The organism is Haloarcula sp. JP-Z28, from assembly GCF_011440255.1.
Classification (GTDB): domain Archaea; phylum Halobacteriota; class Halobacteria; order Halobacteriales; family Haloarculaceae; genus Haloarcula; species Haloarcula marismortui.
In genome coordinates, this window is record NZ_JAAOHT010000003.1 from 114,318 (window position 1) to 168,330 (window position 54,013).

General features: G+C 63.0%; 63 protein-coding genes and 2 tRNA genes (2 of these 65 only partly in view). 15 read left to right on the plus strand and 50 right to left on the minus strand.

Annotated elements, in window-relative coordinates; translation table 11 throughout:
- From G9463_RS02930 to G9463_RS03055, 26 genes are all read right to left on the minus strand, one after another.
- A protein-coding gene (locus tag G9463_RS02930; protein ID WP_165895919.1) for a glutamate--tRNA ligase crosses the window boundary here: on the minus strand, positions 1-1,324 show its 5' portion. The gene continues 416 nt to the left of window position 1, outside the view; 1,324 of the gene's 1,740 nt are visible here — the first part of the coding sequence; the start codon lies at positions 1,322-1,324; its stop codon lies off the left edge, out of view.
- Between the two features lie 180 nt (positions 1,325-1,504).
- Positions 1,505-2,440, minus strand: coding sequence for an ArsA family ATPase (locus G9463_RS02935; protein ID WP_165895920.1), 936 nt, complete (start codon positions 2,438-2,440; stop codon positions 1,505-1,507).
- A 64-nt stretch (positions 2,441-2,504) separates the two neighbouring features.
- A complete protein-coding gene (locus G9463_RS02940; protein WP_165895921.1) occupies positions 2,505-3,770 on the minus strand; it encodes a hypothetical protein in 1,266 nt (421 codons plus the stop codon).
- Positions 3,771-3,772: 2 nt separating this feature from the next.
- Positions 3,773-4,813, minus strand: a complete 1,041-nt coding sequence (gene idsA3 / locus G9463_RS02945; RefSeq protein WP_004963288.1) for a geranylfarnesyl diphosphate synthase — start codon at positions 4,811-4,813, stop codon at positions 3,773-3,775.
- A 4-nt stretch (positions 4,814-4,817) separates the two neighbouring features.
- Positions 4,818-6,164 carry a ribonuclease J gene (locus G9463_RS02950; RefSeq protein ID WP_004963291.1) on the minus strand — a complete coding sequence of 449 codons (1,347 nt, stop codon included), beginning with the start codon at positions 6,162-6,164 and terminating at the stop codon, positions 4,818-4,820.
- Between the two features lie 264 nt (positions 6,165-6,428).
- Positions 6,429-7,919, minus strand: coding sequence for a hypothetical protein (locus G9463_RS02955; RefSeq protein ID WP_165895922.1), 1,491 nt, complete (start codon positions 7,917-7,919; stop codon positions 6,429-6,431).
- A gap of 173 nt (positions 7,920-8,092) precedes the next feature.
- A complete protein-coding gene (locus G9463_RS02960) occupies positions 8,093-8,845 on the minus strand; it encodes an isopentenyl phosphate kinase (protein ID WP_165895923.1) in 753 nt (250 codons plus the stop codon).
- Positions 8,842-9,825: a mevalonate kinase gene (gene mvk, locus G9463_RS02965; RefSeq protein ID WP_165895924.1), complete on the minus strand. Its 984-nt coding sequence runs from the start codon at positions 9,823-9,825 to the stop codon at positions 8,842-8,844. The genes G9463_RS02960 and mvk overlap by 4 nt, the downstream gene beginning before the upstream one ends.
- Before the next feature lie 67 nt (positions 9,826-9,892).
- A complete protein-coding gene (locus G9463_RS02970) occupies positions 9,893-12,073 on the minus strand; it encodes a PAS domain S-box protein (protein ID WP_165895925.1) in 2,181 nt (726 codons plus the stop codon).
- Positions 12,070-12,243: a hypothetical protein gene (locus tag G9463_RS02975; protein ID WP_240149917.1), complete on the minus strand. Its 174-nt coding sequence runs from the start codon at positions 12,241-12,243 to the stop codon at positions 12,070-12,072. The genes G9463_RS02970 and G9463_RS02975 overlap by 4 nt, the downstream gene beginning before the upstream one ends.
- A gap of 204 nt (positions 12,244-12,447) precedes the next feature.
- On the minus strand, positions 12,448-13,785 hold the full coding sequence (locus G9463_RS02980) for a cytochrome P450 (RefSeq protein ID WP_165895927.1): 1,338 nt from the start codon (positions 13,783-13,785) through the stop codon (positions 12,448-12,450).
- Between the two features lie 70 nt (positions 13,786-13,855).
- Complete coding sequence (locus G9463_RS02985) at positions 13,856-14,236, minus strand: DUF5518 domain-containing protein (protein WP_004963314.1); 381 nt, start codon at positions 14,234-14,236, stop codon at positions 13,856-13,858.
- Positions 14,237-14,294: 58 nt separating this feature from the next.
- Complete coding sequence (locus G9463_RS02990) at positions 14,295-14,678, minus strand: DUF5518 domain-containing protein (RefSeq protein ID WP_165895928.1); 384 nt, start codon at positions 14,676-14,678, stop codon at positions 14,295-14,297.
- A gap of 99 nt (positions 14,679-14,777) precedes the next feature.
- A complete protein-coding gene (gene rpsB, locus G9463_RS02995) occupies positions 14,778-15,581 on the minus strand; it encodes a 30S ribosomal protein S2 (RefSeq protein WP_004963334.1) in 804 nt (267 codons plus the stop codon).
- Positions 15,578-16,783: a phosphopyruvate hydratase gene (gene eno / locus G9463_RS03000; RefSeq protein WP_004963339.1), complete on the minus strand. Its 1,206-nt coding sequence runs from the start codon at positions 16,781-16,783 to the stop codon at positions 15,578-15,580. The genes rpsB and eno overlap by 4 nt, the downstream gene beginning before the upstream one ends.
- Before the next feature lie 2 nt (positions 16,784-16,785).
- On the minus strand, positions 16,786-16,959 hold the full coding sequence (locus tag G9463_RS03005) for a DNA-directed RNA polymerase subunit K (protein ID WP_004516796.1): 174 nt from the start codon (positions 16,957-16,959) through the stop codon (positions 16,786-16,788).
- A complete protein-coding gene (locus G9463_RS03010; RefSeq protein WP_004516797.1) occupies positions 16,956-17,156 on the minus strand; it encodes a DNA-directed RNA polymerase subunit N in 201 nt (66 codons plus the stop codon). The genes G9463_RS03005 and G9463_RS03010 overlap by 4 nt, the downstream gene beginning before the upstream one ends.
- Positions 17,157-17,168: 12 nt before the next feature.
- Entirely contained in the window at positions 17,169-17,567 is a 399-nt protein-coding gene (locus G9463_RS03015; RefSeq protein WP_004516798.1) for a 30S ribosomal protein S9, read from the minus strand.
- Positions 17,561-17,998, minus strand: a complete 438-nt coding sequence (locus G9463_RS03020) for a 50S ribosomal protein L13 (RefSeq protein WP_004593558.1) — start codon at positions 17,996-17,998, stop codon at positions 17,561-17,563. The genes G9463_RS03015 and G9463_RS03020 overlap by 7 nt, the downstream gene beginning before the upstream one ends.
- Positions 17,995-18,345, minus strand: coding sequence for a 50S ribosomal protein L18e (locus G9463_RS03025; RefSeq protein WP_004516800.1), 351 nt, complete (start codon positions 18,343-18,345; stop codon positions 17,995-17,997). The genes G9463_RS03020 and G9463_RS03025 overlap by 4 nt, the downstream gene beginning before the upstream one ends.
- 24 nt (positions 18,346-18,369) lie before the next feature.
- Positions 18,370-18,454, minus strand: a tRNA-Leu gene (locus tag G9463_RS03030).
- Between the two features lie 104 nt (positions 18,455-18,558).
- Positions 18,559-19,338 carry a DNA-directed RNA polymerase subunit D gene (locus G9463_RS03035; RefSeq protein ID WP_004963344.1) on the minus strand — a complete coding sequence of 260 codons (780 nt, stop codon included), beginning with the start codon at positions 19,336-19,338 and terminating at the stop codon, positions 18,559-18,561.
- Positions 19,339-19,341: 3 nt separating this feature from the next.
- Complete coding sequence (locus G9463_RS03040; protein WP_004516802.1) at positions 19,342-19,731, minus strand: 30S ribosomal protein S11; 390 nt, start codon at positions 19,729-19,731, stop codon at positions 19,342-19,344.
- Positions 19,728-20,243, minus strand: a complete 516-nt coding sequence (locus G9463_RS03045) for a 30S ribosomal protein S4 (RefSeq protein WP_004593562.1) — start codon at positions 20,241-20,243, stop codon at positions 19,728-19,730. The genes G9463_RS03040 and G9463_RS03045 overlap by 4 nt, the downstream gene beginning before the upstream one ends.
- Positions 20,243-20,776 carry a 30S ribosomal protein S13 gene (locus G9463_RS03050; RefSeq protein ID WP_004963348.1) on the minus strand — a complete coding sequence of 178 codons (534 nt, stop codon included), beginning with the start codon at positions 20,774-20,776 and terminating at the stop codon, positions 20,243-20,245. The genes G9463_RS03045 and G9463_RS03050 overlap by 1 nt, the downstream gene beginning before the upstream one ends.
- A gap of 21 nt (positions 20,777-20,797) precedes the next feature.
- A tRNA-Ser gene (locus G9463_RS03055) sits at positions 20,798-20,882 on the minus strand.
- A gap of 217 nt (positions 20,883-21,099) precedes the next feature.
- Here G9463_RS03055 and G9463_RS03060 point away from each other — a divergent pair.
- Both G9463_RS03060 and G9463_RS03065 read left to right on the plus strand, forming a co-directional pair.
- Positions 21,100-21,399 (plus strand): hypothetical protein, encoded by a 300-nt coding sequence (locus tag G9463_RS03060; RefSeq protein WP_004963351.1) that lies wholly within the window; start codon positions 21,100-21,102, stop codon positions 21,397-21,399.
- Positions 21,400-21,597: 198 nt separating this feature from the next.
- Positions 21,598-22,659 (plus strand): Mrp/NBP35 family ATP-binding protein, encoded by a 1,062-nt coding sequence (locus G9463_RS03065; RefSeq protein WP_165895929.1) that lies wholly within the window; start codon positions 21,598-21,600, stop codon positions 22,657-22,659.
- Between the two features lie 62 nt (positions 22,660-22,721).
- On the opposite strand, the gene G9463_RS03070 is transcribed toward G9463_RS03065, so the two are convergent.
- The 5 genes from G9463_RS03070 to cofD form a co-directional block, all read right to left on the minus strand.
- Positions 22,722-22,913, minus strand: coding sequence for a 30S ribosomal protein S17e (locus G9463_RS03070; protein ID WP_004516807.1), 192 nt, complete (start codon positions 22,911-22,913; stop codon positions 22,722-22,724).
- A gap of 191 nt (positions 22,914-23,104) precedes the next feature.
- On the minus strand, positions 23,105-23,731 hold the full coding sequence (locus G9463_RS03075) for a DUF447 domain-containing protein (protein WP_165895930.1): 627 nt from the start codon (positions 23,729-23,731) through the stop codon (positions 23,105-23,107).
- On the minus strand, positions 23,728-24,591 hold the full coding sequence (locus tag G9463_RS03080) for a triphosphoribosyl-dephospho-CoA synthase (protein WP_165895931.1): 864 nt from the start codon (positions 24,589-24,591) through the stop codon (positions 23,728-23,730). Before G9463_RS03080 ends, G9463_RS03075 begins: the two co-directional genes overlap by 4 nt.
- Positions 24,564-25,310 (minus strand): tRNA-dihydrouridine synthase, encoded by a 747-nt coding sequence (locus tag G9463_RS03085; protein WP_165895932.1) that lies wholly within the window; start codon positions 25,308-25,310, stop codon positions 24,564-24,566. Before G9463_RS03085 ends, G9463_RS03080 begins: the two co-directional genes overlap by 28 nt.
- Positions 25,310-26,302 carry a 2-phospho-L-lactate transferase gene (cofD, locus tag G9463_RS03090; protein WP_165895933.1) on the minus strand — a complete coding sequence of 331 codons (993 nt, stop codon included), beginning with the start codon at positions 26,300-26,302 and terminating at the stop codon, positions 25,310-25,312. Before cofD ends, G9463_RS03085 begins: the two co-directional genes overlap by 1 nt.
- A 161-nt stretch (positions 26,303-26,463) precedes the next feature.
- Between cofD and G9463_RS03095 the strand changes: the two genes are divergently transcribed.
- Entirely contained in the window at positions 26,464-27,003 is a 540-nt protein-coding gene (locus G9463_RS03095; protein WP_165895934.1) for a dual specificity protein phosphatase family protein, read from the plus strand.
- 18 nt (positions 27,004-27,021) lie between these two features.
- On the opposite strand, the gene G9463_RS03100 is transcribed toward G9463_RS03095, so the two are convergent.
- The 5 genes from G9463_RS03100 to G9463_RS03120 form a co-directional block, all read right to left on the minus strand.
- Positions 27,022-27,762 carry an ABC transporter permease gene (locus G9463_RS03100; protein ID WP_004963373.1) on the minus strand — a complete coding sequence of 247 codons (741 nt, stop codon included), beginning with the start codon at positions 27,760-27,762 and terminating at the stop codon, positions 27,022-27,024.
- Positions 27,759-28,700 (minus strand): ABC transporter ATP-binding protein, encoded by a 942-nt coding sequence (locus G9463_RS03105; protein ID WP_165895935.1) that lies wholly within the window; start codon positions 28,698-28,700, stop codon positions 27,759-27,761. Before G9463_RS03105 ends, G9463_RS03100 begins: the two co-directional genes overlap by 4 nt.
- A gap of 272 nt (positions 28,701-28,972) precedes the next feature.
- Positions 28,973-29,212, minus strand: coding sequence for an Rdx family protein (locus G9463_RS03110; RefSeq protein ID WP_004963380.1), 240 nt, complete (start codon positions 29,210-29,212; stop codon positions 28,973-28,975).
- 31 nt (positions 29,213-29,243) lie between these two features.
- Positions 29,244-29,945, minus strand: coding sequence for an ABC transporter ATP-binding protein (locus G9463_RS03115; RefSeq protein WP_165895936.1), 702 nt, complete (start codon positions 29,943-29,945; stop codon positions 29,244-29,246).
- The gene (locus G9463_RS03120) at positions 29,942-31,333 is read right to left on the minus strand and encodes a heme o synthase (RefSeq protein ID WP_165895937.1); all 1,392 of its coding nucleotides are present in this window, start codon (positions 31,331-31,333) and stop codon (positions 29,942-29,944) included. The genes G9463_RS03115 and G9463_RS03120 overlap by 4 nt, the downstream gene beginning before the upstream one ends.
- A 142-nt stretch (positions 31,334-31,475) precedes the next feature.
- On the opposite strand from G9463_RS03120, the gene coxB reads away from it, so the two are divergent.
- Entirely contained in the window at positions 31,476-32,237 is a 762-nt protein-coding gene (gene coxB / locus G9463_RS03125) for a cytochrome c oxidase subunit II (RefSeq protein ID WP_004963388.1), read from the plus strand.
- A 448-nt stretch (positions 32,238-32,685) separates the two neighbouring features.
- On the opposite strand, the gene G9463_RS03130 is transcribed toward coxB, so the two are convergent.
- Complete coding sequence (locus G9463_RS03130) at positions 32,686-33,459, minus strand: CAP domain-containing protein (RefSeq protein ID WP_165895938.1); 774 nt, start codon at positions 33,457-33,459, stop codon at positions 32,686-32,688.
- Between the two features lie 122 nt (positions 33,460-33,581).
- On the opposite strand from G9463_RS03130, the gene srp19 reads away from it, so the two are divergent.
- From srp19 to G9463_RS03145, 3 genes are all read left to right on the plus strand, one after another.
- Positions 33,582-33,860: a signal recognition particle subunit SRP19 gene (gene srp19, locus G9463_RS03135; protein WP_004963393.1), complete on the plus strand. Its 279-nt coding sequence runs from the start codon at positions 33,582-33,584 to the stop codon at positions 33,858-33,860.
- Positions 33,857-34,084: an H/ACA ribonucleoprotein complex subunit GAR1 gene (locus G9463_RS03140; protein WP_004963396.1), complete on the plus strand. Its 228-nt coding sequence runs from the start codon at positions 33,857-33,859 to the stop codon at positions 34,082-34,084. Before srp19 ends, G9463_RS03140 begins: the two co-directional genes overlap by 4 nt.
- Before the next feature lie 74 nt (positions 34,085-34,158).
- Positions 34,159-35,190 (plus strand): presenilin family intramembrane aspartyl protease PSH, encoded by a 1,032-nt coding sequence (locus G9463_RS03145; protein ID WP_165895939.1) that lies wholly within the window; start codon positions 34,159-34,161, stop codon positions 35,188-35,190.
- A gap of 18 nt (positions 35,191-35,208) precedes the next feature.
- On the opposite strand, the gene G9463_RS03150 is transcribed toward G9463_RS03145, so the two are convergent.
- Positions 35,209-36,216 (minus strand): ornithine cyclodeaminase family protein, encoded by a 1,008-nt coding sequence (locus G9463_RS03150; RefSeq protein WP_011222790.1) that lies wholly within the window; start codon positions 36,214-36,216, stop codon positions 35,209-35,211.
- A gap of 117 nt (positions 36,217-36,333) precedes the next feature.
- On the minus strand, positions 36,334-36,564 hold the full coding sequence (locus tag G9463_RS03155; protein WP_004963405.1) for a hypothetical protein: 231 nt from the start codon (positions 36,562-36,564) through the stop codon (positions 36,334-36,336).
- A gap of 476 nt (positions 36,565-37,040) precedes the next feature.
- On the opposite strand from G9463_RS03155, the gene G9463_RS03160 reads away from it, so the two are divergent.
- On the plus strand, positions 37,041-37,208 hold the full coding sequence (locus G9463_RS03160) for a hypothetical protein (protein WP_004963408.1): 168 nt from the start codon (positions 37,041-37,043) through the stop codon (positions 37,206-37,208).
- Positions 37,209-37,244: 36 nt separating this feature from the next.
- Here G9463_RS03160 and G9463_RS03165 read toward each other — a convergent pair whose 3' ends face one another.
- Positions 37,245-37,658: a DUF3054 domain-containing protein gene (locus G9463_RS03165; RefSeq protein WP_165895940.1), complete on the minus strand. Its 414-nt coding sequence runs from the start codon at positions 37,656-37,658 to the stop codon at positions 37,245-37,247.
- 111 nt (positions 37,659-37,769) lie between these two features.
- Between G9463_RS03165 and G9463_RS03170 the strand changes: the two genes are divergently transcribed.
- Together G9463_RS03170 and fen are read left to right on the plus strand one after the other, a co-directional pair.
- Positions 37,770-38,318: a GNAT family N-acetyltransferase gene (locus G9463_RS03170; RefSeq protein ID WP_127013536.1), complete on the plus strand. Its 549-nt coding sequence runs from the start codon at positions 37,770-37,772 to the stop codon at positions 38,316-38,318.
- A gap of 88 nt (positions 38,319-38,406) precedes the next feature.
- Positions 38,407-39,387 (plus strand): flap endonuclease-1, encoded by a 981-nt coding sequence (gene fen, locus G9463_RS03175; RefSeq protein ID WP_165895941.1) that lies wholly within the window; start codon positions 38,407-38,409, stop codon positions 39,385-39,387.
- A 57-nt stretch (positions 39,388-39,444) separates the two neighbouring features.
- On the opposite strand, the gene G9463_RS03180 is transcribed toward fen, so the two are convergent.
- From G9463_RS03180 to G9463_RS03195, 4 genes are read right to left on the minus strand one after another with little or no spacing between them, the layout of a single operon-like run.
- Entirely contained in the window at positions 39,445-40,584 is a 1,140-nt protein-coding gene (locus G9463_RS03180; RefSeq protein ID WP_007188224.1) for an ABC transporter ATP-binding protein, read from the minus strand.
- 17 nt (positions 40,585-40,601) lie between these two features.
- Entirely contained in the window at positions 40,602-41,531 is a 930-nt protein-coding gene (locus G9463_RS03185) for a carbohydrate ABC transporter permease (protein WP_004963427.1), read from the minus strand.
- Entirely contained in the window at positions 41,528-42,592 is a 1,065-nt protein-coding gene (locus G9463_RS03190) for a carbohydrate ABC transporter permease (RefSeq protein WP_004963430.1), read from the minus strand. Before G9463_RS03190 ends, G9463_RS03185 begins: the two co-directional genes overlap by 4 nt.
- Before the next feature lie 6 nt (positions 42,593-42,598).
- Positions 42,599-42,919, minus strand: a complete 321-nt coding sequence (locus G9463_RS03195; protein WP_127013537.1) for a hypothetical protein — start codon at positions 42,917-42,919, stop codon at positions 42,599-42,601.
- A 235-nt stretch (positions 42,920-43,154) separates the two neighbouring features.
- Here G9463_RS03195 and G9463_RS03200 point away from each other — a divergent pair, with 235 nt between their 5' ends.
- A complete protein-coding gene (locus G9463_RS03200; protein ID WP_165895942.1) occupies positions 43,155-44,561 on the plus strand; it encodes a class II fumarate hydratase in 1,407 nt (468 codons plus the stop codon).
- A 376-nt stretch (positions 44,562-44,937) separates the two neighbouring features.
- On the opposite strand, the gene G9463_RS03205 is transcribed toward G9463_RS03200, so the two are convergent.
- On the minus strand, positions 44,938-45,441 hold the full coding sequence (locus G9463_RS03205) for a GNAT family N-acetyltransferase (RefSeq protein ID WP_004963437.1): 504 nt from the start codon (positions 45,439-45,441) through the stop codon (positions 44,938-44,940).
- Between the two features lie 158 nt (positions 45,442-45,599).
- Here G9463_RS03205 and G9463_RS03210 point away from each other — a divergent pair, with 158 nt between their 5' ends.
- Positions 45,600-45,896 (plus strand): hypothetical protein, encoded by a 297-nt coding sequence (locus G9463_RS03210; RefSeq protein ID WP_004963440.1) that lies wholly within the window; start codon positions 45,600-45,602, stop codon positions 45,894-45,896.
- Positions 45,897-45,930: 34 nt separating this feature from the next.
- Here the strand turns inward: G9463_RS03210 and G9463_RS03215 are convergent, their stop codons facing one another.
- The gene (locus tag G9463_RS03215; RefSeq protein WP_004963442.1) at positions 45,931-46,725 is read right to left on the minus strand and encodes a hypothetical protein; all 795 of its coding nucleotides are present in this window, start codon (positions 46,723-46,725) and stop codon (positions 45,931-45,933) included.
- Positions 46,726-46,813: 88 nt separating this feature from the next.
- On the opposite strand from G9463_RS03215, the gene gatE reads away from it, so the two are divergent.
- A complete protein-coding gene (gene gatE, locus G9463_RS03220) occupies positions 46,814-48,685 on the plus strand; it encodes a Glu-tRNA(Gln) amidotransferase subunit GatE (protein ID WP_165895943.1) in 1,872 nt (623 codons plus the stop codon).
- Here gatE and G9463_RS03225 read toward each other — a convergent pair.
- Both G9463_RS03225 and G9463_RS03230 read right to left on the minus strand, forming a co-directional pair.
- Entirely contained in the window at positions 48,682-49,101 is a 420-nt protein-coding gene (locus G9463_RS03225) for a hypothetical protein (protein ID WP_004963447.1), read from the minus strand. The two genes, gatE and G9463_RS03225, sit on opposite strands and share 4 nt — an antisense overlap.
- 61 nt (positions 49,102-49,162) lie before the next feature.
- On the minus strand, positions 49,163-49,651 hold the full coding sequence (locus G9463_RS03230) for an HTH domain-containing protein (RefSeq protein WP_004963449.1): 489 nt from the start codon (positions 49,649-49,651) through the stop codon (positions 49,163-49,165).
- Between the two features lie 302 nt (positions 49,652-49,953).
- Between G9463_RS03230 and G9463_RS03235 the strand changes: the two genes are divergently transcribed.
- A complete protein-coding gene (locus G9463_RS03235) occupies positions 49,954-52,428 on the plus strand; it encodes a bacterio-opsin activator domain-containing protein (RefSeq protein WP_165895944.1) in 2,475 nt (824 codons plus the stop codon).
- 3 nt (positions 52,429-52,431) lie between these two features.
- Here the strand turns inward: G9463_RS03235 and G9463_RS03240 are convergent, their stop codons facing one another.
- Positions 52,432-53,157 carry an RNA methyltransferase gene (locus G9463_RS03240; RefSeq protein ID WP_005535666.1) on the minus strand — a complete coding sequence of 242 codons (726 nt, stop codon included), beginning with the start codon at positions 53,155-53,157 and terminating at the stop codon, positions 52,432-52,434.
- Positions 53,154-53,678, minus strand: a complete 525-nt coding sequence (locus G9463_RS03245; protein ID WP_004963456.1) for a hypothetical protein — start codon at positions 53,676-53,678, stop codon at positions 53,154-53,156. Before G9463_RS03245 ends, G9463_RS03240 begins: the two co-directional genes overlap by 4 nt.
- 265 nt (positions 53,679-53,943) lie before the next feature.
- Here G9463_RS03245 and G9463_RS03250 point away from each other — a divergent pair, with 265 nt between their 5' ends.
- Positions 53,944-54,013, plus strand: partial view of a transcription initiation factor IIB family protein gene (locus G9463_RS03250; RefSeq protein WP_004518753.1) — the start only. The gene runs 890 nt beyond the window's last position; only the first 70 of its 960 coding nucleotides appear in the window; the start codon lies at positions 53,944-53,946; the stop codon falls past the right edge of the window.

The window sequence follows — 54,013 nt, forward strand, 5'->3', positions numbered from 1 at the left end:
CGCCGACGATCTGGCGCTCAACGAGGCCACCGTGGTCGTCGCTGTCCCGGACGAAGAACGCCCGGTCCGAGTCGTCGTCGATGAGGTCACGGTTGTTCGAGTAGATCGAGGACATCGCCAGGTCGACGTTCGAGGTGGACGTGCCCAGCTGAATCATCGCATCGACAACGGCCTCGCCGCGGATGCCGCGCCGTTCGAGGCTGGCGACGGTCGGCGCTCGCGGGTCGTCCCAGCCCGCCAGTTCGCCGTCCTCAATGAGTTCGGCGATGCTTGACGTCGAGAGGGGCACGTCGTACTCGTCGACTTGGACGTGGCCCCAGTGGATGACTTCGGGGTACTCCCAGTCGAAGTAGTCATAGACGAACTGCTGGCGCTTCGCGGAGTCCTGCAGGTCGATACCGCGGATAATGTGGGTGACACCCAGCAGGTGGTCGTCAAGCCCGCTCTGGAAGTCCAGCATCGGCCAGCAGCGGTACTGCTCGGCCGCCTCGCGTGGATGGGGCGTGTCGACCATCCGGAAGGCGACGAAGTCCCGCAGCGCGGGGTTCTTGTGAGTAATATCGGTCCGGACCCGCAGGACCATCTCGCCGCTGTCGTACTCGCCGTCGACCATCGCCTCGAACTCCGAGCGCGTGGTCTCGGCGTCCTTATCCCGGTGGGGACAGGCCTCGCCGTTGTTCTTCAGGTCCGAAAACTCACCCTGCGGGCACGAGCAGGTGTAGGCCCCGCCCTTGTCGATGAGCTTGCGAGCGTACTCGTAGTACGTCTCGACGCGGTCGCTGGCGTTGACCACGTCGTCCGGTTCGAAGCCGAGATAGTCGATTGCGTCCAGAATTGCGTCGTAGGCATCCAGATCCGGCCGCTTGGTCTCGGGGTCGGTGTCGTCGAAGCGGCAGATGAACTCCCCGTCGTAGCGCTGTTTGTACGTCCCGACGACAGCGGCCATCCGCGCGTGGCCGATGTGCCACGGCCCGTTGGGGTTTGGCGCGACGCGCATCCGGACGGTGTCGTACTCCTCGGCGTTGGGCAGGTCCGGCAGTGGGTGGTCCTCGCCCTCGTCCTCAGCCTCCAGCTCTTCGAGTTTCTCCGGAGCGAGTTCGGCCAGCCGCTCGCGGCGCTCCTCGGCGTCCATCCCGTTGACCCGCTCGACGACCGGCGCGATAACGCCGGGTATCTCGTCGCCGTACTCGCGGAACTCCGGGTTCTCGCCCATGAGCGGGCCCATTATTGCGCCAACCTGTGCCTCGCTATCGTGTTTGACCGCGTTGAGGAGGGCGTTTGTCTCCGCCGCCTCCGTGATTCGGTCTCGCAGCTCGTCGTCCATTATCGGGACCTGCGACTGGGAGGCTCAAAACGCCGTCGGACCACCTTTTTCATCGTCGGGTGGCTCGCGATGCTCGCCACCACTCCTTGAAAAACGTGGGCGAAAAAGGCCGGAACCTCACTAAGTTCGGTTCCGGTGAACCGCGCTCGCTTCGCTCGCGCGGATGCTCGTCTTTACAGGTCACTTCACATCCACCAGAGACTCCGCAACCCTGTCCAGCGCGCTAATACCAGTCACCTCGCCGGACTGGTCGGGAATCGTCCACACGTCAAGGTCGGGCAGCGACTCCCGAAGCGCGGCAATAGACTCTTGCTGCACCACCTGCTTGCCCTGACAGCGCTGGCACTCGCCGGCGTCCTCGATGACCTTGTTCACGACCAACGTCGTTACCGGCACGTCGAACTCGCGGAGCTTCGCGACCAGCCGCTCAGTCTCGCGGACAGCCATCGTTTCGGGAATCGTGACGACCCGGAACGCGGTCTGTTTGGGGTCTCGAAGCACTGTGCCGACCCGTTCCATCCGCGTGCGCATCTCGGTGAAGTCGTCCGGGCCGTCGTCGCGCCGGCTCGCCATCGGGCCGAACATCATCGTCCGGGCAGTGTTGACTTTCCGACGAACCTGGTCCCGGAGGTCCATCGCCGTGGCAACGCCGCGGTCCATCACCAACGGGAGGTCAAGCAGGCGGAGCGTGTGCCCGGTCGGGGCAGTGTCGAACACCACGCGGTCCCAGCGGTCGCTCTCGATGTACGTCGCCATGCCCTCGATGGCTGCCAGTTCGTCGCTACCGGGCATCACGCCGGTCGTGAACAGGTCAGCGATTTCCTCTTCGTCCATCCGGATGCCGGCATCGGAAAATTCCGACGCCAGCGCCTCGAACAGTGACCGGTAACGGTCAATACCCGTCTGTGGATCGACCTCGACACCCCACAGCCCCGACCGGATTTCCGTCGGGTCGCCGCCGACCTCGGTCTCGACGGCATCGGCCAGCGAGTGCGCGGGGTCGGTGGAGACAACGAGTGTCTCGTGGCCCGCCGTCGCCAGCCGATAGCCAGTCGCCGCGGCCACGGTCGTCTTGCCGACGCCGCCCTTGCCGCCGTAGAGAAGGAACCGAGTCACACGGCTACCTAGGAACTGATACGTCTTAGTTGCTGACCAGCACCATTCAGGGTCAACAGCCGCCCTACTGCCAGACGCGGACGACACCGTCACTGCGACCGACAGCAATGCTCAAGCCGCCGTCGCCAGTCGGTGTCGCCGCGACGTTCGAGGTGAGCGACCCGCCGATGTCGCGCTGGGCTACCTGCCGAACGCCGTCCTGCCGCTGGAGCGCGACGAGCGTCCGGCGCTTCTGGGTCGGGACGACCAGCGTCTGTCGGTCATCGCCGAGCAGATCTCCGGCGAGTCCACCGTCGAGGATACGCGAGCCGAATGCGTGCGAGGAGACGCCGTCGTAGCGGGCCGCGATTGAGAGCCGGTCACCGTCGATACGGTAGAACTCCACTGTCCCGCCGATGTGTGGGGTGCGAACGACGGCGATTTCGGGCGCCCCGTCGGGGGAGAACGGCGCGACACAGAGCTGGTGGCGCCAACGAAAGCCCGTCCCGATTGCGGGCCCAGTCGCGACGCGCTCGCCGTCCAGTCCGTAGGCGGCCACCCGAGCGCCTTCATCGGGCCCGGTGACGGTGACGAGTACTTCGGGGTCACCATCGTCGTCAATGTCCGCAAGAATCGGTGCTACACCTTCGACAACCGTTGGTTCAGGCAGTTGAACTCGGCGGCGGACGGTCCCACTCCCGTCTGCAACAAACAGAACAATAGCGCGGGCCTCGACCTCGTCACCAAGCGCTCCGTGGTCGTATCGCTCCGTCGCACCGGCGAGCACAGCAGCGACATCGTCCTGCCAGACGATTCGGGCGTCGGGCAGAGCATCCTCGATGAGCAGGTCACCGTCCACGCGGACGGCCCCAGCCTCTGAGACTGTCGCGATGGTACCATCGGGAAACTGGACGGCGTGGGTGTTGGGTCCTGTCTCATCGGCAGTGAGGAACCGAACGCCGTTGTCCTGAACAACCACGGCTGGTGGCTGGCCCGCCGGCAGGTCGGGTTCGATGACAACCGATTCAACTCGGTCCTGACTCACCCGAACCGCCTCTGGGGCCCCTGCCTCTGGAACAACAACCCAGAGACTCCCGCCCTCGACTGGCAGTCCGACGAGCCACTTCGGGTGGCCCTCAATGGCGATGTCTATCGGGTCGACGGCGTCGAACCGGCCCGAACCTGAAATGTGACGATTGCCGGAGGGCTGGAGATGCGTGTAGCGAACCGTCTCCGTGGTGCTGGTCACCGTTGCTGTCGGGCGTGGTGTTGTGGTCCGCTGACTCGTCGTTCCACAGCCAGCGAAAAGTCCGGCGACACCGGCGAGAACGGCTCGCCGGGTCTGGTCCATGCTCAGTAGTCGCGCTCGACCAGGTAGTTCGCGATGCCTTCGAGCAGGTAGCGGGCCTCGTTGTCCGGCAGGACTTCGAGGTTCTGCTTGCCGCTCGCAATGAGGTCCTGCCCGGTCTGGCGGGCGTATTCGATTGACCCTACCTCTCGCAGACGCTCGACGGCGTCGTCGATTTCGGCTTCCGAAACGGCCTCGACAGAGTCCGTGTCGACGAGGTCGCCCACGTCGACGCCCTGCTGGCGAGCGTGCAGCGTCACCAGCGTCTGCTTGTTCTCGACGAGGTCGGACCCGCGCTGCTTGCCGAGTTTCTCAGAGGGCGTCGTCAGGTCCAGCAGGTCGTCCTGAATCTGGAACGCACGCCCCACGTCGAGCCCGTAGTTGTACAGGGCATCGACCGTCTGCTCGTCGGCCCCCAGCAGCGTGGCCGGAATTGAGGCAGCCGCGCCGTACAGCACGGCCGTCTTGAGTTCGACCATCTCCAGATACTCCTCGGGCGTGACAACATCGCGTTGCTCGAACTCGATGTCGAGGGACTGGCCCTCGCAGATGCGGGTACACGTCGTTGCGAGTCGCTTGTTCGCGTCGACAGTCCGTTCGTGAGCCGCGCCCGTTTCGAGCAGGAACTCGAACGCTTTCGAGTACAGCGTGTCGCCGGCGAGAATCGCCGTCGAGAGGTCGTACTCCTTGTGGACGGCGGGCACCCCACGACGGAGCGCGTCGTCGTCCATGATGTCGTCGTGGATAAGCGTGAACGTCTGGATGACCTCGATGGCGAGGGCGGCCGACATCATATCGGCCTGCCCGCCTTCGAGCGTCGGGAAGTCACGGTAGTCTGCCGTCAGCGGGTCGACATCGAGCAGCGACTCCGCGACCAGCAGCAGGACCGTCGGGCGGAGTCGTTTCCCGCCCGCGTCCAGCAGGTATCGCGACGCCTCGTAGAGGTGGTCCGGCTTCTGCACCGGAAGGTCCTCTGGGAGGGCGTCGTTGACCCGGTCTCGTCGGGCGACAATCGCGTCTTCGACCTGCTGATGGCGTTCGGACATCGATTTACTCGGTGAGCTTGATCATGTTGCCGTTGCGGGTGATGTGGAGGTCCCGTCCGGCTTTGTAGCCCATGTTTTCCGCGAGGTCGACGTACGGTGCGAACCCTTCGAGGCTCTGGTGAGCCGGGATGATGTTCTTCGGCTGGAGCGCGTCGATCATTTCGTAGTGGCCCTCTTCGCGGAGGTGGCCCGAAACGTGGATATCGTCGTAGATACGCGCGCCCTGCATGCCCAGCAGCTTCTCGGACTGGTAGCGCTGGCCCTCGTTGGTTGGCTCCGGAATGACCCGAGCCGAGAAGAGGACCTTGTCGCCGTCGTCTAGCTCGTAGGGCGTCTCGCCGCGGCCCATCCGGGTGAGCATCGCGCGTGGCTCGCCCTGATGGCCAGTGACGATCGGGAGGAAGTTCTCCTTGCCCTCGTTCATGATCCGCTTGAACGTCCGGTCGACAGACTTGCGGTGGCCGTACATTCCGAGGTCTTCCGGGAAGTCGACGAAGTCGAGTCGTTCGGCGGTGCCGGAGTACTTCTCCATCGAGCGACCGAGCAGCACCGGCTGGCGGCCGATGTCGTCGGCGAACTCGACGAGGCTCTTGACACGAGCGATGTGTGAGGAGAACGTCGTCGCGACGATACCGCCGTCGTAGTCGGCGACGCTGTCCATCACGTCTTTGAGGTGGCGACGTGCCACGGATTCGGAAGGCGTACGTCCCTTCTTGCCCGCGTTCGTACAGTCCTCAATGTAACAGAGGACGCCCTCGCCCTCGCGGCCGATCTCGCGGAACCGCTTCATGTCGATGGGGTCGCCGATGACCGGCGAGTGGTCCATCCGCTTGTCCAGCCCGTAGACGACCGCGCCTTCCGGCGTGTGGAGAACGGGGTTGATAGCGTCGATGATGGAGTGGGTGACGTTGACGAACTCCAGTTCGTTGCGCTCGCCGATGGACATCGTCTCGCCGGCGTCCATCTTCACGAGGTCGTTCTGGACGCCGAACTTCTCCTCGCTCTTGATCTGCTGTTTGACGAGTTCGATGGTGAAAGGCGTCGCAACAATAGGTGCGTCGTAGCGGTGGGCGAGCTTGGATATCGCGCCGATGTGGTCCAGGTGACCGTGTGTCGGGACGATAGCCTTCACGTCGCCTTCCAGGTCGGACATGACCCGGTCGTCCGGGATGGCACCCATGTCGATGAGGTCCAGCGAGTGCATCCGTTCCGTCTCGACGTTGTCGTGAATCAGTACCTTCGAGAGGTTCAGGCCCATGTCGAAGATGACGACGTCGTCCCCTGCACGGACGGCCGTCATCTGTCGGCCTACAGCCTCGTAACCGCCAATTGTCGCAATTTCGACTTCCATAGTTGTAGCTCCGAGTGGAAAGCCGGCCGCGGGCATCCGGTGGGGCACGGCAACGACGGTATCTGCAATGTAGGCGACTTCGTCCGCGTCGGCGCTCCAGGCCAGTCGGGTACGCCCGTAGCCTGTGCAACCGCAGTGGGAGGGACTTCCGTCCCGCAACTTACATCCGCCGTCTGCCGGCCGCCAAACCGCAGTCCACGGGCGGCCGTGCGCTCGGTTACTTCGGTCTACAACGGCGCTTCTTAAAACGGTGTGGGTTCGTCCCTACTCGTCGTCTAAGGGGTCGGAGAGGGGGTCGTCGTCACCTGAAACATCGAAGCCAGTGACACCGTCATCTGCAAGCGTCGAGTCCTCGTCAGCAGGTGTCTCAGCGTCCTGAGACTCCGACTCGTCCTGCATGCTCTCGTCAACCTCGGGTCCGGGTTGGTCGTCATCAGTGCCGCCAAACAGGTCGTCCGTCGTTCGCGGGCCTCCAGACGTGTCTGCCGCACCAGATTCGTCGAGTAATCGGGTGTCCTGAGTCACGGCGTCGTGCTGGTCCGCCTCGTCAGCATCGAGTGAGCCGACACCAGTCGGTTCGGTATCGGCGTCAGGTTCGGTCTCCCAGTCGTCGGCTGGTGCTTGCTCATCTGCTTCCCAGTCGTCAGCCGCCGTGGGTTCCTCGCTCCCCGTGTCAAACTCCGCAGGGTCCGGCGGCGTCCATTCCTGTGGTTCCGTACTCGGCTCTGGTTCTTCAGCGGTGTCCTCAGCGAGCAGGTCGCGGTCCGACTGCTCGCTGGGTTCGGACCGGGGTTCTACCGTTTCCGAGTCGCCGGCGAGATCCGCCGGGGATGGCTCCGCAGTGGTGTCGTCCACGGTTTCAGGTTCCGGTCCGGCAACGTTTTCAGCCGGCTGTTGCTCCGATAGCGGTTCGTCTTGGGCCGCCGCTGTCTCCACTGCGTCTTCGGCTGTCGCCGGGGCCATCGTCTCGTCAGCAGTCGGTGGTTCTGAAGCGTCGTCGGCGTCCAAGCGGCCCGTATCTGTCGCTGGGACATCGTCTGCCACCGGGTCATCAGCTGTCGCCGAGTCAGCATCCGCCAGCGGGTCTTCGTCGGCTGCCGTCACCGGAGCGTCGTCAGTCCCGGCCGTCGCAGTGTCGGAGGCAGCAGACGGCGCTGCCGCGTCGGATGGGTCGGAGTGTTGCTGTGCGGGCGCGTTGATTCCCGAGTCACCGGCCGAGTCAGTGTTCGGCTCGGAGTCAGCGACCGGTTCCGACACGTCGGACTCGCCGGTCGCCGGCTCGGCAGCCGCCGGGTCAGCAGCCGGCTCGGTATCCCGGGAAACAGCGGGCTCAGGCTTGGTCGACTCCAGCGTCGGGTCATCGGACTTCGAAGCCGGTTCGGTAGCGGATGCAGCGCTACCATCGGCAGTGTCAGTCGCTGTCTGGTCACTTGCCGGAGGACTCCCAGCTGCCACATCGCTCGCATCAGGCTGTGCCGTCTGGGCCGCGAGCGTGCCCGCCATCGTCGCGTCGGCGATGAGCTTGTGAGTCAGGCCAAGCAAGCCGGAGAGCAACAGGAGGCCACCGAGCGCGCCGACGACGATGCCGAGTACCGCACGATAGCCCGCGTTCCCCGAGAGCGAACTGAACGAGCCGTTCTGTATCAGCACGTACCCTGCAGCGATGAGGCCGCCACCGACGCCGGCGACGACAAGTAATGTCCCGAGAAACCTCGTTCCGTATCGATAGACGTCGGTCAGACCTACTGCAGACATAGTCGCATAATTGATAACAGAGAACAAATATGTTACGACAGTTGAGGAAGTGATATTTAAGCTACCTGTCCGTCGAGAGCAAGCAGTGATACCGCTCCATCAGTCAGTTTGGGCTTGACTTCGAGTAATCGTGCTCTGAGCAGAATTCACTGACAGCAGGACTGGCAGTCCCATCAATCGGCGTCATCACCAGCGATAGTCGTCCCCGGACTCTCACCGGCGAGAAACGCGGAGAGCGCGTCAGGGCCGAACACGAGCGCAGGGGCCGAGAGTGCGAGCAGTGCACGGACCTTGCCGGCCATCCCGCCCGACACGTCCGTCGCGTCGCTCCCACCAAGGGCCGGTGCTACAGCCTCGAATGCCTCGATGCGGTCGATGACGACCCCGTCTTCATCGAGAACGCCGGGAACGGTCGAGCAGACGCCGACGCGGTCGGCGTCGACAGCGGGCGCGAGTTCGACGACCAGTTCGTCGCCGCTCAGAACCGTCGCACCCGCGCCGGCATGTGCGACGAGGTCGCCGTGAAGGACTGGGACGAACCCCTCATCAAGTAGCGTCGTGACCTGCGCCGTCGGCAGCGAGAGGGCGCCATCTGCGTCGCGTGCGGCCGCCGAGAACGGGTGGACCGGAACAGCCGGAACGCCTGCCTCGGAGAGCGCATCTACGACGGCGGCGTTGAGGCGGCACATCGCACCGTGGATGGCCTGCACGCCGTCGACATCGTGGGTCCCCTCGGTCGTGCTGACGCCGTAGTCGGCGGCGTGGTGATGGCCGAAGCTCCCGCCGCCGTGCACGATGACGATATCCTCGCCGACCGGCGATTCGGCGATAGCTGACACCGCGGCCGACAACGCAGCCCGGTCGACCGTCTCAGGGTCGTCTTTATCCGTGATGACGCTCCCGCCGAGTTTGAGGACGACCGTCATTCCTGCCGGACTCCGTCGGTGTCCAGCTCGGCCCGGAAGACATCCTCACACCCCGGCGTGTACTTCAGCGCGGTGAGCGCGTCGTCCGTTTCGTCCAGTGCGACGATACAGCCGCCGCCGCCGGCCCCGGTGAGTTTCGCGCCGTGGGCGTCGGCGTCGCGGGCCGCCCACACCATCGAGTCCAGCGACCGCGAGGAGACGCCCAGCGCCGAGAGCAGTCCGTGGTTGAAATCCATCAGCTCCCCGAGCCGTTCGTAGTCGCCCGTTCCCAGTACTGACTCTCCCTCGCGGACGATGTCGCCGATTGCTGCGACGGTGTCGGCGGCGAAATCGTACTTTCCACGGAGGTCCCGGACGCCGGCGACCAACGCCCCAGTATCGCCGGCCCCGCCGTCGTAGCCGATGACGAAGGGGAGGGTGTCGATGCCCTCCAGCCGCCGGCAGTCGTCGCCTTCCACGCGGACCGCCCCGCCCATCGCCGAGCAAAACGTGTCCGCCCGGGAGGCCTGTCCGTCCTGTACCTCGTGTTCGACCTGATATGCGCGGTCGGCGATTTCGCTCGCCGGCAGTTCGACGCCGAGCTCCCTGGTCGCCGCGTCTATCGCTGCGACGACGAGCGCGGCCGACGACCCCAGCCCCGCCCCGAGCGGGATGTCGCCCTCGACGGATATCTCGAAGCCCGCCTCCGGCGCGTCGGCCGCGTCGCGAGCCTGTGCCACCGCCTCGTTGACGTATCCCATACCGGCCTCGACGAGCGATTCGGCGACGTCCACGTCCGGATGGCTCTCCCCGTCTCCGGAGTACTCGACGGTGAAGCCGTCCAGTTGCAAGTCGTTCGCGTGGATGCGCAACCCCCCGTCGGTTTCGGTTGCCGTCACGTGCACTCGCCGCTCGATGGCGCAGGGCACCGCCGGCTCGCCGTAGACGACCGCGTGCTCCCCAAACAGGTACACTTTCCCGGGAGCGCTCGACGTGACCATACCCGCCCGTGTGCACCCAGGGCGTTAGGCGTTTTCGGAGTCGACGGTCAGGATGACCATCGAAGTCCTATTCGGACACGGCGTCAACGTCGGTAAATTCGAACCGCGCGCCGCCGTCGGCCCCGCTGACGACTCGGACCGTCCAGCCGTGGGCGTCGGCGACCTGTTTCACGATGCTCAGGCCGAATCCGGTTCCCTCTACCGCGGTCGAGTAGCCGGCTGAAAACACGTCCCCGCGCTCGGGCTCTGGAATACCGGCACCGTTGTCCTCAACGTAGAAGCCGTCGGCCAGTTCGCCGACCGTCACGCTCACGTCGTCACCGCCGTGTTCGACCGCATTGCGGACGAGATTCTCGAACAGTTGACGGAGGCGACTTTCGTCGGCGCGGATGGGGCGGTCTATGGCAATGTGGAGCGTCGCGGCTTTCGTGTCGACGTTTTGCCAGCACGTCCGGACAAACGGCTCAAGATCGACCACGACGGGCGAAGCGGGTGACGCACCATCGCGTGCGAGCGTAAGCAAGTCATCGATGAGCGTATCCATGCGCTGGTGTGCACTGTCGATAGCGTCGATATGCTCGCTGTCAGATTCCTCACGCAGGAGTTCGAGCTGTCCGCGTGCAACGGTCAACGGGTTCCGCAGGTCGTGACTAACGACGCTGGCGAACTGTTCGAGCTGTTCGTTTTGTTGTTCGAGTTCCTGCTCGCGCTCCTTTCGCTCCGTGATGTCTCGACTGATCGCCAGAAAGCGATCCTCTCCTTCGAGATTGAATCGAAGCAAATGCACTTCGACCGACATCGTCGACCCGTCGCGGCGTTCGTACAGGCCTTCGAACTTGCGGCGCTCGTCGACACTGAACCCGGAAAGCTGGGTCTGCACGTCCTCGGCGTCGAACATCAGGTCGAACTCCCAGATCGACCGTCCAAGCACCTCGCTTTCGTCGTACCCCAGTTCCGCGCAGAATCGCTGGTTCACCTCGCAAATCGTTCCGTCGGCGTCGAGCACATCGATCATATCAGGCGAGTTCTCGAAGAGGGCTTCGAGCCGCGATGACGTTTCCTCTAATCGTTTCTCGCGGCGCTTCCGCTCGGTGGTATCCTGCTGGAACCCGACGTAGTTGACGACTGTGCCGTCGTCGTCGCGAACCGGCGCGATCCGAACCCGGTTCCAGAACTCGGTCCCGTCTTTTCGGTAGTTCCGGAGTTCGACCGACACCTGCTCCCCTGCGTCGATAGCGTCCCGTAGTGCATCGACAGGCTCCGGGTCGGTGTTCTCGCCCTGGAGTATTCGGCAGTTCTTCCCGAGCAGCTCCGGGAGCGAGTAGCCAGTCAGCTCGCGGTAGTGGTCGTTAGCGTAGATCAGCGGGTTGTCCGGCTGGTTGGGGTCAGTGATGGTGACGCCGACCGGGGCCTCGTCTATCGCGCGCTTGTTCCGGAGTAGCTCCCGTTCGCGCTCTTTCTGCTCGGTAACATCACGAGCTACGCCGACGATGCCGTCGATAGTACCATCGACGACCAGCGGCGTTAGTTGGTACGCGACCACCGCGTGTCCGTGGCCGGGGAACTCCGCTTCGATTTCGCCGCTAAGTTTCTCCCGCGTTCCGTCGAGCAGTTCCTGGTAACAGTCTGTCTCACCTTCGGCTCGAATACGCGGAACGAGTCTACTGGTCTGTCCTTCGAGCTCATTGCGCGTCGTGTCGTACCACTCTGCGATGGTCTCGTTGACCATTTCGAACCGGTCTTCGGCATCGTAAATACAGGCTGCCTCCTGCATGGAGTTGACCATCCGCTCGTAGCTCTGGAGCGCTCGGTTCCGCTCGCTGACCGCCTGCTGTGTGCGGGAGTGGTCGACGGCGTCACTGATTCGGTTCGCCAGCCCGGCATACTGTTTGGCACCCGGCTCTTTCCTGAGGTAGTCCGTCACACCGGCCGAAATTGCCTCGCTGGCGACTGCCTCACTCCCCTGTGCGGTGTAAATAATAAACGGCAGGGCCGGGTACTCGTCGCGGACCGTTTGCAGAAGCTCGATGCCGTTCCCATTGGACAGGCGGTAGTCGGAAACGAGACAGTCGACAGGCTCGGCAGCCAACCTTGCCATAGCCTCGTCGACGGTGTGAGCCGTTTCGACGGTGAAACGGTTGTTCTCGCGCTCGAGAGCCGTCGACAGCGTCTCGGTGTCGTCCGAATCGGTGCTAACGTAGAGGACCCGGACCCTGGCGTCCCCGACGCCAGCGGTTTCAGGCGTCATTCGGCATCCCGTTCAACTCCGGTGTTTGCGCCGGGATAGATGTCACTCCACCGACCAAGGATTACCGGAGCGATGTAGCTCTGTGAACGGTCTATAGACAGGGCCGGGCGCAGGACGACTGCAAACAGCGTGTGACGATTGTCGCCAGAGATGGTCTGCAGCAGTGTCATGATGGGTAGGTAATTAGTTGCGGTCGTGGTCTTCCCGTAGTGACCGAGGCCGAAATCGATCACCGGTGCGACGTGCAGGGCCGCTGTTCTTGCACGCTTACACGGGACTCTGCAGTAAATAGCTGGTGACCAAATCAACTGGCACGCCGAACCTACTCTGTAGCAACCGGCAACGACGCCGGAGCGGTCGTGTCGGCGTGCGTGTTACCGTTCCTGCACGCGCATGGACATTTTCTGTCGGGGGTGGGCGGTCAACGACGGCAACAGCTCCAGTGGCGTCTCACCCTGGAACTCCAGTCGGTACTGGCTGGCCGTCGTTGCAGTGATGAGTTGCGCCTCAAGCATGGCAAGATGCTTCCCGATACAGTGGCGCGGGCCACCCCCGAACGGGAAGTAGGCGAACCGGGGCCGCTCGCTCGCTCGCTCGGGCTTCCAGCGCTCCGGGTCGAACGTCTCGGGGTCGTCGTAGAACCGCTCGGAGCGGTGAACACCCCACTGTGGGACCATCAGCGTCGTTCCCGCCTCGACCTCGTAGCCTGACAGCGTCACGTCTTCGATCGGCTCCCGGAAGATGGTGTACACCGGCGGGTAGAGCCGCATCGCTTCCTGAATCACCCATTCGAGGTAGTCCAGCTCGCGGACGTGTTCCATCCCCGGCCGGTCGTCGCCAATGACGTCGTCCAGTTCCTCGTGGACTCGCTGTTCGACCTCGGGATGTTCCGACAGCAGGAACCAGGTGTAGGTCAGCGTCAACGCCGTCGTGTCGTGGCCCGCAAGCAGCATCGTCATCATCTCATCACGCAGTTGCTCGGGCGACTGGTTCCCATCGTCACGGGCACGCAAGAGTACCGACAGGAAGTCCATCGGACCGTCCTCATCCGTCCCGAGCGAGTCCTCGCGGACGGCGATAATGTCGTCCAGCACCTCGTCCAGCGTCCGCACGGCGCGGTTGAACTCGGCGTCGTCCGGCATCGGCATCCACTGTGGCATAGCAAACCGGATCGGGTCCGGTTCGAACCGCTGGCCCAGCGGCAGCAGTTGCTCCTCGATGGTCTGGACTCGCTGTTCGGAGAGTTCGACGCCCATCATCAGGTCCAGAATTACGTCCAGCGTGACCCTAGTCATCGACTGCTCGGCGTCTATGACATCGCCGTGGGACCAGTCGGCGATGCGGTCCTCCGCGTGGCCGGTGATGCGGTCGGCCATCCCCGACAGTCGCGCCATCGAGAACGCAGGGTTTGCGAGCTTTCGCTGCTGCTCCCACGTCTCGCCTTCGCTCAACAGCAGTCCGTCACCCAGCAGATCCCCGAGCGCATCTCCCTGAAAGTCGGGCTTGCGGAACCGGTCTGCCTCCGAGACCAGCACGCGCTCGATTGCCGTCGGGTCACACAGCATGACCGTGTCCATCGGCCCCATATCGAATCGAGCGACGTCGCCGTAGGCCCGTTCCAGTGCCGAGATGAACCGGAACGGGTCCCGAGCGTACGTGCGACTACTGCCGAACAGCGGTTCGCCCTTCGGTCCGGGCGGCGTCTTTGACATCGACTACTGTTGGTGTCGGACACGCTTGAATGGTATGCCAAATGTCGGGCAGCGGGCGGCTCACGTGCATTCAGAGCCAGCGGTTGGCGTCTAGGTCCCAGTCGGTGTGTGCCGATATCCAGACGCCGCCGAGACCACCGAGAGCGCTGAGACCGACAGTGTACAGCAGAAAGAACGTGAACACGAGCGCCAGAAACAAGTCGTACCCGGGCGCTCCGGGCGGAATCCCGAACCCGAGGAGGCCGGCGATGTACAGCGCCGGGATGAAGAGGGCGAGCAAAGGGACCATCGCACAAGCGCCAGCCAGCGTCCCCAACCAGAGCCCGGTTCGGTAGCTACCGCCGTGGTTCGCTGCGGCCACAGCACCGCCGGCCATCGATGAAAAAGGGATGAACGACAGCGCAACCGTGACGAGCGCCCCGATACCGGCGTTGGTCACCGACTCACGCATATGCGTTCTCGGTAGTGGCGTCCCCCGTGATGTAGTTACCGCCGGCGCGGCTAGCCGGTCAATTGCCGATGGTCGTGTCGTACTTGACGTAATTGCCCAGCCAGCCGCCGAGCGCGCTCAAGCCGAGGAAATACGCGGCCGTCATTACCGTTCCAAGGACGAGCACGAGCAACCCCATCGCACCGAACACACCCAGTGCTTCGGGAACGAACGCCAGAAGCGCGGCCAGGAAGACGAACACGACCACGAAGAAGACTAGCGAAATCGCCAGCCCAATGACGCCGGACAGCAGCCCAACTCGGGCCCCGTCGTCTCGCTCGCCACCTTCGAGGTAGCCCGCGATGCCGCCGCCGAGCAGCGGCGCGAGCGGGACGAATCCACTCAGCAGAGCGGTTGCGACGGCACCGATGACGGCGTTGACGAACGTGTCTCCCTCTGCCATTTGCCAGCCCTACTCCGGGGCTTGTGGTAGGTCTTGTGTTGGCGATACTGGCATCGCCACTCGCACTTCGACAGCGAGAAAACGAACGGTTCAGCGACGTTAGATGTCGGACTCGAAGTCGTCGAGTCCGTACGTCGGCTCGGCACCGCGGCGGTCGAGCGTCTCGTTGGCCAGCAGCCAGTAGACGACCGACAGCGCCTTGCGCCCCTTGTTGTTCGTCGGGACGACCAGGTCGACGTTCGACGTGGTGTTGTTGGAGTCACACATCGCGATGACCGGGATGCCGACCGTGATGGCCTCCTTGACAGCCTGGGCGTCACCGATCGGGTCGGTGACGACCACGATGTCAGGCTCGATGTAGCCGTCGTAGTCGGGGTTGGTCAGCGTGCCGGGGATGAACCGGCCGGTGCGGACGCGCGCGCCGATCGCTTCGGCGAACTTCTCGGCCGGGAACCGACCGTACTGGCGCGACGATGCGGCCAGAATCTGCTCCGGCTCGTAGTTGGACAGGAAGTCCGCGGCGGTGCGGATACGCTCGTCAGTCATCGAGACGTCCAGCACGTAGAGCCCGTCGGTCCGGACGCGGTGGATGAACCGCTCCATGTCCTGGGTCTTCTGCTGGGTCCCGATGTGGACACCGGCGCCGAGGTAGTCCTCGACGGGGATGAGGAGGTCAGCTTCCGACTGCTCGTCGGGCATGACGTCCTCGTCCAGCTGTGGGCCGGCGGCCTCGTCGGCCTCGCTTTCATCGTCAGTTGGTTCGGCCTCTGTCGCCTCTTCGGCGTCGTCGGCGGGCTGTTCGGCTTCCGTTTCGGTCTCCGCGTCGACCGCTTCGTCGTCCTCGTCGGACGGGTCGAAGTCGGAATCGGACGCGTCGAGACCTTCTTTTTCGTTGCCGCTCATACTGCGTTGTCCTCGATACGGATTAGTTCGTTCAGCTTGGCTGTGCGCTCGCCGCCGACCGCGCCGGTCTTGATGAACGGTGCGTCAGTGGCGACAGCGAGGTGTGCGATCGTCGTGTCTTCCGTCTCGCCGCTGCGGTGGGAGACGACGGACTCGTAGCCGCTTGCCGTCGCCAGTTCGATGGCGTCGACAGCGTCGGTAAGCGTCCCGATCTGGTTCGGCTTGATCAGGATGGAGTTCCCGGCGTCGGCGTTGATACCGGCCTGCAGGCGCTCGACGTTGGTGACGAACAGGTCGTCGCCGCAGACAAGCGTCTGGTCACCGACCTGTGCGGTCAGGTCCGCGAAGGCCTCGTAATCGTTCTCGTCGAGTGGGTCCTCGACGTAGACGAGGTCGTACTCCTCAACCTTCCCGGCGATGTACTCTATCTGCTCTTCGGTGGACTTGACGCCGTCGTCATAGACGTAGCCGTCCGCCTCGTCATCGTAGAGTTCCGCGCCAGCAACATCGAGGCCGAAAGAGATAGCGAAGCCGAAGTCGTCGGCGACGGTCTCAACAGCCTCGTCCATAATCTCGAACGCTTCGTCGTCCGAAACGGACGGTGCCCAGGCTCCCTCGTCGCCCTTGCCCGCTGGCAGGTCGCGGTCGGCCAGGATGTCGTGGACCTCCTGATGGACCGCGGCGTTGGCGAAGACAGCCTCTTCGACGCTCGGTGCGCCGACGGGGGCTGCGAGGAACTCTTGGATATTGGTTGCATCCGCGGCGTGCTCGCCGCCGCCGATGATATTGCCCAGCGGCGTTGGGTACTCGTTGCCCCGGAACGTACCGCCGAGATGCTGGTACAGCGGTGCGCCCAGCACGTCAGCACCGGCCTTTGCGGCCGCCATCGAGATGGCGACGGCGCTGTTGGCTCCGATGCCGGAGAAGTCGTCGGTGCCGTCGGCGGCGTGCAGCGCCGCGTCGACGTCACGCTGGTTCCCGGCGTGGACCTCACCGATGAGTCGCGGGAGTGCCTCCTCGCGGGCCTTGGCGATGGCCTCGTTGGCGGGGAGTTCGATGGCCTCGTACTCGCCCGTGCTTGCGCCGCTCGGTGCCTTGCCACGACCGAAGCCCCCACTCTCGGTGAGAACGTCGGCCTCGACAGTCGCGTTCCCGCGGGAGTCGAGGACGCGGCGGAGTCGGATGTCAGTGATGAGCGTCATCGTTAATCACTCCTGTTGACCGTAAACGGTAGGACGCCAGCGTCGTACTCCTCGGCGGCGATGAGTATCGGCTGGGTGTGTTCCGTCTCGATGAGCACGGGAGCACCGTGGGCCAACTGCAGCGCTCGTGCGCCGAGTTTGCGGGCCTTCTCGTAGCGGCTTTCCTGTGCGTTCATTGGTAGGGTGAGACGATGTCGACGAGGTCCTTGTGCGAGACGAGCATCCGGCGACAGCAGTGCCGCTCGACGCCGAGTTCATCAAGGACCTTCTCCGGGTCCTCAGGCTCCTCAGCCTCGCGGGTGCGTGCTTTGAACTCTTCCCAGTGCTCGCCGACGACGTTACCGCACGTGAAACACCGAACCGGTACCATCATACCTGAATCACCTTAGCGGTACGATTTCTGGTAGCGGGCCCGCGCACCGGGGCCGCCCCACTTCTTGGGTTCGGACTGGCGAACATCGTTGACCAGCAGCGAGCGGTCGAACTCCATGAACGCGTCACGGAGTTCGGCGTCGTTGGTGTGGTCGACAAGTCCGCGAGCGATGGCGGTTCGGGCGGCGTCTGCCTGCCCCATGACGCCGCCACCTTCGACGGACACTTCCACGTCGACCTCGCCGCGGAGGTCGTCCTCGGCAATGCGGAACGGTTCCAGCATCTTGAGCTGCGCCAGCTCGGGGTCGACGAGTTCGACCGGCTGCGAGTCGATACGCACGCGGCCCTCACCCTCGCGAACGGTCGCGCGGGCGACGGCGGTCTTCTTCTTGCCAGACGTGTTCGTTACCATGTCTTGTTCGCTCCAAGCGTTTCGCTGATCTCGCCCAGCGTGACGAACTTGATGTTCGACAGTCGGTCAAGCGACGTGCCGTCTAGAACCTCGCCGTCCTCGTCGTACGGGTTGCCGAGGTAGACACGGACGCTCTCGAACGCTTCGCGGCCACGCTGCTTCTTGTGGGGCAGCATGCCGCGGATGGTGCGTTTGAAGATGCCGTCCGGTCGCTTGGGGTAGAAGTACCCGTTGTCGTTACCGATGTCGACACGTTTCTCGTACTTCTCTACGATCTGCTCCTCTCGGCCGGTAATCACGGCGCGTTCGGCGTTGACGACGGCGACCGTCTCGCCATCGAGAGCCTGTTCGGCGACCTGTGATGCGACGCGGCCCATGATACAGTCGCGGGCGTCAACGATGACATCCGCGTCGAATTCTGCGACGCTCATCGGATCACCCGGACGTGGGAGCCTTCTGGGTTGTTTTCAATTGCCTGTTCGAGTGATACAGCCTCTCCAACCTGGTCGATCTTCGTCTCGGCGGTTCCGGAGAAGTCGACAGCGGCGACGGTGACGTCCTTCTGCAGGACACCGGAGCCAAGCACCTTGCCGGGCACAACGACGGTTTCGTCTTCCTGGGCGTATCGTTCGATACGGCCGAGGTTGACTTCCGCGTGTGTGCGCCGTGGCTTTTCTAAGCGCTCGGCGACGTCGCCCCAGACAGCACCGCCCGAACTGCGGGCGGCTGACTTCAGGTCGGCGATGAGACTACTGAGTCTCGGGTTCGTCTTACTCATATGATTCCTCCGTTGTGGGAAAAGTGCAGGGAGCAGGATTTGAACCTGCGGACCCCTACGGGACAGCGCCCTGAACGCTGCGCCGTTGGCCAAACTTGGCTATCCCTGCGCGCGATTGTTCGTTTTGCGTGCCCCGTAAAACCCCTTTCGGTCCTCGCGCTCGGGGAGCGGGCGGTCATCGGTAGTGGTGGGGTGTGTCGGGGCATTGTATCGTTACAGTTGGACTGCGTCTTTCAGTTCGGTCGCGCGGTCACGCAGCGTCTCGACCGCGCGCAGGACCAGTTCCTCGGTGGTGAACGACCCGTCCGTCTCGACGTGGAACACGAACGCGTTCGGCACGTCCGATACCTCGACGTCCTTGCCGGGGTAGCGGTTCCGAAGGTCGTTGTCGAACTCGTCTGTCGCAACGAGTTCGCCGTTGGTGGCGTCGCCGGCGGCGTGTTCGGCCGCCTGCTCTTCGATGACGCCACGCAGGATGTTCGGGTCGTCGTCCTCGAACTCGCCGAGGTCGCCAACGACCTCCACCTGCTGGAGGTGTCGGTAGCCGACGGCCACGCCACCCTGATGTTTGGCGTGCTCCCGACCAGTATCGAGGACGGCGTCTGCCTCGACTTCGAGACGTTGGCCTTCCTTGAGGTCGATGATCGGGATGTTGTCGTCGGCGGCCTCGACCATCGGGTCCGAGGAGACGAGGTCGCTGGAGTAGGCCGTGCTCGGCCCGTCGACGGACAGCGACAGCGTCACCTCATCGCCGATCTCGAAGTCGTCGAGGTCGGTCGTCAGCGGGACCAGTCCCAGTCGGAGACCGATCTGCTCGTTGAACATCACGCTGGTGTTCTCGATGACGCGGACGGTGTCGATACTGAACGTCGGTACGTCCGCGACCATCGCTCGCCGGATGCCGTTGGCGAAGGCCGGCGTGATGCCGCGCACGAGGATCCGCGCCTCGCGCTCGCCGCGTTCGACGAACTCAACCTCGTAGTCCTGTGTCATTGGTTAGAATCCGGAGTTCTTGGGTGCACGAGTGCCGTCGTGCGGGGTCGGCGTGACGTCCTCGATGCGACCGATCTCCAGACCCGCTCGGGCGAGTGCGCGAATCGTCGCCTGCGCACCCGGACCGGGCGAGGTCTGGAGGTTGCCGCCGGGACCACGGACCCGAACATCAACGCCTTCGACGCCACGGTCGAGGGCCTTTTCGGCAACGACCTCGGCCATCTGCATCGCCGCGTACGGCGACGCTTCGTCGCGGTTCTGCTTGACAACCGTCCCGCCGGAGCTCTTTGCGAGCGTTTCCGCGCCGGTCTGGTCGGTGATGGTGATGATCGTGTTGTTGAACGATGCGTGCACGTGGGCGATGCCCCAGATGTCTTCGGTTTCTTCGCTCATTCTTGGGCCTCCGCGCGCTCAGGATGGAGTTCGTCCGACAGCGAGCTGTGCTCATCGAAGCCGACCGAGCTCTCGACGGCGGTTTCCACCGTCATGCCGGGTCGGGTGACGCGAGCGTCGTCCAGCACGATGTGTCCGTGGACGATGAACTGGCGGGCCTGCTCGGGCGTGTTTGCGTAGCCCTTGCGGTAAACGACCGTCTGCAGGCGGCGTTCCAGCACGTCAGTCACGTCAAGCGACAGCACGTCGTCGAGCTGGTCCTGCTCGTTGAGGATGCCGTAGCGCTTGAGCCGAGCGAGGAACTCCTCGGACTCGGTCTCGTGCTCGCCGGCGCTGCCCAGCAGCTTCCGTGCCTCACGGCGGTAGCCACGAAGCTCGGACTGTGCGCGCCAGAGCTCTTCTTTGTTCTTCAGGCCGTAGCGGCCGATGAGGTTAGCCTCGTCGGCGATGCGTTCGCCCTGGAAGGGATGGTTCGGCGTCTCGTAGAACTTCGTGTTTGAACCAAGCGCCATTATTCGTCATCCTCCGCGGCGGCATCTTCAGCCTGCTCTTCCTTGATCGCCTCGACGTTGACGCCGATGGTCCCCTCCGTCCGGCCGGTGGACTTGGTACGCTGTCCACGGACCTTCTGGCCGCGCTTGTGGCGGACACCGCGGTAGGAATCGATCATCTTCATGCGGTTGATGTCCTGCCGGCGGGTAAGCTGGAGGTCGTTGCCGGTCTCGTGGGTGGTCTCACCAGTGAAGTAGTCCTTCTGGTGGTTGGTCATCCACTCAGGCACATCGTCGGCGAAGTTCTCGACGCGCTCGACGACGCGCTCGATGACGTCGTCGTCGAGCTTGCCGAAGACAGCGCGCCGGTCGACGTCCGCCTTCTGGGCGATAATTCGGGCGGCCCGGTGGCCGATACCGTTCAGTTCTGTCAGTGCTCGCTCGACGGATTTCGTCCCGTCGAGGTCTGTCTGTCCGATACGGACGAAATAGCGGATGTCCTCCTCCTCTTCGGCATCCGCGTCCTCGCCCGCGTTGGGGTCTTCTGCACTCATATGTAGGTACTGATGGGTGAGCGTCGTGGCGGGGATTCGAACCCCGGAGGCTGTACGCCACAGAGTTAGCAACCCTGCGCCTTGGGCCAGGCTTGGCTACCACGACACGCGTTCTATGACACTCGCGCCCGCAGCACGCGGACTCGGGGGCGGGTCCCCCTACACGAGTCTATCCGATTCTATTCCGGGGTTGTATTTAAACGCAACGAAGGGGGCCGGCCGCGTGACTGCAAGGCATACCCACTGAGACATGAAGTGGCAAGCCACAGGGTCATTGATTAGGCCAGCACAATACATTCGTCACTGGGAACACACATCAACACATGCGGCGGCACATCACCGACGGCGGGAGCAGCGTCGACCCGACCAACCGAACGGCGGTCCGTGACCATCTGGAACGGTTCGCGGGACCTTCTGCTGTTACCGAGGCAGAAGACGGGGCACTCCGGGCTGAATTCAGTGGCCGAACACACGTTGCGGTAGCTCCTGATGGCGCGATAGACACCGGCATGCCACTCCACTCGTTTGCTGGGACGCCAGAGCGACTCGTGTTCGATCATGAGGACGGCGAGCTACGCGCCGAACTGGACGGTGAGAGCGTCTACGTGTTCCGACGACCCTGAGTCCGACACGGCTACTCAATCTTGCTTTCTCCATCTCGTTCGCCTGCGTACGCGAAGGTGCTAATTAGTCTGAACGACATAAGGCCGACACATCGCTACGTCGAACGATGCCGGCGCATCCCTGCGTCGTCCGATCGATTGCTGCCGTGTTCGGCAGTGTCACAATCCTTATCGCATCTCCGGGACCTACTCGTGTGCATGAATATAGACGACGTACGCGAGCGCCTGCGAACGGTCGAGGACCCGGACCTTGGAGACGACATTGTCTCGCTCGGGCTTATCAACAGCATTGACGTGACCGACGACGAGGTCAGCATCGACCTAGCGCTCGGTGCGCCGTACTCGCCGACGGAGACGAGCATCGCGAACGAGGTCCGCGAGGCGCTAGGCGACCTCGACCGCGAGATCGACCTCTCGGCGAGCGTCGACCGCGGCGTCCCGGAAGCGGAAGACCCACTGCCGAAAGTCAAGAACGTCATCGCAGTCGCCTCGGGGAAAGGCGGGGTCGGCAAGTCAACCGTTGCGGTGAACCTCGCCGCCGGCCTCTCACGGCTCGGTGCTCGCGTCGGCCTGTTCGATGCTGACGTGTACGGGCCGAACGTTCCGCGGATGCTCGACGCTGACGAGCAGCCACAGGCGACAGAAGACGAAGAGATAATTCCCGTCGAGAAACACGGAATGCGGCTGATGAGCATGGATTTCCTCGTCGGCAAGGACGACCCAGTTATCTTCCGCGGCCCGATGGTCGACAACGTCCTCACGCAACTGTGGGATGATGTGCTCTGGGGCGAACTCGACTACATGGTCGTGGACCTGCCGCCGGGGACCGGCGACACGCAGTTGACGATGCTCCAGCAGGTGCCCGTCTCCGGGGCCGTCATCGTCACCACGCCGGAGGAAGTCGCTCTTGACGATGCCCGAAAGGGGCTCCGGATGTTCGGTCGCCACGAGACGCCGGTGCTTGGCATCGTCGAGAACATGTCGTCGTTCGTCTGTCCGGACTGTGGCGGCACACACGACATCTTCGGCAGCGGCGGCGGCCGCGAGTTCGCCGACGAGACGGAGATGCCGTTCCTCGGCGAGATTCCGCTCGACCCCGAAGTCAGAGAAGGCGGTGCCACTGGCGAACCGCTCGTGCTCGACGAGGACAGCGACGTTGGCGAATCGTTCCGCGACATCGCCGCCCGCACCGCCAACATGCAGGGCATCATCCACCGGAAGCGCCAGAGCGACAGCCAGCGTGCCCAGCCCGAACAGTAGCGGGCTGTGACTGAAGAAAGCAGTAGCTCACGTGCCGCGGGAGACAGAGAGAAAGAACCGAGTTACGCTTCGACCGGGTTGTTCATCTTCCGGGTGACGTAGCCGGCGATGCGGTTGCGGACACCCTTGGATTCGATGTTGGTCAGTTCCTCGACGACGTCTTTGTTGTGTTCGAAGTCTGCACCGAAGGCGTCGGGGTATCGCTCCATGAGGAGCGTCCCGGTCTTCTTGACGTAGGCGGGTTTGATTGCCATGCGCGCTACTTGCTTGGTCGCACTCAAAAAGGGTTCGGAACGGACCACGCACGCGAATGTTTATCAGTAGGGGCGGGACGACCCAAAGCTATGCGCTGATCGCCGCCGTGGCAGGTCCCGCAGGAGTGCGACACAGCCTGTCTCGGGCCGTCGCGTGTCGCCTGCTTGCCCCAGATTCTGTGCTGAGTACCCTACCAGTCGGCGTCGACCAAGTCACACACTCGCTCGAAGGCCGCCCGCTCGCGCTCACCGCCAGCCGTTTCAACCACTGACTCGAAGTACGCGAGACGGTCCAGCAGCGTTTCACGGTCGTAGCTCGGCACATCCAGCCGCGAGGCTGCGACAGTCGCTTCGACGACGGCGGCGTGGCCACGGTTCGTCGTCGGAACGACCCGGCGTTCGACGGTGCTGTCGACGGGGTTGAGCGCCCACTCGACCCACTGCGTGTCCCCCTCATTCCCGGAGTCACGCCGTTCGACATCGACCGTTACCCAAGCGTCCGCGCTGTCGATAACAGGGTCGTCTTCCTCGCGGACCGACAGCGCCGCCTCGGCGAAGTCAACCGGGTCGCGCGTGAACTGGACGTAGCCGCTACCACGCTCCCGAAAGTTCCGCCAGGTCCGGGTCCGGCCCCACGTTGTCGCCGTGGCCGGCCCATCACCATCCGGTGCATGGACACCAAGTGCAGCGACGTTCCAGCGCTCGTTCGGCCCCAGCGTGGTGACGACTGTCTCGGAGACGCCAGCGAGCGTGACAGGCCACTGTGTCTTGGAATCACCGGATTCCGGACCATTGTCTTCCGAAGGGGTACCGGTCATACTTCGAGCCCCCGTTCGAGCGCGACGAACAGCGACCCCGAAACGAGGTCGGCAGTCGTTCCGGGATTGATATCGCGCCTGACGAACTCCTCAGCGAGATCGGTTGCGGTTTCCGCACCGTCGAGAACGGCCTGTGCCCGCTCTTGAACTTCCACAGCGGTTTCGCGGTCCTGTCGCGTGGCGACAAAGGTGTCCGGCTCCGCCGCAAGGAGTTCGAGGAAGACCTCGGACGCGCGGTCAGCGACCGGGCCAGACCCATCCAGTAACCACTCGCTGGCCTTGAACACGCGTTCGAAGCCGGAGACCCACTCCGCAGCTACGCCGTCGATATCGGCGCTGGACTCCATCACGTCGAACAGCGTCGTCTCGCGCGCCCGGAGTTCCGGAACCGCATCGCTTCCACGGCGAACGTCGAGCGGTTCCAGCCCGTCTGGCGGGTCGTCGACAGCCACATCGACGTGCTCGAAGGCGCGGTAGAACGCCGCGGCGTCTTCGACCGTCGTTCCACGAACCACAGCATCGACACCGGAAGGCGACAGTCGGCCATCATTCGCCGCGGCCGCCAGCGGTGTGAGCACCAACAGCGCCCCGAACTGGGTGTTCCCACCGGATTGGCCGGCCATCCCCTCGACGGCGGTCTCGAACGCGGGACCGAGAGGGTCGCCCGCGGCCGCGCGGTCAAGCCCCCTCCGTGCGCCCACAGCGCCGGCCATGAAGTGCTCGAACCGGAGGTCGTCGTACTCCCGCTCGCGGTCGACGTTGCCGGGTTTCGGCGTCCCAGTGACTTCCAGCAGCAACGCCAACTGCGCGTTCTGTGCAACCGACCGCTCGCTCACGGTGACACCTCCGAGGCGAACCACTCTACTGTCGCTTCCCGGACCGTATCGAGTGTTTCCGGCTTGTCGCTTGCACGACCGACGCTGACGGCGTCAGCGCCATACGAGAGATACTCCCGTGTGGTCGCCGTCCCGCGAACGCCGTTGTTCGCCACGACGAACAGGTCGGTGGCGTCGGCCACGTCGGCGATGACTGACTCCGAGTCCATCGCGTCGACGTGGAATACATCACCACCGGCGTCTTCGATGGCCTGTGCAACGGCCGGGAGCGAGACGCCGTCGAGTTCAGCACGCCCCTTCACCGAAACCGTCGCCCCTGTCGACGCTGCTGCTTCCACGAACGCCGCCAGTCGGTCCAGCTCCCGAAGCAGCGACTCACCGGCACCCGCAACGCACATCTCGTCCTGCCGGCAGTGAGCGTTGATTTCGATGATAGCGTCGTGGCGCTGACAGACGGCGGCGGCACGCTCGACAGGGCCAAGCGTCGCGCTCCGGACGTTGAACGCCGGACGTAGCGGTGCGTCCGCAAGCGCAGCCAACTGGTCGTCAACGAACGCGACCGGGTCGTCGGGCAGGAACTCGGAGCGGTCGCGGTCCGTCATCGCTCGGGCGGCCTCGCGGGTCCGGTCGTCGAGCGCAATACCGCCGAGGAACGCACACCCGACGTGAGACTCGACTGCACGGGCCCACGAGGCGTCAGCCTCACCGCTGAGACTTGCGAGGGCGACGCGCGGTTCGAACATCAGGCCACCTCCGAGAGGGCTGTTTCGACGGCACGGTTCACCCGTTCAGCGTCAGCCGCATCGTTGAGGGTCGTGTCGGTTCGGACAACCGGCACGTCAAGCGGCGTCGAATCCTCCTCGTCCAGCACGAACGAATCAGCGAAGGGGTAGGCCTCAGCCACGCCGGCAGTGCTTGGCTCCAGCCCCACACCGGCCATTAGGTCCGCCGCCGGCCCCGAGAACACCGTGTCCTCAATGAACGGCGAGACGGCGACAACCGTTGTCTCGTGTAGTGCCCGTTGGATGTCGTCGATGGCAAGCATCGGCCCGAGCGAAGTCACAGGGTTCGACGGACCGATGACAACAGTATCGTCGAGTGCGGTCAGGACGGCGTCCGTCGCGCTGGCCCGTTCTGCGCCCCTGAACTCAACATCTTCGACCAGTGGCTCCCCGTTTCGACCGACCCACCACTCCTGAAAGTGCATCGGACCGCTCGGCGTGTGGATAATTGAAGCGACGGGGTCATCGCTCATCGGTAACAGCGTCCGTTCCAGCCCGAATGCATCGGCGAGCGTCCGCGTCACGGCTGTCAGTGATCGGCCCTCGTCAAGCAGCGAGGTGCGCGTGACGTGAACTGCGCGGTCCCGGTCGCCGATGTGCATGAACTCCGCGACACCGGAGAAGCGCCGCCAACGTGCGATGTCTCGCCCCGCAGTCTGCGCATCGTCGGGAAGGTATCGTGGTCCGCCGTCAAGCCCGGCGGCATCGGCAAGCCGTGTCAGTTCCGTGTGTGTCTCGGCGGTGTCGTCGGCGATACCCCACCACGTCTCCCGGTCGAGGACCTCCCCGTCCAGAAACAGCACGGTGTCGAGGTCCGGACACACGAGGTGGCCCCCCAGCTCGATATCGTCACCGGTGTTGGCGACGACAGTCGTCGCCGCCGGCGAAAACACGTCGTCGGCACCGGCGAGGAGCTTCGGCGTTCCCGTCCCGCCGGCAAGAAACGTCACCATGTCTCGACGTAGGGGGAACTGACAGTATAAACGTGGCCACTGAAACTGGTCAGAGCTGGAAAGCAGTCTGGCGGAGACAGTGTTCTATTCAGAGAATCACAGCTGAGAATTGGGTGGGTAGAGTGAAGGGTATCGGTAGGATAGGCAGGGTAACGGGTGCTATGCCCATCGTGAATCCACACCGCTTCGCGCCTGCAGCCTCCAACGAAGAGTACGTCTACGGGTCCTGTGCGCCGGGCTGGCATACGGCCGCCACGCATCAGGACGCGCTCGATGATTGGATCGCACATATGCAGGCACACGACATTGAGCGGATCTGCTGTCTGCTTCCCGGGCAACAGCTCAACGACGCTGGGGCCAACCTCCGGCGTTATCGGGAGGCCTTCGGAGCGTCATCAGTCCGCCACGTACCGGTTCCCGACCACCGACTTATCGCCCAAGACCGCCTCCACGACGATATCCTGCCGTTCCTGGTTGACGCCTGTGAGACAGAAGAGCGGGTCGTCGTTCATTGCCTGGCCGGCATCGGCCGCACCGGACAGGTGCTCGCCGCGTGGCTGGTGTATCATTACGACTACGGCCCCGACCGCGCCATCGAGACCGTGCAGGAGATGGGTCGTGACCCCAGAGACGCTATCGAAGCGGGGAACGCGACTGAAGCGGAGCTGTCCGACCTGCTGTCGTCAGTCGCGCGCCTGTAGAAAACTTTCCGTCGGCGCTCAGTCCGTCCGTGGGAGCAGCCGCGCACCGATCGCAAAACCGACGACGGCACAGACTGTGAGGACAGCCAGTGGGCCGAGCGCATCACCAGTGCCGGTCGTCGCCGCACGGACGCCACGCGAAAAGTATGTCAGCGGCGAGAGCCACGTCGGCAGCCACGCGGGCAGAAGTGTCTGTGGGACGAACGTCTCCGAGAGAAAGAGCAGCGGGAGCGCGAGGCCGTTGCTCGCCGCGATGACGCCGTCCTGTGAGTCCGCGAGACTGCCTAGCATCGCCCCGACAGCACAGAACAGCGCGACGCCGAGGCCGACAAAGGGGAGCAACAGCCCTGACGGGCGGATTGTCGCGCCGGTGAGCCACACCATCAGACCCAGGATCAGGAGACCGGCGATGCCGATGATGACGACGTTGACGAGCGTCTGCGCCAGTAGCCACTCAGTCCGGGTCAGCGGTGTCGTCGCCAGTTTCTCGAAGCGGTTGCCGTCCCGGTGTCGCGCCACCTCGCTCCCGACACGGGAGAGCGGCGTAAACAAGACGACGACGGCCAGATAGCCCGGTGCGTAGAAGCTCGGGGGCTCCGTGAACAGCCCGCCGCCGCCCGGCTGGGTCTGGACTAGCACGCCGAAGATGACGACAATGATGACCGGGAAGAAGAAGGTGAAGAAGACGGCCGTCCGTCGCCGGAGGAAGGCCAGCGACGCCGCGCGCGTCTCCGCTGTGAGTCGCCCCAGCCGGCTCATTGGGCACCACCCACGACCGGCCCCGTCTGTTGTGGTTCACCGCGCTGGCCGACAGCCGTCCCGGTGAGTTCGAGGTACACATCCTCCAGGTCCGGCTGTTTCCAGGTCAGGCTGTCGTACTCGATGCCGGCCTGCCCCAGTTGCTCAGTGATGTTGCCGATAGACTCCGGCCGGATGCCGTAGACGACCAGCCGGCCGTTCCGAAGCGCCGTCTCCGCCGGGTAGTCGATGGCTGAGACGGCAGCTTCGTCGAAGGACCCATCCACGATGAGCTGGCTGTCGCCGCCGTGTTCGGCCACGAGCTGGTCCGGGGAGTCGAGTGCGATGAGCGTCCCGTCGGCGAGGAGGCCAACGCGGTCCGCGAGGCGCTGGGCTTCCTCCATATAGTGTGTCGTGACCAGAATCGTTACGCCGCGGTCAGCAAGTCCCTCCAGCAATCGCCAGAGGTCACGCCGACCAGCCGGGTCAATACCGGTCGTCGGTTCGTCCAGCACGAGAAGGTCCGGGTCGTTAATCAGCGCCGTCGCAACGCAGGTCCGTCGCTGTTGGCCGCCCGAGAGATTCTCGTACGTTGTGCTGGCAGTGTCGGCCAGCCCAACATCGTCGAGAACAGCCTCAACGTCGCGAGTGTCGTCGTACAGACCGGCGTAGTACTCGAGCAGTTCCCGTGCCGTCAGTCGCTCGTGGGGCGCAAACGACTGGGGCAGGAGACCGATTCGGTCGCGAGCGACCGTTCTGGGCGATTGGCCGAACAGGGTTACCTCGCCAGTCGCATCTGTCGTTCCGGTCAACGCCCGCACCAGCGTCGTCTTGCCAGCCCCGTTGGGACCGACCAGCGCGAGCACCTCTCCGGTGGTCGCCGTCAGCGAAACGCCGTCAAGTGCGACCGTATCGCCGTAGCGCCGCCCGACATCTGATGCGACCAGTACCTCGTCCATGCGCCTTCGTCCGGTCGGGTGGCCGAAAGCAGTTCCGTTCTCGCGCGACTATCGGCTACACGTTACGGCCACATCTCAGACAGACGGCCGGAAGCCACGGCTTGTCCGTGACGACTGGTTGGGTGTCTTCACAGTGGTCACAGAATTCGGTTTTCGTCGCCATTTGCCGAAAGTGTCACACCAGAACAATAAATAGTTTGTTGTGCGGTAGGCCGTCACAAACCGAGGGTAGCTTCGCCACAGTGTTCGGGTAACCGTAGCACTGCGGCCTGCTACCTGACGTGCGACCGGATCTCGCGCACGATAGCGTCTGCGTTGAGTTCGTCGGCGGCCTCGGCCTTGTCGTAGACAGTCTCGTCGTCCACACTAACCCTGAACACGCCGTGGTCACCCATGACCAGTCGGACGCTGTCAAGTTCCCGCTCAAGACCGGATAAAATCGCTTGCTGGACGTGTATTGCTCGCTCACGAAACCCACATGGGACACAGTATTCGATTTCGACGTGACTCATACTCGACTTTACGCCTGTCAGCCTGAAAGCGCTATGGCCGGTCGACCAGTGCTTGGAGCCGACCGACGAGCGTCACGTCGAACCGGTGGACGCCGTACAACAGTCCAACCGAGGTGACAAACACCACCGTCGAGAGCCCGTATGACTGGGACAGGGCCGCCTGTGATAGCGTTGCCCCGACACCCACGAACCCGCCCAGTATCGACGCAAGAATCGGGAGGACACAGGAGACACATGAAAAGAGGCCGATAATGCCGCCCACCGCGCCGCCGCTCGCATCGACAGCAGTCACGAACACCAGATACGAGAGCACCAGATAGCCGGCGACCTTCCACGGGATGAGCACTACGCTCAGGGTCGCGCCGCTGAACACGACCGTCGGCGAGAACCCGGGCGGGGCCTGCGTGACTAGCCGGAGACCAGTTCCCTGACCGCCCGTGCCGTACACGCCGCCGACGTACCCCAACACAAGCAGATAGCCGAGAGCGATAACCACACTGCCGATCGTCCGACGGCGGCTGGGCAGTTCCGGTCGCACTCGCAGGGCAACGAGACCGGCGATGTTGAGCCAGATGAACGGGAACACCAGCAGAAACGGGTCCGTTGCGGGCTGGGCCGTGTTGACGACGTAGCCCAGAATAAGGATGAACTCTGCGTTCAATACGGCTGCCCAGGTTACCAGCGAGCGCGTGTCCGGTATCGCGTCTCTGAGAGTCGCTGTCGTGGTGCTCATAGTGCCAGTGCGTCGACGACGATGGCAATCAGGACCGCTCCAAGGTATGCGTTCGACGCGTGGAACGCCCGGAATGCCGCCGCTTCGGTCTGTTCGCGGTGGAGCAAGACGACAGCCCAGAGGAACACCGCACCCAGCAACACCGACGTGACGGCGTACAGCCACCCAAGCGGCGTGAGCACGCCCAGAACACCCGAAGCGATGAGTGTCGCTCCGAGGTAGTAGACGATGTGCTTGCGCGTCTCCGTTTCACCACGGACGACCGGCATCATCGGGAAGCCGCCCGCCTCATAGTCGTCCTTGTACGCGAGCGCGAGATTGTAGAAATGTGCCGGCGTCCAGAGGAAGATGACGACGGCAAGGACGACGCCCGGGAGGCCGACCGACCCGTCGGCGGCGACCCAGCCGATAAGCGCCGGTAGTGCGCCAGCGGCCCCGCCGAGGACAGTGTTCTGGACGGTGTTGGGCTTCAACACGAGCGTGTAGATGACGCTGTAGAACACAATCGCAGTCAGCCCGAGGACCGCTACGAGTGCGTTCACCTGCCAGAACAGCCAGAGTGACGCAAACGAAAGCAGCAGGCCGAAGGCCAGCGCGTTCCGGACCGGAATCTGGTGGGTTGCGATGGGACGGTCCGAGGTCCGGTCCATCCGCTTGTCGATATCACGTTCGAGGACGTGGTTGAACGTCCCTGATGCGCCGATAGAGAGGACGCCGCCCCCGAGGGTGAGCAGCACCGTCCGGACAGTGAGCGTCTGCCCGGCGGCGAGTGCCATCCCGGCTGCCGCGACTAGACACAGGAGCCACATGAGCCGGGGTTTCATCAGGCGGAAATACGCTGACGCGGTCCCGACGAGCCGTTCGCGGAACGTAAGCGCTGGGGTCCGGTCGGGGGTGTCGTCTCCGGCCGGTTCCGGTGCAGGCGTCGGATTCTTTACCGGGGTTTCGTCATCACTCCCCGTCTCTGCTTCGAGGTGCCACGCCAGAGCCAGCACGAACGAGCCGAAGATACCCATCCCCAGAGCGAGGTGGGCACCGGGGAGTGCTGTCTCGGTGCTCGTCGCGACGACAGCCCCCAGCGCAATCTGGACCGGGTACAGCACAGCCCCAATAATGATAGCTGCTTTGACACGGCCGCGACAGCCGGATCGGAGCCCGACGACGGCCATAGCCACCACAAGGAGTCCAACGGCGGCGGCGACGAGTCGATGCCCCCAGGCGACCAGCAGGGCCGTGTTCGTCACGTCGACCGGTCCGTCACACAGCGGCCAGGTAGTACAGGCTGCTGCCGCATCCGTGAGCGTCGTTGTCGCGCCGGCGAGAACTAGCAAGTACACGCCGACAGCGGTCGCGGCGAGCAGCCCGGTGAAGGTCCGGCTCTCTGCCATTGTTGTAACCTTCGATGGAGGCCACTTAGACCCCGCGATTCCGCTGTCTCTATCCGGAACGGTTCTGCTGTCCTATCGCTGCAAATCGGGGGCCTGTGGCGAAGACAGCAGTTATTTATCCCCGAAATCCTAAGCCGCATTCATGACCCGGAAACGCGCCGGCCTGGTCGCTCTGTTCGGTGCTGCGCTGCTCGCGCTCGCCGTCGAGCCGGCCGCCGCCGCACAGATTCAGGACTCGACGACGGATAGCCTCATCTGGGGGCTAAACATGAACCTCCTGTACGTCGCTATCCCGATTACGGTCCTCGTCGAAGGGATTCTGATCTACACCGTCTGGCGGTTCCGTAATCAGGAAGAGGCACTCCCCACGCAGGAGAACCGTCGACTCGAAGTGACCTGGACTATCGCGACGGCGATTATTCTCCTGTTTGTCGGCGTCGCCTCTTACCAGGTAATGGCGAGCCCGTACGTCACCGCCGAGGCCGGTGACCAGGCCGCCCTGCAGGAACAGGACACTGAACTCATTACCGTCGAAGCCCAGCGATACGGCTGGACGTTCTACTACAACGAATCGAGTTGGGACGGGCAGGCAGAAGTAACCACTCGAACGGACCTGAAGATACCGGCCAATCAAGACGTAGCCTTCCGCGTGACATCAAGGGACTGGCTGCACGCATTCCACGTGCCCGGACTCGGACTGAAATCCGACGCGTTCCCCGGCCAGTACAACCGCCTCCGAACCAACGCGGGTAACACCGGCACGTACCAGCTCTACTGTGCCGAGTACTGTGGCTCTGGCCACTCACAGATGCTCGGGACCGTCGAGGTCGTCCCGCAGGACGAGTACGAGGACTGGCTGGCAGAGCAGAAAAGCGGCGGCGACTCCGAAGGCAGCAGCGAGTAGCGCGGACGCTGACACGCTCTTTTTTGCACGCTGGCTGACGATTCAGTTCGTATCGTATTGCAATGAGCCAACTAGTACAGCTTCAGTTCTCGCTCTAGAGGCTCGACGATAAGGGCCGTTCAGGAAGGTTCTGAGTCGACACGTACAAGCGAGGTGTTGTGAGTCAGCTACGCTACGACGCTGCCCTCCGAAGCTATCACGGCTCGTCACAGCCAGCAGAGTCTGGAGGATTGTGAATGGTATGTGCGACACCATTGCATTTGCCAGCAATTCAGCACAGTCTCAGAACAGACTGAAAGCCGGTCTGTCACCTATCGGGGCCGATAGTGACGAGCGCTTGTCCAGACAGTCGGCGCGCTAAGCGCTAAATACCACAGAATATAGCAGAGGCGACGACGCTCGCAAGCAGTTGGCTGATGGAACGACGGCTGCAGCCGGCCCGCTACCGTTAGCCGCAGATGTTGGCAGTCGCGTACACGTTGCCAGTGTCAGTGATCTCCACGCCGATGCCGACGATATTGGCGTTGCGGAGCGTAAGTCGTTCGCGGTAGTCCGGCCACGCCATCCAGTCATCCACAATCTTTCTGGCGACTTCCTTGTCGGTGGCGTGGAATCGCTCCTCGCCGCCCTCCTCGTATGGTTGTCCGGCGACTGTCTTCTCAACCGTTTCGAATCGGTTTCGGTCCGGTTGCTCGATGTACTCGCCTTCTGCAGATTCGAACGTACACCGGTCGTAGAGGCCGGTGTCTTCGTATCGGTCCTTACTGGAGACGCCGTCGATCTTGTGAATTGCCTTCCCTTCGATGGCCATCTGTTCACTGTGACTTCTTGCCATCTCGTTGAGGCCTTCTTCTGTCCGAAGTCCCGATTCGAACGGCGGGACACCTGCGGCCTCGCGTTCCTCGTTAAGGAACTGCCGGACGTAGTCCGAGACGTTCTGTTCGTTGAACTCACGCGCAGGAATCGACTCCTGCTGCGGGGTCGCTGTCTCGGTCGCTGTTCCGTTTGTTTCCGCCGTTGGTGTCGGCGTCGTACTATTGCCCGCTGTCGCCGTCGCCGTTGAACTATCGTCATTACCGCCGCCATCGCCGCTCTGTGAATCGGTTGTCTGTGTCGTTGTCTCCGCTGTCCCGCCTGCGAACTGTGCTCCAACAAGAACTCCCGTCCCCAAGACCACGAGGAGCACCACAGCGGCGATAGCGAGTAACCCTTTCTTTACCATATACGACGGATAGATTACAGAGGTATGTAAGCTTGATTCTTCATATACTTAATCTGATTTTCATGTTCCCGACTGTCGACGGTGACGATAACCCATATATGCCACGGGCGGCCACTGCCGGTATGGTCGAGAACGTTATCTGGCCGGCGGCGCTCGACGCCAACCGTTCGCGAAGCGACGGGCGTCGTGTGTCACTGGATCTAGCCGTCGAGAACCCGACTGTCGACGAGATCGCCAAAGCCGTCCAGCAGGTCGGTTACGACGCGGTCATCGAACGGGACAAGACGTATCCACGCGAGTACGAAGGCCGCGGGCGAGTCGTCGTCAAGGACGCAGACGATGCGACGAAAAGCGACCTGCTCGGGGCCGTAGCGGCCTACATGCAGGCGCTCCGTGAATGAAACGCATCGGCACTGTCTCGCGGGTCGCACAGGGACTGGCCGTCGTCCGGGCACCTGACGACGAGTACGCGTCAGTGGGAACCACCGTGGTCGACGAGGAGCTCCAGACGGTTGGCTCCGTCGTCGACGTGTTCGGTCCGGTCGAGCGCCCGTACCTCGCAGTCTCGCCGAGCGACACCGTGCATCTCCCAGCGCTGGTCGGTGCGGTCCTCTACGCGCGGTAACAGCCCGCCAACCGCCGAGGCCTGTCCGCACCTGCTTCGTAACGCTCAAACCGGTTCCTGCAGGACGTGTGTGCATGGAGCGACGGTGGCGAATCCTCGGCGGCTGTGGCCTTATCGCTGGTATCTTCCTGTTCGTCCAACTCGGCGCGCTAGCGCTGGTCCAGCCCTTCGAATCGGCTGGCTACCAGGCTGTCGAGGACCCGTCTGACCCCACGAACAGCCTCATGTACATCGGGGCGATTCTGGTTGCCACGGCAGTTATGTTGCTTGCCTTCCGCTACGATGTCGATCAGCTCATTCGCGGGCTCATCGTCTTCTCGGCGGCCTGGCTATCTCTGTACGTGTTTCAGGTGCTTGTGCCGCCGGTGTTCACGTACGCCGGCCTCAACGTCGGTGCCGTCCTGTTAGCGCTGGGTCTGGGGACGGCGCTGCTGGTCTATCCCGAGTGGTACGTCATCGACAGCGCCGGTGCGGTGATGGGGGCTGCCGCTGCCGGCCTGTTCGGTATCAGTTTCGGCGTATTGCCAGCGCTCGTCCTGTTGACTGTGCTCGCAGTATACGATGCGATCAGTGTCTACGGGACCGAACATATGCTCACGCTGGCCTCCGGTGTGATGGATCTCAGGGTCCCTGTCGTCCTCGTGATTCCGATGACGCTGTCGTACTCTTATCTCGACGCGACGACGCCGAACCCAACAGCGGAAGACGAGACGAGCGATGACTCGGCGGCGGCGAACGACGACACTGAGGCGACGACGGGCACTGGCGAAGCGGGCGAAAGTGACGACGTTCACGCCGACCCACTGGAGCGCGACGCACTGTTTATCGGCCTCGGTGACGCGATTATTCCGTCGATACTCGTCGCCAGCGCCGCGTTCTTCGCCTCATCGGACGTACTGTCGGTGTTCGACGTTCCGTTGCCAGCGCTGACCGCGATGGTCGGATCCTACGTCGGCCTGACGATACTGCTCTGGATGGTGCTGAAGGGACGCGCGCACGCAGGACTTCCGCTTTTAAACGGTGGGACCATCGCCGGCTACATCGTTGGTGCACTCGCCGCGGGCATCAGTCTGGTCGACGCCCTCGGTCTCGGTCCGTACCTCTAAACTGCGTTCTCGCGACAGCTATCGGCCGGTCAGGGCTTTGCTCGCGGGCGCGAAGTCGATCTCCTCGCCGCGACCGTCTGCCTTCGCCCGTTCGTACAGCATATGGCCCGCAGCGACGGTTTCGATGGCTGTGCCGCCGGAGTCAAAGACTGTAATCTCCTCGGGAGACTGCCGCCCGGAGGCGTTTCCAGCGACGATATCACCCAGTTCCGCGTGGACGTGGTCCTCATCGACGACGCCCGCATCGAGGGCGTTGATGAACGACCCGGCGTCCTGTGTCACCCGCTCGCGCAGGTCCGGAACGTACGTGGCGCGTTCGATTGTCGTCGCGTCTAGCTCGTTCTTCTCGGGATGGTACTGGCCCATCGCGGTCACGTGGGTGCCCGGTTCGAGCAGGTCACCGTCGAACACCGGTTCGCTCGCGCTAGTCGCCGTGATAACGACATCGGCCCCTTCGATTGCTGCGGCCGGGGACGCGACGGCTGCGACTGTCGGGTCCAGCGCGTCGTTCATCTCCGCAGCGAAAGACTCCCGGTTGTCGGCTGTCGGCGAGTACACCTCAATGCGGTCGAAATCACGGACCGTCGCCGTGGCACGGACCTGGCCGCGGGCCTGTGCGCCGCTGCCGATGATTGCGAGGTCGCTGGCGTCACGGCGAGCCAGTGCGTCGACACCGACAGCCCCGGCCGCGCCAGTCTTGTGAGGGTTCATGCTCGCACCGTCGAGGACAGCGAGCGGGTCGCCGCTGTCGGCGTCAAAAATCGGGAGCGTGAAGTGTGCGTCCCGTCCGCTAAAACCGGCTGCGTAGGTGTATCCACCCATCGCGCCGGTGTCGGGGAGAATCGCGAGATAGCCCGTCAACATGCCCGCAGGCTCGTCCGAGAACAGCGTTGTTCTGGGAGTCGCCGGGGCCCCCTCGCCACGCTGGCGATACCCCTCCCGGACGGCGTCAACGTACTCCGCGGGTTCAGCTAGGTCAGCGACTTCGTCACTCTGCAAGAACAGCGCTGTCGCATCTGTTGTCATACTCCGTCGTTTGGGCGACCGACTCTTATACTGCCCGGCGGTGGCCAATCTGTTCGACCGGGTACACAGTCACGGAAGGTCTATCGAAGACAGGAGAAGTGACGGGTGGGACAGCGCCTAATCCGCGGTCTGGACCGGCTCCGACTGCGCGCTCTGGGCTGACGTGTCGCTTGGAACCGGGTCAACGGGGGCACGGACAAACATCGCATGGCCGATAAGGCCGACCGTCACGACAGAAGCCATCGGAATCGCTGTCGTCAGTTCGAAGCCGACAACGAACAGAGAGGCGGTGATGCCGGCCATGGCGAGCGGAATGAGTCCGAGAATGATGTCGTAATAACCCGTCATAAGTATGAATTATCCTACGGCAGTGTGGTATATGAATGTTTCCCTAAAATACGGCATAATACACTCAATGGCCCCTACAAATTTACTCAGTACCCGCTGAGTAACAATCTCATAAGTTATGGGTTGGATATGGGGAAAAGCTTAATATGTCTCTATTCCTGTGAGTTGTTCACAATATAAGGACAGGGACGACCCGGTATTCCTGGCCCGCGGCCACGCGCATGGTGTGTGGTATTACTACAAAGCCGGAATACAGTGTTTACCAACCGCTATACGATGGGTGCGTAACGACTATTTGTTTCTCGGGATAGGACCCAGCTATGCGCCCATTTTCAGAGTTTGAGAACTAGATTAGGTTATTCATGGTGTGGTCATGCTGCCTATTTTCTCCGATGATAACTGGGTCCATGTGCTTATTAGGTACGCCAAGATACGTTGAACCGGAGAAAAACGGAACGCCGATTCCAAACGAGACAATGAGCACGAACGCAACGGACAACACGACGGACGCCGCGACCGACGACCAAGAACGACGATACGCCGAACTGAACATCGGGGACGAGGAGTTCGTAATCTACGACCGGGAGAACCACCAGGCATGGATTCAGTCGACAGAGTCTCTTGAAGTCGCCAACCTGCGATAGTCCGTCATCGACACCGCATCCCTGCTACAGGCCGCTCTATTTTGCGACTGCAATCACGCCGCGCCAGAGCAACAGCAGCGTGCCCCCGACAAGCACGGAGACGAGTGCGAATGTCAGCGCCGCACTGCCGGGGAACATCGCCGTTGACCGAAGTCCCTGTGCGATCCCAACTGCCAGTACCCATCCCACGATAGTGCGACCGAGAGCCGCCCGAACCGTTGCGGTCGCGGCGGCGGTGTACAGTCCTCCAAGCCCTGCGACGAGGAGCCAGCCGATATAAAATGGCGTCAGCGTCCCGGCAAACCGACCCGGACTGAGTATCGGATTAATACCGTGGGTCAGCTCACCGACACCGACGAACAGGGCAATCGCCAGCAGGTCACCGACGGCGACCAGCGCCATCCGAGCGGACAGTTCGATACGACCGTTCCCCACCGTCGAGACGCTCATACAGAGAGTTCTGACTCCGGGCACTTCCCTCCCTCGGATTTGACGACAACGGTTGGTGCCCTGAAACAGCGACCAGTACTGATTACAGTCGGCGGCCCGTTCAGCTGAACTATGGAGTTCACGCTGCTCGGCTGGCCCGAGGACGGCCACCGGCTCCGGCTGGACTACGAGCAGTTCGCGTACGCGGGCAAGTTCGTCATGACCTCGACCGGGAAGGCTGTCATCGGGGACGACGGCGTCGTGGCCGCGGCTGCGTTCGACGCCGACCGGACAGACCCGGACACCCTCTGTGTCCGGTATATCACCGTTCGGCAGGACCGACAGGGCGACCGACTCGGTGCCCGACTCCTCCGATTCGTTCGGGAGCGGGCCACGGAACGGGGCTTCGAACGCGTGTCCATCGGCGTCAACAACCCTTTTTCATACCAAGCTGCCTACCGGGCCGGGTTCTGCTTTAGCGGCGCGGAATCGGGGATGGCCGAACTCGACCTCGTCTGGCCGGGCGACCGCAGTACCGAACGGTATCAGGCCGGGCTGGACCTGTTTCGGGAGCGCGACCTCTCACCCGATGAGGAGTCGTTTCTCGCAGCAAAGGCCGACGCCGACCCGCCGACGGTCCTCAACGAGTGGGCCGAGCAGCCGTCCGCACGGACCGACTGAGCCGCTCAACCGCCGCTGACTGTGTGCCATCACGGAGTAGCACGTCGTCTCCGAGAGATTCAAACGGCTGTCGGCCAAAGGCCTGCCAATGGGAAACGCTGATTTGCGGTCGCTCGCGGCCCTGTCGGACGTGTCGTTCGACGACCTCGGCGGGAGCGTCGTCGCCGTGGACGCCCACAACTGGCTCTATCGCTATCTGACGACGACGGTGAAGTTCACCAGTGAGTCGAAGTACACCACCAACAACGGCGAGGAGGTGGCGAACCTCATTGGAGTCGTTCAGGGCTTACCGAAGTTTTTCGAGCACGACATGACGCCGGTGTTCGTTTTTGATGGCGCAGTCACGGACCTCAAAGACGACGAGGTCGAGAAGCGCCGCGAGCAACGCCAGAAATACGAGTCCGAACTGGAGGCAGCCCGGGAAGCGGGCGACAGCACCCGCGTCGCCAAGCTTGACTCCCGCACGCAGCGGTTGACCGACACTATCGTCGACACGACGCGGGACCTGCTGGAACTCCTCGACGTGCCTATCGTCGACGCCCCGGCAGAAGGTGAGGGGCAGGCGTCGGTGATGGCCCGGCGTGGTGACGTAGACTACGTCGGAACGGAGGACTACGATGCGCTGCTGTTCGGCGCGCCGATGACGCTCCGACAGATCACGTCGAAGGGCGACCCCGAACTGATGGATTTTGCGGCCACACTCGAGCACCACGACCTTACCTGGGAACAACTGGTCGACGCGGCGATTCTGATGGGGACGGACTTCAACGAGGGCATCTCAGGTATCGGCCCCAAAACAGCCGTCAAAGACCTCCACGAGCACGGCGACCTCTACACGGTGCTTGCGGCCCGCGGCGAACACATCGACCATGCCGACCGCATTCGGGACCTGTTTCTCGACCCCGCGGCCACCGATGACTACGAAATTCCGGACAGCATCGAGCCAGACATCGATGCCGCTCGCACGTTCGTCACCGACCAGTGGGAGGTCGATGCTGACGAGGTCGCTCGCGGGTTCGAACGCATTGACGACTCAGTCGTCCAGACCGGACTCGACCGTTGGGCGTGAAAGCAGAGGCTCACGACCGACCAACAGCGGAATAAGGACGGATACGACCGTTTCAGCTCAGACGACAGATTCGACCGTTTCGATCTCGTCGAGCGTGCGGTTCCGGATGGCCGATCCGCTGCTCGTGTCGAAGAGGTGGATGGCGTTTTCGGGGAACCGGATTTTGACGTGCTGGCCGGCTTTGAGCTGTTTCATCCCGCCAACCGTCGCGATAAACTGGTCGTCCATCGATTCGTCAAACTGCAGGTGCGCCGTGTTCTCGTTCCCGCGTGGCTCGACGACGTGGACCGTCGAATCAAACACGTTCGGACCGACGTCGCTCTGAACGAATTCGATGTCTTCGGGCCTGATGCCGAGCGTGATGTCGCTCGTGCCCTCGACGGCGGCAACCGTCTCGTCGCTGAGTTCATACTCGAACCACTCACCTTTGAGCGTCGACCCCTCCAGCGTCGTCGGGAAGAAGTTCATCGACGGTTCGCCGATGAAGCCAGCGACAAAGAGGTTGTTCGGCTCGTGGTAGCACTCAAGCGGCGTCGCGCATTGCTGGAGGACGCCGTCGTTGAGGATGGCGATGCGGTCGCTCATCGTCATCGCCTCCGTCTGGTCGTGGGTGACGTACACCGTTGTCACGTCCAGGTCTTGCTGGAGCTCCTGAAGTTCGGTCCGCATCTCGGCTTTGAGCTTCGCATCCAGGTTCGCAAGCGGCTCGTCCATCAGGAACACTTCGGGGTCCCGGACGATAGCGCGGCCAAGCGCCACGCGCTGTTGCTGCCCGCCGGAAAGTTCGCCGGGCTTGCGGTCGATGAGCTCGAAGATGCCCATATCCTTGCACGCCTTCTCGACGCGCTCGTTGATCTCGTCGTCGGGCATATCCGTCGATTCCTCCAGCCCGAACGCCATGTTCTCCCGCACGGTCATGTGTGGGTACAGGGCGTAGGACTGGAACACCATGGCCACGTTCCGACGGGCCGGCGGCTGGTCGTTGATTATCTGGCCGTCCAGCCGGATTTCGCCGCGCGTGATGTCTTCGAGCCCGGCAATCATCCGTAGCGTCGTCGATTTCCCACAGCCCGATGGGCCGACGACACAGAGGAACTCCCCGTCCTCGATGTCGACCGAGACCTCGTCAACTGCGATGATTTCGCCGTCGTCGTCTTGGAACGTCTTCGTTACCTCGTCCAGTGTGAGTTGTGCCATTGTGAATACCTCCGTGATTATTCTCCAGCGACGCCTTTCGCGAACTGTTCGCCGAACATGATGTAGACGAGCAGCGTCGGAAGTGCTGCGACGATGGCCCCTGCCATCGTGGTGTTAAACGACTGGACGACCCCACCAGTGAGCGCCGCGAGACGCTGGGTCGCCACCTGCGAAGCCGGTTCGTTGACGAGTACGAGCGCGAACAACAGGTCGTTGTAGACCTGCGTGAACTGGTAGATGAGCGTCACCGCAAACATCGGCAGCGACAGCGGGAGGATGATGTTGCGGTAGATGCTGAACGCGCTCGCGCCGTCGAGGCGAGCGGCCTCGATCATCTCGTCGGAGATGCTCTGGTAATACGACCGGAACAGCAGCGTACAGATCGGAATCCCGTACGCGGCGTGGGTGATCGACAGCTGCAGCAACTGCACGTATCCGTTACGGCTCGGATACTGCCAGTTGCCGCCCGTGATGAACCCAAAGACGGTGTTGACGAAGCCGTTGAGCAGCCCCGGAAGCACCTGAAACCAGAACTGTGCCAGCGGGACCAGCACGGCCTGATAGGGGATGAAGATGCCCGCGATAATAAGGACGACCACGCCGACCTGCCCGCGCCAGCTAATCGTCGTCAGACCGTAGGCGGTCATACTGCCCAGCAGTGCCGACACAATCGTCGCGGGAATCGCCATCAGCAGCGAGTTCACCAGTCCCGGACGGAGCGTGTTCCAGGCGGTGGTGAGCGCGTCGAGCGTGAAGCCGTCAGTGCCCGGCGGCGCGAACGGGAGCGTCCGAGCGAACGCGCTCTCGGTCTTGAACATCGTCATCACGGCCGTCTCTACCGGGAAGAGGTAGAAGGCAATGCCCGCCAGCAGGAGGGCATACAGGCCGATACGGCTGTTCTCTGTACTGCGAAGTTCGTCGATGAAACCGCCGTCTCTGATACTCATAGTTCACCCCGTCGGTATTCGCTGTAGAGGTACGGACCAATGACCAGCAGTGCGAGGGCAAACAGCACGATAGCGACGGCTGACCCGTACGCCCACTGGAGGCTGTCGAACGCGACCCGATACATCATCGTCGCCAGAATATCCATGTTCGCCCCCGGCTGTGAGCCACGGAGCGCGTAGATGAAGTCGAACGCTTTCAGCGCAAACACCATCAGCACCACCGACGCGGACACCGCGGAAGCGCGGAGCTGCGGGATGATTACCCGTGCGTACATCCGAACCGTCGACGCGCCGTCGACCCGCGCAGCCTCGTAGTGTTCGGTCGGGATCGCTCGGAGGCCGGCGAGGAAGACGACCATCGCGTAGCCGCTGAACTGCCAGATGAGCGCGAAGATGACCGCTGCCAGTGCGGTCGTGTTCCAGGAGAGCCACTGAATGACCTCAGCGTTGACTCCGGCCGGCCGGAGTAGTCCCACGATGGCTCCTTCGAGATTGAACACTCGGAAGAACTGATTGAGCACGCCGTTGCGGGCGTTGTACACCCACGCCCACATCGTCGCCGTGACGACGAACGAGAGGCTCATCGGGAGCAGGTAGATGGTCCGGAACGTGTTCTCGAAACGTATCTGCTGGTCGATGAGGATGGCTACGAACAGGCCAAGCGCCAGACAGAGGACGGTAAACACGACAAGTAACACCACCGTGTTCTGTGCTGCCTGCCAGAACGCCCCGTCGCTCAGCATGCGGCTGTACATACTGAGGTCGAAGCTCTCGTACTGGGCCCCGCCGAGTCCGTTGTACTCAGTCAGTGACAACAGGAAGTTCCAGGCGATGGCGCCGTACACAAAAAAACCTGCAAGCAGGACTGGCGGCAGCCAGAACGGGGCGGATTCGATGAGTTCCCATTCGACCGGAAGCGAGTTGCGAAGCGAATCGCCTCGGGTCGTCTTCACCGTCGCCCCGCCGTCTGTTGCCAGTTGGTCGCCGTCCGATTCGTCTCTCGATACCGCCGACCGGAGCCTACCCCCGGTGGCGAGGAGTCTACTGAGTATCTCGCGCATGGTTGGTCAGTGGTTCGCCGACGTGAGTTCGCCGTCCATCGTCCCGACGGATGTGTCGTCAGTCACATAGACTCGCCAGCCAGCACGCACGTAGACCACGCGACCCGCCCACCTGTCGCACCAACACAGGCTGGCGGGCGGCGTGGATACGCCGGATGACGGGTGTGCCATCCCGTCGTCGTGCCGGGCGAGCGATTGCAACGCGGCGGGTACACCGGCTGCGAGCGTTCGCGATGTGTCACGTCCGTCGGTGTCCCATCGGGCCCCAACAGCCGACGACGGCAGCAACACACCGCCGTCACCGGACATTGTGGGGGCATCAGTCATGAACGTCTCTGTGGCGTCGAACTCATGGTAAGTGGAGAGAGATTCTACTTAATATTTCCGAATGATAATACACGTTTATCCAAGTCACGGGTTCTGAGCCCCACGGTCTCCGCTCTCCAACTGGAGAGTTGTGGTGGCCAGTGAACGACTGTCCCGGCAGTTGCAGGGCTGTGCCGAGTGGTGTCCCGACTCGTACCGGTGGGTTTTACGACCGGGCGGACCACCCCCCGGACGTATGACCGACGAGTACCGGACAGAGCAGGATAGCCTCGGTGAGATGCAGGTGCCAGCCGACGCGTACTGGGGCGCACAGACGCAACGCGCCGTCGAGAACTTCCCGATCAGCGACGTAACCTTCGGGCGGCGGTTCATCCGAGCGCTCGGCGTCGTCAAGAAGGCGGCCGCGCAGGCGAACCGCGACCTCGAAACGATTCCGGAAGACAAGGCGGACTGTATCGTCGAAGCCGCCGACGAAGTCATCGCCGGCGAACACGACGACCAGTTCCCCGTCGACGTGTTCCAGACCGGGTCGGGCACGTCGTCGAACATGAACGCCAACGAGGTCATCTCCAACCGCGCCACGGAGCTGTACGGCGGTGACATCGGGACCCGCGAGATCCACCCGAACGACCACGTCAACTTCGGCCAGTCCAGCAACGACGTGATTCCGACGGCAATGCACGTCGCCTCCCTCGAAGCGGTCGAGAAGGACGTGATTCCGGGCCTGAAGACGCTGCGTGATGAACTCGAAGCCAAAGAAGACGAGTTCGACACCGTCGTCAAGACCGGACGAACCCACCTGCAGGACGCGACGCCGGTGACACTGGGGCAGGAATTCTCCGGGTACCGCACGCAGGTCGAGAAGGGCATCTCCCGCGTACAGGACGTTCACGGTCGCCTCTCCGAGCTCGCGCTCGGTGGAACCGCAGTCGGGACCGGCCTGAACACCCACCCCGAATTCCCCGAAAAAGCCGCGGAGTACATCAGCGAGGAAACCGACCTCAACTTCCGCGAGGCGGACAACCACTTCGAGGCGCAGGCCGCCCACGACGCGATGTCGGAAGCCCACGGCGCGCTCCGGACGGTCGCCGGCTCACTGAACAAGATCGCAAACGACCTCCGACTGCTCGCGTCCGGGCCCCGCAACGGTCTCGGCGAGATCGACCAGCCGGAGAACCAGCCCGGCTCCTCGATCATGCCCGGGAAAATCAACCCCGTTGTCGCCGAAGCGGTCAATCAGGTCCACAAGCAGGTCGTCGGTAACGACGCCGCCGTCTCAGCTGGCGCTGCAGAGGGCCAGATCGACCTGAATCTCTACAAGCCCGTGCTGGCTTCGAACTTCCTGCAATCGGCCAAGCTCATCGCCAACAGCAGCGCGGTGTTCGGCGAGAAGTTCGTCGCCAAACTCGAAGCCGACGACGACCACTGCGCCGAGCGCGTCGAGCAGAGCATGGCGCTGGCAACAGCACTCAACCCCGCCATCGGCTATGACAAGGCGAGCAAGGTCGCGAAGAAGGCGCTTGCTGATGAAAAGACCATCCGCGAGGTTGTCCTCGACGAGGGCTATCTCGACGAAGACGAGGTCGACGACGTGCTCGACCCCGAGAAGATGACGAAGCGTGGCATTCTAGGCGAGGAGTAGCGAGGGGCGCGCGGAGCGCGGCCCTCATTAGTGCGAGCGGAGAGCGATAGCGACCCGCGAGTAGCGAGGGAACGACCACAAGGAGCTGCCTCGGAAATGCGAGCGGAGCGGGACCTTCGGTCCCGCAAGCAGTCGGGCGGTATCGCCGCCCGACGACGGGGAACAGAGTGACCCGTGAGTAGCGAGCGGCCGAACGGAGTGAGATTTCTCGTACCGGAACGGCGCTGTGAGGGTCCCGGTCCCCGAAACGCGAGGAGCGACTGACAGAGCCGCGGAGTGCACGACCCCTGCTGTGTCTCTATTTTCTGGTCGGTTCTGTGCCGACGGGCAGCCGCCATTGCAGGTAAACAGCATCGGGCCACTGCGACCGATGCTTCTAGACCCGCGACTCGTCTGCGAGGACGTAGCGGCTCTCAGGGTAGCGCTCGCCGCCGATTTCGGTTTCGCTCTCGTCGGCGAATTCGAATCCGAATCCCTCGTAGAACTCGGCTCCCGGTTCGTTCGCCGAGAGGACCATCGCGTTGATCCGGTGGATATCGTGCTCGAACAGTTCCTCGCAGGTCTGTTCTAACAGTGACCGGCCGATTCCCTCGCGCCTGTAGTCTGGATGGACGTACAACCGGAGAATATAGCCTTCCTGGTCAGTCTCGTGCCACGTCGCATGTGCGAACCCGACGACGTGCTCCTCGCGCTCGGCGACGAGCAGGAGCGTCTGTGATTCGACCAGTTCTGATTCGAGTTGTTCGGGCGCGTACCAGTCGCGAACGCCGTCCTCAGCTGTCTCGCGCGAGAGGATGTCCGGGTAATCCGTCTCCCAGGCCGCCGTCGCCACCTGATTGATGGCCGTTACGTCGTCCGGAATTGCCAATCGGATTGTCATATGAACACATATGTCATGACCTGTGAAATGTTTTCCCGCGCCAAGTGGAGCGAAATAGTAGGTCTCACCCCACCGACCGGATCTGGTCGGCGAAGCCCATCACCGGACAAACAGAATTCATAATATTTTTTGATTAGGAATATAGAGGTGTTGTATAGATGCGTTACTCAGAAACGTTGCAGTTGTTCGATCAGGCCTGTGAGTTTCCCGCTGAGCACGCCACTGTCGTCCAGCAACTCGGCGATGTCGAACTGGCCGCTCAGAACGGTGACTCGGTCGAAATGAGTGAGGTATTGGCCCGAACCAGTGAGGCCACGTACCAGTCCGCAGAGGGGCTGTATAACTCTCTGGTCGGGAATCTCGACGACGACTTTATCGGCCGGAAATACTACGACGACCGAGCAGGAAGCACGTCCGGAACTGACGAAGTTCGAACCGAGACAGACCGTCTGTAGCCGCTTTGCGTGCGGTGCCGCGTGCCGACCTCACTCAATTCGCCGGTGTTGATTCGTTGAGCCACGCCGGCCGCTCCGCTGTCGTTTCGCCGATATCCTCGTACCAGAAACTGTATTCGACGATACGGTCCTCGGTACGGTACCAGACGCTAAATTGGCGGACGAGGCTATTTGATTCGACCAGCAGTTCGACACGAAACTCTTCTAGCCGTTCCGCGGCCGGAATCTCGCCGCCGGAACCGCGAATCCGGTAGACTCGGCCGCCGTCCCGTGTGATGACGGCCGTGGCACTCTGGTTGACCACGGCGTAGCGATTCAGGTAGAACGCGGTCCGGTAGGCGTACTTATCACGGCTGAACCGGACCTCGCCGCGCTGGCGCTCGACGGTGCCGTTGTCACGGCGCTCATACCAGTTGGTGCCGTCGGCGTAGGTCGACTGTTCGTACCGCTCGACGGCCCCGTTCGAGTCCGTCCTCATTCTGACCATCTCGTCGCGGTACCGTGTCGGTGATTCGACGGCGACAGTCTCTTCGCGCCGGACGGAACTGCTGTCGTTCCCGATTGTGAACTCGCTGTAGCGTTCGTGCAGGGTGTAGGTAGTACCGTTGAGCGCCTGTCGGTGAGCAGCCGCAAGGAGGGCGACGTTTTCGAGGCGCTCCGTGGTAACGCCGGGCGGCGGGTCCAGCGACGTTGCCGTGTCCGACTCGGCTGCTGTTGGGACCGGAGCGGGCGTGACAGTTCGCTGATCAGCAGTGTCAGCGCCGACGAAGGCGTTACAGCCGGCTGTCAGGAGAACAACGACCACCGCGGCTGTCGACAGCCAGCGCATATTGACAGTGAGGGCGAGACAGTCAAAAGGGCGGCGGCGAGCGCGGGAAGGGTGCGTTTTTTGGCCCCCGGTCCCGGACACCTCGACAATGACCGAGTACGACTACGAGGAGCTGGGGCTCGTCGCTGGCCTAGAGATTCACCAGCAACTCGATACTGCGACGAAACTGTTCTGTGACTGTCCGACGACGATCCGCGAACCCGAAGAGAGCGAGCGCTCCTTTGCCCGCTATCTGCACCCGACAAAGAGCGAACTCGGGGAGATCGACGAGGCGGCGCTGGAAGAGAGCATGGTTGACCGGGAGTTCGAGTATCTGGCCTACGACACGACCTGTCTCGTCGAGGAGGACGACGAGCCACCGCACCGCGTCGACCGCGAAGCGATGGAGACGACGCTCGAAATCGCCCAGCTACTGGATATGTCCGTCGTCGACCAAGTGAACGTCATGCGGAAAATCGTCGTCGACGGCTCGAACACTACGGGGTTCCAGCGCTCGATGCTGGTCGCAAACGACGGGGCCATCGAGACGAGCGCCGGCCCGGTCGGTGTCGAGGATATGCTGCTTGAGGAGGAGTCCTGCCAGCGCATCGAGGAGACTGAGGACGGCGTCCGCTTTTCGCTCGACCGTCTCGGCATCCCGCTGGTCGAAATCGGCACGAAGCCGGACATCAGTTCGCCCGAGCAGGCCCGTGAAGCCGCCGAGCGCATCGGAATGCTCCTCCGTTCGACCGGGAAGGTCAAGCGCGGCCTCGGAACCATCCGTCAGGACGTGAACGTCTCCATCGAGGAGGGCGCACGGATAGAGCTGAAAGGCGTCCAGAGCCTCGATGACATCGACGACCTCGTCCGTAACGAGGTCCGTCGGCAGGTCGAACTGCTGGACATCGCCGAGGAGCTCGCCGAGCGCGGCGCCACCGTCGGCGAACCACAGGACGTGACCGAGGTGTTCGAGGACACGGATTCGGGCGTCATCGAGGGGGCGCTCTCCTCGGGCGGCAAAGTACAGGGCCTCCTGCTGTCTGGCTTCGACGGGCTCGTGGGCCGCGAGATTCAGCCTGACCGCCGGCTCGGAACCGAACTGTCCGACCACGCTAAGCGCCACGGCGCTGGCGGCATCTTCCACACAGACGAACTCCCGGCCTACGGCGTCACCGAGGCGGAAGTCGAGGCGCTACGGGACGCTGTTGGGGCCGGCTCGGAGGACGCTGTCGCTATCGTCGCTGATGACCCGGAGACCGCCGAACTCGCCATCGACGCCGTTGCGGAGCGCGCTGAGACGGCGCTTGCAGGCGTCCCGGAGGAGACCCGCGACGCGAACGAGGACGCTACGTCGCGGTACCTCCGCCCGCTCCCCGGCGCAGCGCGGATGTACCCCGAGACGGACGTGCCACCCGTCGAACCCGACGTAACCGAAGTCGAGACCCCGGAACTGCTCACAGAGAAGGTCGACCGATACGAGAGTGAGTTCGACCTCGGCTCCGGCCTCGCTGAGCAGGTCGCCTACGGCCAGCGATGGCCCCTGTTCGAGGCGCTGGTGGCGGGCGAAGGCGTCGATCCGACGCTGGCCGCCGGCACGCTGGAGTCGACGCTGACCGAACTCCGCCGCGACGACGTGCCCGTCGAGAACCTCACCGACAAACACCTGCAGGGCGCAATTCTGCTGGTCGACGGCGGAGACGTGCCGCGTGAGGGGATGGAAGACCTCCTGACGGCACTCGCCGAGAACCCGTCACTGACGGCCGAGGAAGCTGTCGAGCAGGAGGGGCTGGGCGGCGTCGACGAGTCGGAAGTCCGTGACGCCGTTGCCGAAGTCGTCGAACGCCACGAGGACCAGGTCGCCGAGGAAGGCATGGGCGCATTCTCGGCGCTGATGGGCGAGTGCATGGGCGCACTCCGTGGCAAAGCCGACGGCGATACGGTGAGCGACGTGTTGCGCTCAGAGATACAGAAGCGGGCTTAATTGCTTCGTTCAGGCTGTAAGGAAGCGATATCGACGGCGGTCGATGACAGCCCGTTACCGCTCGCCGACAGGTCGTGTTCTATCGTCGACTCGAGTAGCGGAACGAGGGCTGGCGCGTTCGGCCCGATGTCGACCATGTCTTCCGATTGGTTGTACTGGACGACACCGGCATCGACCAGCCGCGGCAGGTGGTTGTGGTAGAGGGCCGTGTAAATCGTGAGCCGCTCGTCACGGTACTGTTCGGCTGGTGTCCCGTGTTCGAATTCGGTCACCGTGTCCGTGAGCACAGCCAGTGAAACCGGTGTCGTGTACTGTGAAAGCCCGTACAGGAGGTACCGCCGGTAGTGCGACGACAGGAGCGACAGCCGGTCGTCCACTGGAAGCGAATCCGGTATCTCGGTTTGTTTCGTATTCATGTTACCTGGTATGGTGCTGGGATCTGGACGGTTCGCGTGTCAGGTTTGGACGGTTCGAACGCTATTGTACCACAGTACGCTCATGCCCAACTTCGTCGGCTATGTCTGCAGTATCCGCGAGGTGGTTGACACGATCGACGACGCGGTAGACCGTGCCATCTCGCGTGCATGGGGCGACGTGCTGGAGGTCATCGTCAACGTACTCAGCGAGGGCAAGCGACGGCAGCGTGATGACGTTGACCGACTCGTCGGAAACCATGTTTGTCACCGGGTGCTGCCAGTCGAAGGCGTCAAGCGAGACATCGGAGTCCCGTTCCCACTGTTCGAACATGGAAAGCCGTTCCAGCAGGTGTCGTCCCTCCGCAGTCCGCTGTGCGAGTCGCGGTTCGATCCGGCGTCCCCAGATCAGTATCGACAGGTCCTCGATACAGCCAGCGTCCTCAAGAGCCTGTAACCGGTCAAGCACGTAGTTCTGTTGTTGCGTTGCAGCTTCCGGACACAGGGACCGGACGAACAGTTCGACGCGAACTGGATTAGCAGTGGAATCCATAGTGAGGCAGTGAGTATCCTGTGGGTCGCTACAATGGTAACCATCCTAAACACTCTCTCTAGGTCCCTAGAATAAATCGGGGCAAAACGGAGTCATATCTGATATATCCGGGCCGGTCGATAATTGGTTAATATGTGAATATTTGGTGGTTGGTATGTCAGGGCTTCGTTCGAATGTGGTCCCTCAAAAGTCCGCTATAGCCCTAATTTGGGATTATATTCGTCACAGGTATGAGCGTTGCTGAAATATTAATATTCTAACCAGACACCGGGCCTTAAGTAGCTCGCCGCCACACTGAACGCATGGTCCCGAGTGTCATGGATGGCCACGATGTTCCCGCTCTGTACGGGCCAGCCATCGATACACTACCCCTCATGTTTGCGATCGTAGATGCGTCCGGGGTGATTCTCTCGACGAACGAGACATGGAGCGAGTTCGGCCGGGCAAACGGAACAGAGGTGACACCGAATACGCTCGGCGTGAACTACCTCGGTGTCGCTGACATGGCTGACGACACGACTGGGCAACAGGCAGCCGAGGGGATCAGGGCCGTCCTCGCCGGCGAGCAATCCTCGTTCGAACTCGAATACCCGTGTCACACCCAGTCAGCGAAGCGGTGGTTCCGGTTGTACGCTGCTCCGTTCACCATTGATGGGGAGACATTCGCATCTATCGCACATATCGACATCACGGCCCGGAAGCAACGGGAGTCGGTGCTCGAAGCGGCCTACGACATCTGCACCGACTCAAGCCGGACGTTCACAGAACAGCTCAACGCGCTGTTAGAGCTCGGCTGTGAGACGCTCGGTTCGTCGTTTGGGACGCTCTCTCGGGTCCACGGCGACGAGTACGTGTTCGAGGCAGTCACTGCACCGACGACTGCCGACCTCGAAGCCGGCCGAACGACCAGCATCGAGGACCTCCCGAACTGCAGACACGTCGTCGAACACCGCGAACCGCTCGCGATCAGGGACGTTGAGGCGGACGCGCCGGACCTCGCTGACCCGGAGTGGGGCATTGTGAACTACATCGGCGCGCCCGTCGTCGTCGATGGAGCCGTGTACGGGACGTTCTGCTTCTACGGACTGGAGCCGCGCACAGCGGAGTTCACGCAGTGGGACCTGACGTTCGTCCGGTTGCTCTCCGACTGGGCCGGCTACGAACTCGAACGACAGCGCCACTCGGAACAGCGGGACGCGTTGAACACTGCTTTTCCCGACCCCAGTTTCATTATCGACGCGGAAGGGCGATTTCTCGACTGTCTGACCGACCCGGAGACGATGCTGACGGTAGACGATACGGACACGCTTGTCGGCCAGACGCTACACGAGTTCTTCCCTCACGATACCGCTGATTCGCTACTGGCGGCCGTTCGTGCAGCCCTGCGGACCGGGTCGTTCCAGTCCGTGGAGTACAAACTGCAGGTACCCAGTGACAAGCGGTGGTTCGAGGCACGGGTCGCACCGCTGGAAAGTCGCGCGTACGACCCCGACACTGTCATTTTCGTCGCGCGAGATATCACCGATCATAAGCACCGCCAGACCGAGCTCGAACGACAGCGTGACAAGCTCAAGCAGGCACAGCGGCTCAACGTGCTGGGCAGAGAGATCGCGAAGGCGTTACAGGACACACAGACACGTGAGGGAATCGAATCGGCAGTGTGTGCACATCTCACTGAATCGGACCTGTACCAGGCCGTCTGGACCGGGAGCCGCGGGAGTGCCACGAGCATAACACTGGGTGCCGCTGCTGGGATAGACACGGCGACGTCGGAGCAGCTTTCGTCCGGCGAGCACAGCCTCGCCATCGACGCCATCGACACCGGTGAGGTACAGGTCGTCGAGGACATCGCCAGCGTGTCGACGCCTTCGGACACCAAGATCGACCGCCCACTAATCGAAGACCATTGCTCCGTCGCGGCAGTTCCCCTGACAACTGGCGAGACTACCTACGGCGTACTGATCGTGTACGCATCGACTGGAGCGACGATTGGCTGCCGTGAGTCGGACATCCTGGCTGATCTGGGGCGACTTATCGCGCTTTCTATTCAGCGCGTCCACAGTCAGCAGTCATTGCTGGCGGCGACGACCGTCGAACTGGAGTTCCTGACGCCGGATTCCGACGATATCTTCGCCGGCCTCTCCGCGATGCTCGACTGTTCATTCACGCTCGAACGGCGCGTTCCGATCAGCTCCGGGAACTGTATCCACTATGTTCGCGCCAAGGGTGTGGACAGTGACCGGGTGTGTCAGGCGCTCACTGAGACGCCGTCAGTCGAGTCCTGTGCCGTCGTGGAAACGGCGGCGGAGAACCGAGCGCCCCTGTTCGAAGTCACGCTTGATGAGATATCCACATCGCCGCTTGACACGCTCGCAGATTACGGCGGGGCCGTTCAGCAGGCCGTCGCAGCGGACGGCGATCTGCGGTTCACAGCGGAGATGGCGCCGGATATCAACGTCCGTGCCGTTGTTGAGGCGATTCAGGAGGGAACGCCCGGGACAGAACTACGGAGCAAGCAGTACGTCGACCAGCCGGTCTCGACGGCCACTGACTTCCAGACGCGGATACGCGACCGGCTAACGCCGAAACAGGCCGCCGCGCTCAAGACTGCCTATGCACGCGGCTACTACGACTGGCCGCGAGGGAGCTCCGCGGAGGAACTGGCTGCGACACTCGACATTTCCGCGCCGACCTTGCACTACCGGTTGCGGAAGGCCCACGACGCCGTCATCGGTTCGCTGTTCGACTCCGACACTGGGTCTGAAAAGCTCGACTGACCCTCAGTCGTCTTCGGCACGCTCGATTCGCTGTCGGGCTTGCCGAAACAGACCGCGAAGCGTCTTCGTCTCCCGGCCGGTCGGTTGCGCACGCCCGAGCACCCGCCGGAACAGCCGCCGGGCCTTGTGTTGTTTCTCTTCGGGGTGACCGATAGCACCGAGGAATCGGTCAAACTCCTCGTGTAGGCCCTCGACCGCCGGCGTCTCGGCGAGCGTATGCAGCTCCTCGGGGTGCTGGGTCTCGGCAACAGTTAGCTCACGCAGTTCATAGAGAACGATTGTAGCCGCCTGGCCGAGGTTCAACACCGGATACGACGCGCTGGCCGGGATAGAGCAGATGACGTCCAGCCGTGCGAGTTCGTCGTTCGAGAGCCCGACCCGTTCGCGGCCGAAGACGACGCAGATATCGCCCTCGACGTCCCGGAGCGAGTCGGCCAGGTCGGCCGGTGTCGTCGCCGGATACCGGACGTGGTTGGCGGGGTCCTCGTTCGTCGTCGCCGTGCAGGCGACGGTGTGGTAGTTCTCGACGATGTCGTCGAACGTCACCGTCCGGGCGTTCGGCAGGATGTCGTCACGGGCCTGGCCAGCAAAGCCATACGCTTCGCCGTCTGGGTCTAGCTCCGGCGGGTCGACGAGCAGCAGTTCCGACAGGCCGAAGTTCTTCATCGACCGGGCGATGGTGCCGACGTTGCCCGGCGTCTCCGCGTCGACGACGGCGACCGATATCATACGTCCAGGTCGCTGAGGTCCATATCGATTGTGTCGAGGTCCTCCTCGTCCATCTGCTCGACTTCCTCTTCGAGTCCCGGAATCGCTTCGTCCCTGTCGGGGGCCTCTGGCAGCGCTGTCGGGTCTTCATCGACGTGTTCAAGACCGACGTACCCCTCCGGGGCGCGGTTCCCGTCAAGGAACCACTCGTGGAAGGCCGAGGCCAGGTCAGTATCACCGGCGTAGGCCTCGCCGCCTTCCTCACGGAACCAGTAGATGAAGTCCGTCTCGTGGTCCGAACAGACGACTACCTCGCCCATCGGCTCGCCGTAGATAGCATCCGCGACGTTGCACTGTTCGATGTCTTCGTCGCCGTGAATAAGCCAGCAGGCGTCACAGGGGTCGACAACCCGTTCTGCAAGCACCAGTAACCGCTGGCGAGTTTCCGGCTCCATGGTCTTGAGCGGGCGGACCCGCCCGTCCGACCCAAGCACGTCCTCGTTGAAGCGCCAGCCCCGAAGCCCGATATTGACCTTGCTCATACCTCAAAGTGGGTGAGTCCCGGACTAAAAGAGCGCGATATGCGGGGCGAACAGTGTCGGCCCGTCCGCGCTCCACCGTCATCGCGGAGTGAGAACGAGGTGTGCCAGCCGATTACACCCATCGCTTGCTCGAAACATAGACAGCTCTAGGTAAATTTAACATGATTGTTCCATTTAGGATTCACAGACCGCGTCCAAACCAGGCAAAACTGTCGGACTCGCCCAAACATTTATACGTGATTGGCTTTTCTCCGTAAAAGAACACATGGAACGGCCGACGCGCCAGCGGGATTCTGAACAGGAGGAACGCGAGGAGGAGTCCGAGAGCACGGGCC

Coding starts and splice junctions, on each gene's coding strand:
- G9463_RS02940 (WP_165895921.1), bottom strand. CDS start 3,770: ATGGACCAGACCCGGCGAGCCGTTCTCGCCGGTGTCGCCGGACTTTTC.
- idsA3 (WP_004963288.1), bottom strand. CDS start 4,813: ATGTCCGAACGCCATCAGCAGGTCGAAGACGCGATTGTCGCCCGACGA.
- G9463_RS02950 (WP_004963291.1), bottom strand. CDS start 6,164: ATGGAAGTCGAAATTGCGACAATTGGCGGTTACGAGGCTGTAGGCCGA.
- G9463_RS02955 (WP_165895922.1), bottom strand. CDS start 7,919: ATGTCTGCAGTAGGTCTGACCGACGTCTATCGATACGGAACGAGGTTT.
- G9463_RS02960 (WP_165895923.1), bottom strand. CDS start 8,845: ATGACGGTCGTCCTCAAACTCGGCGGGAGCGTCATCACGGATAAAGAC.
- mvk (WP_165895924.1), bottom strand. CDS start 9,825: ATGGTCACGTCGAGCGCTCCCGGGAAAGTGTACCTGTTTGGGGAGCAC.
- G9463_RS02970 (WP_165895925.1), bottom strand. CDS start 12,073: ATGACGCCTGAAACCGCTGGCGTCGGGGACGCCAGGGTCCGGGTCCTC.
- G9463_RS02975 (WP_240149917.1), bottom strand. CDS start 12,243: ATGACACTGCTGCAGACCATCTCTGGCGACAATCGTCACACGCTGTTT.
- G9463_RS02980 (WP_165895927.1), bottom strand. CDS start 13,785: ATGTCAAAGACGCCGCCCGGACCGAAGGGCGAACCGCTGTTCGGCAGT.
- G9463_RS02985 (WP_004963314.1), bottom strand. CDS start 14,236: ATGCGTGAGTCGGTGACCAACGCCGGTATCGGGGCGCTCGTCACGGTT.
- G9463_RS02990 (WP_165895928.1), bottom strand. CDS start 14,678: ATGGCAGAGGGAGACACGTTCGTCAACGCCGTCATCGGTGCCGTCGCA.
- rpsB (WP_004963334.1), bottom strand. CDS start 15,581: ATGAGCGGCAACGAAAAAGAAGGTCTCGACGCGTCCGATTCCGACTTC.
- eno (WP_004963339.1), bottom strand. CDS start 16,783: ATGACGCTCATCACTGACATCCGACTCCGCCGCGTCCTCGACTCCCGC.
- G9463_RS03005 (WP_004516796.1), bottom strand. CDS start 16,959: ATGAACGCACAGGAAAGCCGCTACGAGAAGGCCCGCAAACTCGGCGCA.
- G9463_RS03010 (WP_004516797.1), bottom strand. CDS start 17,156: ATGATGGTACCGGTTCGGTGTTTCACGTGCGGTAACGTCGTCGGCGAG.
- G9463_RS03015 (WP_004516798.1), bottom strand. CDS start 17,567: ATGGTAACGAACACGTCTGGCAAGAAGAAGACCGCCGTCGCCCGCGCG.
- G9463_RS03020 (WP_004593558.1), bottom strand. CDS start 17,998: ATGAGCGTCGCAGAATTCGACGCGGATGTCATCGTTGACGCCCGCGAC.
- G9463_RS03025 (WP_004516800.1), bottom strand. CDS start 18,345: ATGAGTAAGACGAACCCGAGACTCAGTAGTCTCATCGCCGACCTGAAG.
- G9463_RS03035 (WP_004963344.1), bottom strand. CDS start 19,338: ATGACACAGGACTACGAGGTTGAGTTCGTCGAACGCGGCGAGCGCGAG.
- G9463_RS03040 (WP_004516802.1), bottom strand. CDS start 19,731: ATGAGCGAAGAAACCGAAGACATCTGGGGCATCGCCCACGTGCACGCA.
- G9463_RS03045 (WP_004593562.1), bottom strand. CDS start 20,243: ATGGCGCTTGGTTCAAACACGAAGTTCTACGAGACGCCGAACCATCCC.
- G9463_RS03050 (WP_004963348.1), bottom strand. CDS start 20,776: ATGAGTGCAGAAGACCCCAACGCGGGCGAGGACGCGGATGCCGAAGAG.
- G9463_RS03060 (WP_004963351.1), top strand. CDS start 21,100: ATGCGGCGGCACATCACCGACGGCGGGAGCAGCGTCGACCCGACCAAC.
- G9463_RS03065 (WP_165895929.1), top strand. CDS start 21,598: ATGAATATAGACGACGTACGCGAGCGCCTGCGAACGGTCGAGGACCCG.
- G9463_RS03070 (WP_004516807.1), bottom strand. CDS start 22,913: ATGGCAATCAAACCCGCCTACGTCAAGAAGACCGGGACGCTCCTCATG.
- G9463_RS03075 (WP_165895930.1), bottom strand. CDS start 23,731: ATGACCGGTACCCCTTCGGAAGACAATGGTCCGGAATCCGGTGATTCC.
- G9463_RS03085 (WP_165895932.1), bottom strand. CDS start 25,310: ATGTTCGAACCGCGCGTCGCCCTCGCAAGTCTCAGCGGTGAGGCTGAC.
- cofD (WP_165895933.1), bottom strand. CDS start 26,302: ATGGTGACGTTTCTTGCCGGCGGGACGGGAACGCCGAAGCTCCTCGCC.
- G9463_RS03095 (WP_165895934.1), top strand. CDS start 26,464: ATGCCCATCGTGAATCCACACCGCTTCGCGCCTGCAGCCTCCAACGAA.
- G9463_RS03100 (WP_004963373.1), bottom strand. CDS start 27,762: ATGAGCCGGCTGGGGCGACTCACAGCGGAGACGCGCGCGGCGTCGCTG.
- G9463_RS03105 (WP_165895935.1), bottom strand. CDS start 28,700: ATGGACGAGGTACTGGTCGCATCAGATGTCGGGCGGCGCTACGGCGAT.
- G9463_RS03110 (WP_004963380.1), bottom strand. CDS start 29,212: ATGAGTCACGTCGAAATCGAATACTGTGTCCCATGTGGGTTTCGTGAG.
- G9463_RS03115 (WP_165895936.1), bottom strand. CDS start 29,945: ATGAGCACCACGACAGCGACTCTCAGAGACGCGATACCGGACACGCGC.
- G9463_RS03120 (WP_165895937.1), bottom strand. CDS start 31,333: ATGGCAGAGAGCCGGACCTTCACCGGGCTGCTCGCCGCGACCGCTGTC.
- coxB (WP_004963388.1), top strand. CDS start 31,476: ATGACCCGGAAACGCGCCGGCCTGGTCGCTCTGTTCGGTGCTGCGCTG.
- G9463_RS03130 (WP_165895938.1), bottom strand. CDS start 33,459: ATGGTAAAGAAAGGGTTACTCGCTATCGCCGCTGTGGTGCTCCTCGTG.
- srp19 (WP_004963393.1), top strand. CDS start 33,582: ATGGTCGAGAACGTTATCTGGCCGGCGGCGCTCGACGCCAACCGTTCG.
- G9463_RS03140 (WP_004963396.1), top strand. CDS start 33,857: ATGAAACGCATCGGCACTGTCTCGCGGGTCGCACAGGGACTGGCCGTC.
- G9463_RS03145 (WP_165895939.1), top strand. CDS start 34,159: ATGGAGCGACGGTGGCGAATCCTCGGCGGCTGTGGCCTTATCGCTGGT.
- G9463_RS03150 (WP_011222790.1), bottom strand. CDS start 36,216: ATGACAACAGATGCGACAGCGCTGTTCTTGCAGAGTGACGAAGTCGCT.
- G9463_RS03155 (WP_004963405.1), bottom strand. CDS start 36,564: ATGACGGGTTATTACGACATCATTCTCGGACTCATTCCGCTCGCCATG.
- G9463_RS03160 (WP_004963408.1), top strand. CDS start 37,041: ATGAGCACGAACGCAACGGACAACACGACGGACGCCGCGACCGACGAC.
- G9463_RS03165 (WP_165895940.1), bottom strand. CDS start 37,658: ATGAGCGTCTCGACGGTGGGGAACGGTCGTATCGAACTGTCCGCTCGG.
- G9463_RS03170 (WP_127013536.1), top strand. CDS start 37,770: ATGGAGTTCACGCTGCTCGGCTGGCCCGAGGACGGCCACCGGCTCCGG.
- fen (WP_165895941.1), top strand. CDS start 38,407: ATGGGAAACGCTGATTTGCGGTCGCTCGCGGCCCTGTCGGACGTGTCG.
- G9463_RS03180 (WP_007188224.1), bottom strand. CDS start 40,584: ATGGCACAACTCACACTGGACGAGGTAACGAAGACGTTCCAAGACGAC.
- G9463_RS03185 (WP_004963427.1), bottom strand. CDS start 41,531: ATGAGTATCAGAGACGGCGGTTTCATCGACGAACTTCGCAGTACAGAG.
- G9463_RS03190 (WP_004963430.1), bottom strand. CDS start 42,592: ATGCGCGAGATACTCAGTAGACTCCTCGCCACCGGGGGTAGGCTCCGG.
- G9463_RS03195 (WP_127013537.1), bottom strand. CDS start 42,919: ATGACTGATGCCCCCACAATGTCCGGTGACGGCGGTGTGTTGCTGCCG.
- G9463_RS03200 (WP_165895942.1), top strand. CDS start 43,155: ATGACCGACGAGTACCGGACAGAGCAGGATAGCCTCGGTGAGATGCAG.
- G9463_RS03205 (WP_004963437.1), bottom strand. CDS start 45,441: ATGACAATCCGATTGGCAATTCCGGACGACGTAACGGCCATCAATCAG.
- G9463_RS03210 (WP_004963440.1), top strand. CDS start 45,600: ATGCGTTACTCAGAAACGTTGCAGTTGTTCGATCAGGCCTGTGAGTTT.
- G9463_RS03215 (WP_004963442.1), bottom strand. CDS start 46,725: ATGCGCTGGCTGTCGACAGCCGCGGTGGTCGTTGTTCTCCTGACAGCC.
- gatE (WP_165895943.1), top strand. CDS start 46,814: ATGACCGAGTACGACTACGAGGAGCTGGGGCTCGTCGCTGGCCTAGAG.
- G9463_RS03225 (WP_004963447.1), bottom strand. CDS start 49,101: ATGAATACGAAACAAACCGAGATACCGGATTCGCTTCCAGTGGACGAC.
- G9463_RS03230 (WP_004963449.1), bottom strand. CDS start 49,651: ATGGATTCCACTGCTAATCCAGTTCGCGTCGAACTGTTCGTCCGGTCC.
- G9463_RS03235 (WP_165895944.1), top strand. CDS start 49,954: ATGGTCCCGAGTGTCATGGATGGCCACGATGTTCCCGCTCTGTACGGG.
- G9463_RS03240 (WP_005535666.1), bottom strand. CDS start 53,157: ATGATATCGGTCGCCGTCGTCGACGCGGAGACGCCGGGCAACGTCGGC.
- G9463_RS03245 (WP_004963456.1), bottom strand. CDS start 53,678: ATGAGCAAGGTCAATATCGGGCTTCGGGGCTGGCGCTTCAACGAGGAC.